The sequence below is a fragment of the Streptomyces sp. NBC_00820 genome (assembly GCF_036347055.1).
In the GTDB taxonomy this organism is placed as follows: Bacteria; Actinomycetota; Actinomycetes; order Streptomycetales; family Streptomycetaceae; genus Streptomyces.
The window spans coordinates 171650-226153 of record NZ_CP108882.1; the positions used below are offsets into that span (position 1 = coordinate 171650).

Consider the following 54504-nt stretch of genomic DNA (forward strand, 5'->3'; position numbering starts at 1 on the left):
CCGCCAGCTCCTCCCGGCGCAGACCCGGCGTACGGCGCGTGCCGGTTCCGGCGGGCAGTCCTACGTCTGCCGGGCGTACGTCGCCACGGCGAGCGCGCAGAAACTTCCCGAACTCGGTCATGCCGTCATTCTGCCAGCGTGTGATCAGGGGTCCAGACCGGAGCCTGGCCCTGTTACACCCACCTATGGCGCACCCCGGAAGATCACGGTCTGCCTCGTCCTCGCGAGCCTCACCAGTCTGGACGGATGACCACTCTTGAACGAGCCCGCGCGTCACAGGATGCCCGGCAACGCGCGGCCGCACCGAAGCTGATCCTGGCGACCACGTTCATGGGCATCTTTCTGCTCAACCTCAACACCATGGCGATGAACGTGGCGCTGCCCGGGATCGGGCGGACCTTCGGCGGCAGCACGGCGGGACTGCAATGGATCGTGGACGCCTACACGCTGATGTTCGCCGCACTCCTGCTTTCCGCGGGCACGCTCTCCGACCGCATCGGGGCGAGCCGCGCGTTCGGCGCCGGCGTCGCGGTCTTCACGGTCGCCTCGGTGGCCTGCGGACTGGCGCCGGGGCTGGGCGAGCTGATCGCCGCCCGCCTGATCCAGGGGAGCGCGGCGGCAATCATGCTGCCCTCCTCGCTGGCCCTCGTCCGGCAGGCCTTCCCGGACGCGGCCGAACGGGCACGGGCCATCGCGCTGTGGACCGTTGGCGGAGCCGTCGCGGTTGCCGCCGGCCCGGTGGCCGGCGGGGTGCTGTCCAGCACTCTGAGCTGGCGGGCGATTTTCGTCGTCAACCTGCCCGTCGGCATCGCCACCCTCGCGGTGTTGACTCGCGCGGAGCGCTCGCCGCGCCGTGCTACGCCGCTCGATCCGTACGGCCAGCTCACGGCGATCGTCGCGCTCGCGGCGCTCACCTTCGCGGTGATCGACGGAGGGGAGAACGGCTTCGGCGAGCCCGTGGTGCTGGGCTGCCTGGGGCTCGCCGCAGTGGCGACGGCCGCGTTCATCATGATCGAGGCACGTACCGCCGCGCCGTTGGTCCCGCTCGACCTCTTCCGTTCGCGCACAGTGACGGTTTCGGTCGCGATCGGCTTCGTCGCCAATGCCGCGTTCTACGGGCTGGTGTTCGTGCTGAGCCTGTTCTTTCAGGACGTTCTGAACCTGTCCGTCATGGCCGCGGGGCTGATGTTCCTACCGATGATGGCCGTGATCGCCGGAGCCAACCTGGCCTCGGCCAGGGCTGCGGCACGCTTTGGGCCGCGAATGCCGATCGCCGTGGGACAAGCGATCTTCGCGCTGACGATGTTCAGCCTGCTCTGGGTCGACGAGGGCACCAGCAGACCAGTGATCGCGGCGATGCTCATCCCGGTCGGCCTCGGCCTGGGTTTCTTCGTACCTTCCCTGACCGCCATCCTGCTGAACGACATCGCCGCAGATCGGGCCGGAATGGCCGCCGGGATCCTGAACTCCTTCCGGCAGACGGGCGGCGCGCTCGCCGTGGCCGTCTTCGGAGCCTTGGTCGCGGACCGGGGTGAGTTCATTGTGGGTCTGCGGGTCGCCTTGTGCGTCGCGGCTGTGATGCTGACAGCCAGCACGGCCGCGGCCCTCATGCTGCCGCGCGGCCGTCGCTGACGGGACGGTGACAGGGATGTCTGGCGCGGGGCCCGGTATGACTCAACCTGCGGAAGCCGGGCGGCGCACGTCGTGAGGGCGCTCCTCACCTCGCCTCGGCCGGGTGAGGGGCACCCCGACCTTCAGATCGGCCAACGACCTCGTGCACGGGTGGCCGTGGCTCGGTAATCAGGTGGCTCGTTGTGCTGTGCATGATGGGGGCTGGCGCGCGTGAGTTGATCGTGGCGGAGTACCGGGTCACTGGGCTGTCGCCGGATGTGATCGCTGAACTCATCGCAGAGGTAGGGCCGTTGTGGCACGAGCGGCATCAGGCGCGGCTCGCGGCTCGGCCGCGGCGGCGGGCTGTAGGAGCCGGGGCGAAGCACAAGTTCGTTTTCGTCGACCGGCTGGCCACGCTGGTGAATCTGCGTCATGGCACCACTCATGACGTGTTGGGCTGCTGGTTCGGCGTGGATCGCTCCACCATCACGCGTGCCATCGGCGAGGTGCGGCCTCTGCTGGCGCAACGGGGTTGCACCGTCGCGCCGGGCATGCGGCTGTGCACTCTCGCCGAGGTCATCGAGCACACGGGCGTCAACGGCCGGACCGGGATTGTCGACGTGCCGTCAGCGGCCAAGGCGCCGGTGCGGGCGAGCGCGGCGAGCAGGGCGGCGTGGGCCCGCACCCGAACGGGTAGCGAGCCGACGGCGGCGGCCGTGCGTGCGGCCAGGTCGGCGTAGTGGCCGGAGCGGTCGGCAAGGGCCTGCGCCAGCCAGCCGTCGACCGCTGTGGCGCGGTAGTCGCCGCGCTGGACCAGGACGTCGCGGGCGGCCTCGTCTCCCGGCCGGCTCTCCACGGTCCGGTCGAGTCGGCCGGCTCCGGCGAGGTGCCCGAGTTCGTCGGCGCGGGCGGCGAGCTGCTGCTCCTGGAGGCGCTGCTGCTCGGCTTCGGCTGCTCGCCGGTCGGCGGCGAGTTCGTCCTGGACGACGACGTCGGACTTGGGGTCGTAGACGCCGCCGGTGGTGGCGAGCAGTTGCACGAGGGTCCCACGCCACTTTTCCGACCGTGCGCCGGGCGCGGTGACGGGTGAAACGCGGACGTCTCCGGACCGAACCGCCGCGAAAGATCGTTCGCTGCTTCGGTCAGGGCATCACGCTGCCCGTATAGGAGCGGGAGCCGGCATCCCTGGGCAGCCTTCCCGGACGCCATGAGTTCCCGGGTATTGATGGACGTTTGCATGGTGCTGGCACCGCCGTACACGGCCATACGCCCCAGGGGAACAAGAGCCTCCATCGTCGTTCGAAGAGTGTCTCCGCCGTTCATCTCCAGCGCGGCATTCGCGACGCCGCCTGCAGCCTCTGCGAGATCTTCAGCGAGAGTGTCGGAGGTGCTGTCCACTACCGCGTCGGCGCCCAGCCGGTACGCGAAGGACCGCCTGCCCGGCACACTGGCCATGGCTACCACACGCGCCCCCGCGCGCTCGACGAGCTGGACGGCGAGGGAGCCGCCGCCACCCGCCGCGTCGGGGACGATCACCGTCTCTCCGGACTCCACGCGCAGAACCCTGTACGGCAGGTGCCAGGCGCTGTGCTCCTGGAGGGTGAGCGTCAACGCGGTGTCGTCGTCGATGTCGTGCGGGATGGAGAACGTGGTGAGGAGTTGGGCCTGGGAGACCCGCGCGTAGCCGCCGCCTCGCATTAGTGCGACCACGAATCCTGCGCAGGTTGCCTCGATGCGCCGGCCAGCTCGGTCCTCGGTTCCGGGAGGTCCTTCACCTCCGGGACCTCAGGGCCTCCGCAGCTCTCCATCACGACCCCTCGCACTGGACACCTCCGCGTCTGCTTACAGGTTCCGGGATCAAAATAAAGCCATGCGAAAGTGCTGCTCATTTTATCTGCGCGATACAGAAAGGCCGACATGCCTTGTCGGGGTTGAAGATGTAAAATAGTGCTGGTTTCGCGCCGTAATCCGACTGAGATTCACATGACTTCGACAGCGGTTAATCGGTCGTTGTTCTCTGAATTTATACGCAGAGCGTGAATCGAAAGAGCCGAGAAGGATCCAGCCGATATGTCGCTATCGCAAGTTCCGCTGTCGATCCTCGACCTCGTACCCGTCGCCTCCGGCACCGACACGAACACGGCGCTCAACCAGTCCTTGGAGCTGGCGCAGCTCGCCGACTCGCTCGGCTATCACCGGTATTGGTACGCCGAGCACCACAATGTCGTCACGTTCGCCTCCTCGGCGACGTCACTGCTCATCGGCCGGGCGGCCGAGCACACAAAGCGCATCCGGCTCGGATCGGGCGGCGTGATGCTGCCCAACCACAGCCCGCTGATGGTGGCGGAGTACTACGGCACACTCGCCGAGATGTTCGGTGACCGCATCGACCTCGGGCTCGGCCGCGCCCCGGGAACGGACCCGGTGACGGCGGCCGCCCTGCGCCGTGGCGCCGCGGCCACCGACACGTTCGTCCAGGACGTCGTCGAGCTGCATCGCTACCTCAGTTCCCATGACGCGGAAGGGGCATCGGTGAATGCGCTGCCGGGCCGAGGTACCGAGGTCCCGCTCTGGATGCTCGGGTCGAGCCTCGACGGTGCGGCGGTCGCCGCCTACCTGGGGTTGCCGTACGCCTTCGCCTCGCATTTCGCCCCTCAGATGCGGCACGAGGCGCTGGCGCTGTACCGCTCACGCTTCTCTGCGGAGTTCGGCATCGCCGAGATCAAGCGGCCCTACGCCATGGCGGGTGTCAACGTGCTCGTGGCGCCCACCGACGACGAGGCGCGTTTCCTGTTCACCACGGCCCAGCAGATGGCCGCAGGCATCTACACGGGCCGGCGCGGCCCGCTGCAACCGCCGGTCAAGGATCTGGCGGCCTTGATCAGTCCCGATGTCGCGCGCTTCGTGGACGATTTCCAGCAGGTGCGTGCGGTCGGGTCTCCGGAAACGGTCGTTGCCGAGCTGGAGGCGATCGTCGCGGACCTGGAGGTCGAGGAACTCATCATCACGACCTACACCCATGACCCCGCGCACCGGTCGCGTTCGTTCGCGCTGCTGGCCGAGGCGTGGGGTCTCCCCGGCCCCGCCGGTTGAGTCGACCGCCGGGGGTCGTCCAGAACACGCTGATCCGCCGGGGCGGCGATGGTCGTGACACGGACACCGACAGGCGATTGGTCATGGAGCCATCGACGCGCTGCCGACCGGATACATGTGTGATGTCCTGGACGAGTCGGACATCCGTGAGGGTGCCGTGGTCCGGCAATGCCACATATCTGACACCTGAGAGACATCCTCATAGACACGCGTGAGCAGGGGCCGGCCTCCCGGCGACCTGACGGCATCCCGGTCCTGAGGAAGGGGAGTGGGCAGTAGCGATGGCAAGGATCTTGATGGTGCTGTCGGGCGTCGACTACTGGACGCTCGCCAACGGCACCAAGCACCCGAGCGGATATTGGGCCGAAGAGTTCGTGGTTCCGCACCGCATCCTCAGCGAGGCGGGGTTCACCGTGGACATCGCGGCCCCCGACGGCGGCAAGCCCACCCCCGACCCGGTGAGCCTCAAGCCCGAGGTCGCGGGCCCCGAGGCACCCGAGTACGCCGCCTACATCGAGCAGCACGCCGCGGAACTGGCCGGCCCGCTGCCGCTGTCCGAGGTCGACGTGGACGTGTACGACGCGATCTTCATCCCCGGTGGACACGCCCCGATGGAGGACCTGGCCCACGACCCCGACCTCGGCCGGGTCCTGCGGGAGGCCGAAGCCGTCAAGAAGATCATCGCGCCGGTGTGCCACGGCCCGGCCGCACTGCTGTCGGCGAACCTGCCGGGTGGCCGCTGGCTCTTCGAGGGCCGGACGCTGGCCGCGTTCAGCAATGAGGAGGAGCGGCTAAACGGCACTGCGGACGTCGCCCCCTGGCTGTTGGAGAACGTGCTGAGGTCGCGGGGCGGCACGGTCGAGGACGTCAAGGCGTGGGCTCCGCACGTCATCGTCGACGGCAACCTGCTCTCCGGGCAGAACCCGGCCTCGGCCGGCCCGCTGGCCGAGAAGGTCGTCGCCGTACTCAAGGACGGCCGCTGATCCCACACATCAGCCCGACGCTCTTCGCTCATGTCCGCTGGGGCACACGCCTAGGGGGTGTCTCGGACGGACGACGCACGGAAAGCAGGATCAGTAGGCCAGATGACGCCGGAAAGTTCAGACACCAAACCAGAGCACTCAGGTAGGGCCGGTCGGATTGACGCCGAGCAGAGACGAGGAGTCCAGTCGTGAGCGACGTCCGTGACGTGATCATCATCGGCTCCGGGCCCGCCGGCTATACGGCGGCGCTCTACACCGCGCGCGCGTCGCTGAAGCCCTTGGTGTTCGAGGGCGCCGTCACGGCGGGCGGTGCGCTGGTGAACACCACCGAGGTGGAGAACTACCCGGGCTTTCCCGACGGCATCATGGGCCCGGAGCTCATGGAGAAGATGCGCGCCCAGGCCGAGCGTTTCGGTGCCGAGCTCATTCCGGACGATGTCGTCTCTGTCGACCTGGCGGGCGACATCAAGACCGTCACGGACTCCGCGGGCGACGTCTACAGGGCGAAGTCCGTCATCGTGGCCACCGGCTCGCAGCACCGCAAGCTGGGTCTGCCGAACGAGGACGCTCTCTCCGGCCGCGGTGTCTCCTACTGCGCCACCTGTGACGGGTTCTTCTTCAAGGACCAGGACATCGCCGTGATCGGTGGCGGTGACACCGCCTTGGAGGAGGCGACCTTCCTTACCCGGTTCGCCAGGTCCGTGACCGTCATCCACCGCCGGAACACCCTGCGCGCCTCCAAGGCGATGCAGGAGCGTGCCTTCGCCGACCCGAAGATCAAGTTCATCTGGGACACCGAGGTGGTCGAGATCCTGGGCGACCCGAAGCTGACCGGTCTGAAGCTGCGCAACCTCAAGACCGGCGAGATCTCGGACCTGCCGGTGACGGGTCTGTTCATCGCGATCGGCCACGACCCGCGCAGCGAGCTGTTCAAGGGCCAGCTGGACCTCGACCCCGAGGGCTACCTGATGGTCGACGCGCCCTCCACCCGGACCAACGTGCCAGGTGTCTTCGGCGCCGGCGACGTCGTCGACCACACCTACCGCCAGGCGATCACCGCCGCCGGAACCGGCAGCGCCTCCGCTCTCGATGCCGAGCGTTTCCTCGCCGCACGAGCGGACGAGCCGGAGCTGGAGCCGGAGAAGACCTCCGTCTGACCTCCCGCCCCACTACTGCTAGATCAAGTCAAGGAGCCTGCCGTGGCCGGCACCCTGCAGAACGTGACTGACGCCTCCTTCGACGAGGACGTCCTCAAGAGCGACAAGCCCGTCCTGGTGGACTTCTGGGCCGACTGGTGCGACCCGTGCCGCCACATCGCACCGTCCCTCGAAGCGATCGCGGCCGAGTAAGCCGACCCGCACCAGGCCATCGTGGCGTTCGGTGACGCCGTGTACGACGCCGCCTTCGACCTGGCGGGATGTCGGTGCGGCGGTGCTTACGGTTTGTGGGTTACCCAGAGCATTTCCGCCGGCCAGCGATGTGCCCAGTCAGGCGGGTCGGTTTGGTTGTAGCCGTTGGCTGTTCCGGGTTCGGGTCGCGGCTCGATGAGGTCGTCGATGACGAGACCTGCGCCGCGCAGGACCTTGATCCAGTCGCCGTAGGTGCGCTGATAGCTGACGGCGCCCTGGTCTTCGGCGATGGTGTCCAGCCCGAAGTAGTCCTGGTGCAGCGTCGTGGTCGCGCGGCTGGCGGCTTCGTCGTAGCAGGCTTCGAACCATGGGCTGGCGACGTTGAACACCAGGCGCCCACCGCGACGCAGGACGCGTGCGGCCTGCGGGACGGCCAGGTGCGGGGGCGCCCAGCTGAGCCCGCCGTAGTCACAGAACACCAGGTCGAAGCTGTCGGCGGCGAACGGGAGGTGTTCGGCGGCGCCTTGCACCAGCGGGTAGCGGGCCGCTCCCATCGCGCGAGCCGCCGCGGCGAGCTGGGCTTCGGACAGGTCGAGCCCGACCACGGTGGCGCCCTCAGCGGCGAGCACCCTGGACCACTGGCCGGCGCCGCAGCCGAGTTCGAGGACGCGCTTGCCGGTGACGTCGCCCAGGGCGTGCAGGTGCGCGTCGGGTATGGCGTACGTGCCCCACAGCCGTGGCGTCGCGCCGATCTGCGGGTCGTGCTTGTGCTGGTAGGCGCCGCTGATCTGATTCCAGAACCGCCGGTTGGCAGAGATGCTGTCCACGCGCCGACTCAAGCACTGCCTGCCGAGGGCGGTCAACACAATTGTGCTGCGACCGGGAAGGTTCACCGGTTCACGGGTTTCCTGTCTGGCTGCCGATGCGATCGGGTGGGATCGGTCGACCCGATCCAGCGTCAGGAGGCGTGGTGACACCACGGGTTCACGTCCGCAGGATCGCCGACTACGAGGGGCAGAAGCTGCAGCAGATCGCCTGGCGGGGCAGCACGAACAGCGTGCGCCACCGGCGGGCGATGATCCTGCTGGCTTCTGCGGGCGGCAACACCGCCCCGGTCATCGCCCGTCTCGTGGCCGCCGACGAGGACACCGTCCGCGATGTCATCCACCGCTGCAACGAGAACGGCCCGGCCTGCCTGGACCCTCGGTGGGCGGGAGGCCGTCCCCGCCTACTCAGCGATGACGACGCCGCCCCACCGCCGGCTCCTGCCGGGCCAAGCAGGGAAGACCGGCCCGGATACCGGCCACCTACCACCGCGAGCACGGCGTGACCTACTTCCACGGCTGTTACTCGCTCGGCGACGAACAACTGTGGGGCGTCAACCGCCGCTGCGAGGGCATCGGCGTCCGCCTGGACGGCACGCGGAATCCATTCGCGGTCGATGACGGGGCGGACTTTCCCTGAGGCGATCAGCGGCCAGACGTGCTCGCGTACGCCGGCGACGATGGCGGCCTTCTCCTCGAGTGGCCGGGCCCGCAGCGAGGTTGCGGTGACGGCCCCCTCCTTCATCAGCAGGGCGGCGATGTTCAGCTCGCCCTTGGTGCCGCCCTGGAGCCCGATGATCGCGAGACGGCCGTTGACGGCGAGGGCTGCGACGTTGCGGTCCAGGTACTCGCCGCCGCCCATGTTGTCGAGGATGACGTCGGCTCCCGCACCGTCGGTGGCCCGCTTGATCTCGATGACGCAGTCCTTCTCGTGGCAATTGATCAGGATGTCGGCGCCCAGCTCGGCGCAGAACTCCAGTTTCGCCTTCGACCCGGCGGTCACCGCGACGCGGGCGCCGATGGCCTTGGCCAGTTGGATCGCCATCGTGCCGATGCCGCCGGCGCCGTCTGCACCAGGAGCAGCTCGCCGGGGCGCAGGTGGGCGACCATGAAGACGTTCGACCAGACCGTGCAGACCACCTCGGGGAGCCCGGCCGCCTGGATGAGGGTGACGCCCTTGGGTACGGGCAGCAGCTGGCCGGCCGGGACGGCGACCTTCTCGGCATAGCCGCCGCCCGAGAGCAGTGCGCACACCTCTTCGCCGACGGACCAGCCGGAGACGCCGGGGCCGAGCGCGGCGATCGTGCCGGAGCACTCCAGACCGAGGTAGGGAGAGGCCCCGGGCGGCGGGTCGTAGACGCCCTGTCGCTGCATGATGTCGGCACGGTTGACGGCGGCAGCCACCACGTCGACCAGCACCTCGCCCTCGCCAGGCACCGGATCGGGCACCTCGCTCCAGGTCAGCTTCTCAGGCCCACCGGGTTCGGAAATCGTGATCGCGTGCATGTCTGCGACGCTACTCCCGCGAGCGAAAGCCGTCTCCCCGGCAGGTTCGACTGCGAGGTCGATCGTTGCGGCCATCCCGTCCGCCCCGCAGCATCCCGACGGCTGCACGGGCATCAGACGCGAGCAGTCCGATGCCCATCCACCCAGGCGACGGCCAACCGGCCCGCGGTGATGATGACGGGCATGTTCCGCAAGCCGTCGGTCGACCTCGGCCCTCCCGACGGGCTGGTGCGGAACCTTCGCCCCCCACCCCGCGCCGCCCGTCAACTGGGCGGCGGCCGCACGGGCCGCCATCGCCGTGGCGCTGCCCCTGGCGATCGGACTCGGCACCGGGCACTCGGCCAGCCGCTCTGCTGTCCGGGATGATCTCCACGATCGGCGCGGTCGCCTCGGTCTCGGCCCTGGTTGCACGCATCACGCCACGGAAAGTGACCCGCAATCGAGATCAAGAGCGAGAAGACTGACCACATCGCCATGCACAAGGGAAGCGCGCTGACGAAACTGTAGCCAGTCAGCGGTTGCACCTCAGGGGCAGAGCGTTCCGCCCCGGCTCCGCGCGGGATGATGTACGGACGACGCAGCGAAATGGGCGAACGAGTGGGCGAGGCGGCAGGATGGTGAACCGTATCTGCACGGTGGGACATTCGACACGTGATTTCGGCGAAGTGCTGGCGATGTTGCGGAACAACGAGATCACCTGCTTGGTGGATGTCCGTTCGTTCCCGTCGTCGAGGAAGTTTCCGCAATGGAACCAGGCGGAGATCATCCATGCCTTGCCTGACGACATCGAATACCGGTGGATCCCGAAACTGGGCGGCCGCCGGCACACCCCCGCGGGGGTGGCAAGCGCGAATGGCGCCTGGCAGGTGAAAGCGTTCCGTGACTACGCCGACTACATGGGCAGCGACGAATTCAAAGCGGGTCTGGACGAACTGCTCGAGCTGGCGGAACACGAGCGGCCGGCGATCATGTGCAGCGAGGCGGTGCCGTGGCGCTGCCATCGCAGGCTGATCACCGATGCGTTGATCGTGGCGGGCGCGGAGGTGGTGGACATCATGTCACCCACGGCGACGAAGCCGGCGGTCCTGCACAAGAACGCGCAGGTTCACGACGGACACCTGACCTACCCTCCACCCTGCTGAGGGCGACGTGAGCATCATTGAGGACGTCCGCGAAGCCGTCATCGCCATCCCGCCCGGGCTTGTCGCCTCCTACGGCGACATCGGCAAGCGGATCGGCGCGGGTCGGCGCCGCGCGTGCGGAGGTCGAAACGGCACGGCGCGCACAGCGGACCCATCGCCTCGGCCCGCTTGACCGTCCAGGCAGGCCAGTCCGCCGCGAAGCAGGACAGGCCCAGCATCACCATCCCGGCCGGCCTCGGCTCTCAGTACGTGAAGGCGAAGTCCGGCGATCCGGCCGGGAGTTCGCCGATCGGCTGCTGGAACGAGACCATCCAGCGCACCAGCCTCGGCAGTTCGGCGCCGGGGACGCGGACCTCCAGGCCCTTGCGGCGGCGCACCTCGCGCGCCACCGGCGGGCGGAGGGCGACGACGATCTCGTGGTACGCGTTCAAGGTGTCCGGATCCCGCGACAACTCCGCGGCGAACGCCGTCCACTCCCCAGTGTTTCTGGGTCACGGCCGGTCACGCCCCAGCACTTGGCATAGAAGTCGGTGTTCATCGGCAGGTCGAACAGGACGCGGTGCCCTGTGCCTTTCCCGTCGCGTACGTGCACGGCGTGGGCCGTGGTGTGCAGTTGCGGCCCGGCCGCCTTGGCGTTGCAGGCGTGGGGGTTGGTCGGCCATGGCTTGAGTGAGGGCAGGGCGGCCGTGGCCGTGGGGCGGATACGGCAGTGGCCCCCCGGCCGGATTCGGTCGGGGGGCCACTGGCGCTGCGCGGGTGAAGCGGCAGGTCAGTATGCGGAGTTGACGTTGTCGATCGAGCCGTAGCGGTGTGCGGCGTAGTTGGCGGCCGCGGTGATGTTCGCCACCGGGTCGGTCACGCTGTGCGCGGTGCCGGCCACGTGGTAGGTGTTGAACGTCGGGTCGATCACCTGCAGGAGGCCCTTGGAGGGGATGCCCTTCTGCGCGTTGACGTCCCAGTTGTTCTGGGCGTTGGGGTTGCCGCTGGACTCGCGCATGATGTTGCGGTGCAGGCCCTCGTAGCTGCCGGGGATGCCCTTGGCCTTCATGATGGCGAGGGACTGCTTGATCCAGCTGTCCAGGTTCCCCGAGGCACCCGCGCTCTTGGCGGCGGTGTGCGTGTGGTGGGAGACGGCCGTGACCGGGTGGGTGGTCTGCGGCGCCGGGGCGGCGAACGCGGACGTCGGCATCAGCGTCACAGCGGCAGCCGCGGCACCGGTGGCCACAAGGCCGGTCAGGGTGAGGTTACGCAGGCGGGCAGTACGGCGGGTAGCAAAGATCGCAGTCAAAAGGGGGTCTCTCCAGAGGACGTCGTTGAGGCACCGGCCCGAAATCGGTCGCGGCCTGTAGGGCGTCGGGGCGAGGCCCCGCAGCTGCCGGGCAGATAAGAAGCGGACCCACCCGGTGATCAACACCCGGTCCCGGTCCGCTGCTCCCGGCAACGACCTCCATGATTAACGGCGGACAATTCCCCACGCAACCATGTGACCTACTACCCCACTACGCAGAAATGTCTCGAATGTCCCGTTTTGACGTTTGCGGTGCTGCTCAGAGGGAAGCCCCGCTACGACCCTCGATAGGACGTGACCCACCCCCTATGAGCACCATCACCCCCCCACCCTCCAAACGACCAAGCCGGACCCAAAGACCCGACCACTCCACACCACCCACCAGGAGCGGACGACGGCCCGTCCCGCCGGGACGGCTCGCGGAGGTCCGGGGGACGCCGGCATCCCGCCCGTGACGGCGCACCAACCGCGGCCCGGCCGGTGGACAGCGACCTCCACGTCGAGGAATCCACCAAGCGGATGCCCCGCAACCAGCAAGATCCCGCTCCTGCCGCCCGGACGCTTCAAGAGCGGACCGGGGTCCAGGGAAAGCTGAGCGTCGGCCCGGCCGTTCCCGATACCCGCGCTGTTCGACGCGTTACTGAACTTGAACTCGTGATGTCGGGCGCGCAGGGCTGATGTGCGTCAGATGTGGGCCCTGACTTGCTGCACTGGATGTCCGAGCGCGTCCCCGATGGCAGTCAGTTCCTCGTCACTGAACCAGGCGCGCTCGGGGTTCCAGATGGCGATCTCGAATCGGGCAAAGCCACAGGGCCAGTCGTAGGCCAGTGCGTCCAGCGAGGTCGCGGTGCCACAGCAGGGAACCACCACGGCGAGGGTTGCGAAGCCGTCGTCGCAGTGCGCTTCGAGTAGATCGGCCCACCACTCGGTTTCGATCGACGCCCGCAGTGGGGACAACCGATCTTCTGCACTCGATTCGTCAGGCGGGAACCTCCTCCAGGCGACGCGATGCTACTGAACGCGCGTTCGGGTGCCAGGTTCCCGAGCCGGTCACTCCTCGAGAGCCAGGCCGGCGCCGACGAGAGGAGCTCGACGCCCCACCGGTCGAGCTCCATACAGCCGAGCTCGTTGATGCACAGGCTCTTCTTGATCCGTTCGCACTTGGCGAGGCTGTGGACCAATACCGCGTCGATGTTCGGGCGGACGTCGAAGTCGAACCTGCGAAGTGACTTGTGGCGACGCAACCGGGCAGCCCTGATCCGTCGCCTCGGACGTGGCGCCGGATCCTGCTCAGGGTTGGTGCTCTACGGGCCGTACGTGCCGACCAGTCGTAGTGCGGTGGACCGAGCGAGGGCGACGGGGTCCGGCGTGCCGAGTGCCTCGGCGAGGGTGAGTGCCGCGATTCCGTGGACGAGGGACCACACCGCCTCGCTGGTTGCGGCGCGGCCGGCCTCGCGCGTCGGGGGGATGCCCGCGTCGATCCTGGCTGCGAGCAGGTCGAATACGTGTCGGCGTGCGGCGCGGAAGGCGGCGTCGGTGTCGTGGACCAGATCCAGGCGGAACATCACGGCGTAGTAGCCGGGGTGCGTGATCGCGAATCCGACGTAGGTTCCGGCGGCCGCGTCCAGGCGGCCGCCTGCCTCTCCGGCGCTGAGGGCGGCGGCGAGCAGGTCGAAGCCCTGTGTCGCCAGAGCGGTGAAAAGCCCTCTCCGGTCCTTGAAGTGGTACGTCGGCGCGGCATGCGAGACGCCGGCCCGGCGTGCCAGGTCCCGTAGCGAGAGCGCGTCCGGGCCGGCGGCGGCGACGAGCTCGGCGGCGGTCGCCAAGACCTGGTTGCGCAGGTTTCCGTGATGGTACGGCGTCACGGCGGCACCGTACCGCCTGGACTAGTCATTGGCAAGATACTTGTCGTTGACAAGATTATGGCGAACGCGCAAACTAGACGGTGACTAGTTCTGTTTGTCCGCTTCTGTGCGGTTACATCGAGTCCAGGAGCGACCCGTGGCATTTCCTTCCGAGAATCGGCGCATCACGCTCGCCGACCACACCGCCGACGAGGTCATCCGCGCCGGCCGACCGTTCCAGGTGGTCTCCCGCCACTCCCCGTCCGGCGACCAGCCGCAGGCGATCGCCGAGCTGGAAGCCCACGTGCGGGCCGGGGAGAGCGACGTGGTGCTCCTCGGTGCCACGGGCACCGGAAAGTCCGCGACGACCGCCTGGCTCATCGAGAAGCTGCAGCGGCCCACGCTCGTGCTCGCGCCGAACAAGACGCTCGCCAGCCAGCTCGCGAACGAGTTGCGTGAACTGTTCCCGCACAACGCGGTGGAGTACTTCGTCTCCTTCTACGACCATTACCGGCCCGAGTCGTACGCCCCGAGCACCGACACGTACTTCGCGAAGGAGTCGATCTCCAACAAGGAGGTCGACCGGCTGCGGCACTCGGCGACCTGGTCGCTGCTCAGCCGCCGCGACGTGATCGTCGTGGCGTCCGTCTCGTGCATCTACGGCCTCGGCACGCCTCAGTCCTACCTCGACCGTTCGATCCGGCTGGCGGTGGGCGACACCATCGATCGCGAGGATCTGCTCGCGGCGCTGGTCGACATCCAGTACACGCGCACCGACTCGGAGCTGACCGGGGGCGGCTTCCGCGTCCGCGGCGACACCATCGACATCCACCCCGCCTACGAGCGCACGATGCTGCGGGTGGAGCTGTTCGGCGACACGGTCGAACGGCTGACCGTCGCCGATCCGGACACCGGCGAGCTGCGCGAGGTCGTCGACAAGACGCGCGTCTTCCCCGCCACCCACTACTTCGCCGGCCCCGAGCGGATGCGCGCGGCGGCCGACTCGATCCAGGCCGAGCTCGCGCAGCGGGTCTCGGAGCTGCGTCGCGGCGGCAAGCTGCTCGAGGCCGAGCGGCTGCGGGAACGGACGGAATACGACATCGAACTGATCCGGCACACGAAAGTCGCCTCCGGGATGGAGAACTACTCCCGGCACCTGGACGGGCGCGCCCCGGGCACTCCTCCGTCCACGCTCCTGGACTACTTCCCCGAGGACATGCTCGTCGTCATCGACGAGTCACACGTGACGGTGCCGCAGCTGTCCGGTATGAGCCACGGCGACGCCGCGCGCAAGAACACCCTGGTCGACCACGGATTCCGGCTGCCTTCCGCGCTGGACAACCGTCCGCTGACGTGGACGGAGTTCGCCGCGCGATGCCCGCAGCGGGTCTACCTGTCCGCGACACCGGGCAGGTTCGAGCTGACCGCCGCGCGGGGCGCGGTCGTCGAGCAGATCATCCGGCCGACCGGACTGCTCGATCCGCAGGTGATGGTCAAGCCGACCGCCGGCCAGATGGAGGACCTGGTCGCGCAGATCCGCGAACGGTCCACCCGCGGCGAGCGGACCTTGGTGACGACGTTGACCAAGCGGATGTCGGAGGAGCTGACCGACTACTTCGACTCTCATGGAGTCCGCGTCCGCTACCTGCACTCCGGCGTCAGCACCCTGCGCCGCGTCGAACTGCTCGCCGAGCTGCGCCGCGGCGACTACGACGTGCTGGTCGGCATCAACCTCCTGCGTGAGGGACTCGACCTGCCGGAGGTCTCGCTGGTCGCGATCCTCGATGCCGACCAGGACGGAATCTTCCGCTCGGACACGGCGCTGGTCCAGATGATCGGCCGCGCGGCGCGCAACGTCAACGGCGAAGTGCACATGTACGCGGATCGGATGACGCCCTCGATGCAGCGCGCCATCGACGAGACCGACCGGCGCCGGACGCTGCAGGCAGCCCACAACCGGACACACGGGATACGTCCGACCGCCCTGCGCAAGAAGATCGAGAACACGGTGGCCGCCCAATACCCGCAGGCACAGCACCCGACCACCGGCACGTCCTACAACCGCAGGATGGCGACAGGCAAACGGGCCGCTTGAGCGCCGACGGCAGTCGTGCGGGGGGGCTTCGGCGAGACCTCTGGGGTAGACCGGAATACGTTTCGCCGGCTCTGGCCTCCGCGTCACGTCGATCGGTGCGGTTGCACCACAACCTGGGCACCTTGATCGGCGTGATGCCGGGCGTGAACTGCTTCTGCGCCTACGCGAGGACACCCAGCGCATCACCCGCCGCGTCCACTACAAGCGCGTCGCCGGCACTCCCCTATCAATGGCCGCGATCCGTCCGGCGAGGGAGACAGGGACCCGGAACGGCACCCACAGCCCGACTGAGCGGCGTGACGGGCCCTTCGGATTCCGGCATCACTGCTTTGCCGACGTCTCCTCGTCGTCCGGCTCCTGGTGTTCCTCAACCAACTGCTCGATCTCCCGGGGGACCTCGTACAGCGCCTTCAGGACCAGACCCCACGCCCGGTCCCGCAGCTCCTCGGGTACCTCGTCTTCGATCTTCTCCGCGAGCCTGCCGATCTCGTCCCTGGCGTCATCCTCTGTGCCCGTGGTCGGCGCGGTCATCACCTCCCAGAGGAGCCGGCCCACCCCGGCCGCAACCCGGCCTATGTTGCCGAGCACCGAGCCCACATCCATCTGCGCTTCCTCCCCTTGGTGGTTGTTGTCCTGCTGCAGCGAGGGCCGCCCCCATGTGCGGGGCGGGCCATCGAGTCGTTTCAGGTGATGGTGGGCCAGGCCCGCAGCAGGGCGGCGATCTTCCCGGCGGTGCAGGCCGGGTCGAGGAGCAGGCCCTTGAGCGCGATGGCGTCCTCGCGGGCGGGTTTGACCGTGATTCCGGCGGCCTCGAGGTACATCACGCCGGTGGCGGCGGCGACTGCGAGGTTGGAGCGCTCCAGCCAGCGGCACCGGCCCAGTGTGTGCACCAGGGCGGCGGCTTTGGCGTAGGGGCCGTCGTAGACGGCCTGCTCGAACAGCTCGGCCCGGTGGCGGGCGACCGCCGAGATGGGAACTCCGTAGTCGTCAGGTGCCGGATCGTTCGCTCCGGCAGCCTCGGCGACCTGCAGGATCCAGGGCACGTCGATGTTCAGATCCATCAGGCCGCGCGTGCTCCCCGCGGTGCCTGCTGGGCGTCCTCGGCTTCGTCGAAGACGCTCTGATGTTCGGCCAGGAAGCGGGCGGCTGCGTCGACCGCGCGGGCACGCAGGCCGCTGGCGTCATCCTGGACGAGCCGGGCGAGGTAGTCCCCGATGCTCAGTCCGAGGTCGGCGGCGCGTTTCTTTGCGAGTTCCGCGATGTCTTCATCCACGCGCGCGCCCAGCTGTGTCTTCGCCATACCAGCATGGTAACAGCCGTTACCATCGGGTGTGGGTGACATGCAGCGGCAGGTGCACCCTCCTCCGTCCAGTCCCCGTCGAAGAGGGCGGCGACCAGGCGTACATGATCGTCGGGAAGTCGCCCGGCGCGGTGTCTCATGCGGGCCTGGGCGAGCCAGGAACCAATCTTGCCGGTGTAACCATCGACGCGAATGGTCTCGCGCGCGGCGGGAGCGCGGCCTTCGCGGTGGAGGAAGAGCTCCAGGAGCCGAACGGCCTGGGCGAAGGTGCGGCGGACCCAACGGGAGGTGGCGAGCGGGTTGGTGCCGGGAGTGAGGCCGAGGACGGTCATCAGCTGCTGCCGGCCAGGGGCGAAGGTGGACCAGGTGGTGAGCCGGCGGTCCAGCCAGGAGCCATCTCCACGCCGGCGAGCTGGGTGTCGCGGGTGAGAACGGCGGCAGATGGCAGATGCCCGCTGCTGTCGACCAGGGACAAGGCCTGGCGGCCCCGCTCCGGGTCAGGGTTCCGGAGCGGGGCCGCCGGAGTGCGTGGGCGGAACGCGGCTGTCAGCCGGTGTAGGCCTCCAGTTCGGCGAGTTGTGCCGCAGGCCAGCCGGTGTTGCCGGTGATGGTCACACGGAGGTAGCGGGTCGCAGTGCCGGTCAGGGCGATGGTCGTGGTGTTGCCGCTCGACGGGTCGAACGTGTATCCCGCCGACGACTTGAGCGTGCTGAACGTGGAGTTGTCGGTGCTGCCGAGGACGCTCAGCGTCTGGGTGCGCGTGGCCCACGCCGCTGCCGGCGGCAGCTTGAGCACGACACGCTTGACCGTCTTCGCGGCGCCCAGGTCGACGGTGACGGACTGCGGGAAGGCGTTGTTGGCGCTTTCCCAGTACGTGTCCGCGTTGCCGTCCACGGCCTTGGAGGCGGGGTAGACGTCGGTGTGACTCGTCTCGGTGACCGGCTGGTTCTTGGCGAGGTTGACGGTCGGGTCCGTCGGAGGATCGGTGGGCGGGTCGGTCGGCGGCGTGCCTCCGCCGGGGACTCCGCCGTTGGTCCACTGCGGAGCCGGCCAGGTTCCGGTGCAGGCGGGCGGGTCCGCGTACCAGCCACTGTTGCCGGCCCCGCGGGTGATGACGAAGCCGGAACCGACGCAGTTGTGGATGGGGTTGGACTGGGCGACGTGTGTGGCCGTGACGTTGGTGAAGGAGGCCGTGCCCGTCGACTGGATCTGCAGGGCGTAGGTACCCGTCCCGTCGATCCGGACGTTCTCGAAGTGCAGCCCCTTCGTCGCGCCCTCGATGTTCATGATGGCGGCGTAGGAACTGTCGAGGATCTCGCTGTCCGCGATGTTGATCGTCGCGTCCAGGGCCTCGTTGAGGCCGCTGAACCAGACCGCGCCCACGCCGAACTGCCAGTTGTAGTCGTTGTTCCCGGTCCGGATCAGGGTGTTGCGGGCGGCCGTCGTGGTGCCGGAAACGGCCGTGCCCTGACCGGAGTTGACACCGGGATACCGGTTGGCGACGTGCAGGCCGCCGCCGTTGGTGATCGTGTCCGCCATCACGTTGTCCGAGATGGTGATGTCCTTGCCGCCGTACGTGACGATGTTGTTGGCGAGGATCGGCAGGATCACCGTGTTGAAGGTGAACTTGTTCTTGACGTTCGGGACGTTCTCCGCCCACATCGCCAGGCCGTCGTCACCGGTGTTGCGTACGAACGTGTTGGTGACCGTGGAGTTGGTGACGCCCATGTGGAAGTTCACGCCGTCCGCGGTCTGGTCGAGGATGCGGCTGTTCTTGATGGTGAAATTGTCCATCGGCCCGTCCATCCAGGCCCCGCACTTGGTGTGCTGCATCCACACGTCGTCGACGGTGGAGTTGGACAGCGCGCCGCCGATGGCGTTCACCTGGTCGTCGTCGACGCGCTCGCGGATGTCTCCGAGAATGGCGAAGTCCTTGAGCGTGACGTTCTTGCTGCCGCCCTGGTTCGCGTACTTGCCGTACACGCCCACGGCCTTGGCCCGGTTCACCGGGTCGCGGCCGGTGAGGACGCTGTACCAGGGGCCCGCGCCGGCCAGTGTCACCTGGTCGACGACGATGTGGTCGCGCACCTGGAAGGTGCCCTGGGGGATGTAGACGGTCTTGCCCTGTGCCTTGCCCGCGTCGACCGCCGCCTGGATCTTGGCGGTCGAGTCGGCCGCTCCGGTCGGGTCGGCGCCGAAGTCGCTGACGACGTCCAGGGCTCCGGACGGCTTGCCGATGGGGGCGCCCACCTGCTCGAAGTCCGCGAGGTCGATGGTGAACGTCGGTGAGGCGCTGGTGGACGACACCTGCAGGCGCACCTTGGTCCCGATCGGCAGGGTCGAGCCGAGCAGGGTGCGGGTCTCGTCGTAGAAGTGGTGGGGGTTGGTGTCGCCCGGGTTGTTGTTGAACGGATAACCGCCGTAGTACCAGCCGTACTTGGAGGTCACCGGGACGGTCTTGAGCTGGGTTCCGTTGATCTTCAGGTCGAGGCTCGCGTCGCGGCCGGTACCGGCGGAGTTGTCGGGCAGTGAATAGCGGAACGACATCGCGTTGGCCGGCGCTGCCAGGGTGAACTCGACGTACTCGCCCGTCGCGTCCAGTGTCACCGCCTGCCGCCCGGACGCCTCGGAGGGGAGATGCCCGTAGAGGCGGTCCGGGCCGATGAGGGTGCCGTTGGTGGCGGCGTACTCGGCCTCCTGCTCCTTGAACGGGACGGTAGCGCCGCGGCCGGATATGCCGACCGGGGAAGGCGCGGGCACCCCGGCCGCGAGGGCGTCGGGTGCGAGTGCCACGGCGACGACCGTGCCGGCCGCGGCGAGCGCGAGGGACACGGCCGCAGCCATGCCTCGGCGCAGGGATCTGCCATTGGGGGGTGAAGTCACTGGCGTGCGTCCTTAAGGCTCGTGGGGTGAGCGGACGCAAGAAGGCTAGAAGCGGCGAGAAAGAGAGTCTATGAACGTGCGCAAGATTGATACAAAAGGCCGCAGATAATCGACGGGTGCCGGTGCCGTCCGCCTACGCGGCGACATGCCCGAGCACCGCCTCCACGGGGTGAACGACCAGGTCGTCACCGACTCCGAAGGCACCGTGCTGTGGATCTCGCCCGCGCTGCCGGGCCGCCCCCACGACCTGACCGCGGCCCGCACCCACCGCATCATCCGGATCTGCGAGGTGCACGCGGCGATGCCACTGCGGGCGTTCTCGTCCTGGATAGCCCGCCGGTTCGATCTCGCGGAGGGACCGTTGCGGGTGTTCCTGCGGATGTGGTGCGGTGAGGTCGCCGCCTACCTGCGAGCCCGGTACGCCCCAGAGCGGCTGGCACGAGGCATCCGCGCACGGAGAGGGCCGCGGCGTCGTCTACCTCGCCGACCGCGTCACCATGCAGGAGACCCCTGTCACGTTGCTGGCGTTGTCCCTGCTGACCAGGGATCGGTGCGAAAGTGACGAGGAGTTCGAGGCGTACGGCGGCGCGTTCCGCGTGATGCCGTACGGAATCCACGAGATGAACGCGAACCTGATGATCGCCAACCTGGACTTCGGCGATTTCGCCGACGCGGCCAGGAATGATCCCGAGGGCGTCTTCCGAGGATTTGCCGGCTGAAGCTCAGCCGGCACCCGCACCGGCCGGTGCTCCGGCGCCGATGCCGGAGCACAGTGCCACGGCGTGGCCCCGGCGGTGCAGAAGGCCCTCTCGTCCACTGCACGGCGTCACTCGGTGAAACCTTCCCCTGATCGCAAGGTAGGATGGTGATTACCGACGCGGGGTGGAGCAGCTCGGTAGCTCGCTGGGCTCATAACCCAGAGGTCGCAGGTTCAAATCCTGTCCCCGCTACCAACGACAGGGCCCGGTCTCACGAGACCGGGCCCTGTCGCATGTCATACGCCGAACGTGACGTCCCCTGGATGTTGCGAGTGGAGCCGGACGGCCGTCCTGGGGCCCGCCGGCCGGCGGCGTCCGCCAGAGGCCGCGGACCACCCCAAGGCGTCCATGACCGCATCGAAGACGGTGGTGGGGTCGTCGAACAGGCTCCTGCCTCATGCATCCGGCACAGGCGTGGCCTGGTGGTAGTACATCCGCCAACCGGAGGCGTCATCCGACTTCCGCCAGATCGAGCTCCTCCGGGCTCGCCTGCCATCGAGCATGGTTTCGAACGTCAGGTGCACAATCCCCGGCGCCAATACGGTGCCGGTCATCTCGGTAGGCACGTACTGCGGGCCATCGTCGGCCGCACCCTGCATGACCGGCAGCGCCGCGAGCATCGACTGGCGATCCCACCTGCGCCCCGAGGCGCCTACTTCCACGAACTCCGGATCGAGGAGTTGATCCGCCAATGCCCTGGAGGACCGCCCGGCCGGACTCAGCAACTGCAACTCTCGCTCGATGACCTCGGCCACGCTGCTTTCCCTGTCCACGTTCATCGGAGCATCTTGCCCCAGCTGACCTGGGCATTCGCAAGCGAATTGAGGAGCCGGCCGCGCAGGTTGTCCTGCTGAACCGGCGCAATGCCGCCCGCTGAAGACGATGCCCCATACCTGTTGACAGGACCAGAGGTACTCAGTCGCGCCGGCCAACTGTGCAAAGGTGCCGGCCGGTCGGCCGGTGAGGCGAGCGACATGGTCGGTGGTGCGGGTCGAGTCCGGTCGAAGTGGGCCGTCGACCACGTGGCCGAGTGCAGCCAAAAACCGAAGCGGGGCGGTTTCGTCGAGTCCGCGTCGGCGTGCGCCGGATCAGGCCGGTTGAAAGGAGGCGGCCGCAGCGCGGATGAAGGTCATGGCGGCGCGGCCGAATACCGCCCCGACACCGCCCTGCCCGCTCGCCGGCCCGTGCCGATGGCGCGTGACCCGCTATACCGGCGCCTGCCTGTCCGATGCGGCTGCCGCCTGTGACATCGCCGCAGGGGCGGTGAACAGTGCATGGACGGCGGCGCGGACCTGGTCGGCGACCACCTCGGGGGTGGAGGTGTCGAGCTTGCCGTCCAGGTGCAGGAACGCCAGGCCGTGGACGAGGGCCCATACCGTCGTCGCAAGCGCGTCCGGATCGGCGCCGGGGAACGCGCCGCGGACGACACCCCGGACGTACTCCGAGATGGCAGCGGTCGCGCTGACCCGTTCCTCGCTGGTCGGATCACAGGGCTCGGCGAACATCACCCGGAACATCGCCGGGCGCTCCAGTGCGAAACGCACGTAGGCAACGGCGATCGCGGCGAGCTCGTCGGGAGTCGTGGGCAAGGGATGCGCCGCGGACAGATGTTCGGCGAGTTCGCGGTAGCCCTCCGCGGCGACAGCGGAGACCAGCGCGTCACGGTCCGCGTAATGGCGGTAGGGAGCCGTCGCCGACACTCCCGCCCGCCGCGCAACCGCCCGCAGCGACAGCCCGGCGCTGCCGTCCTCCTCCAGCAGTTCCCGCGCGGCGCGCAGGCAGGCGGCGCGCAGATCGCCGTGGTGATACGAGCTGCTCGCTTGCGACATAGGTCACGCTCCCTCATGTTTACGTCGCTTACATCGCCGACCTAATGTGAACGCTGCATACATCGTAAGCGATCGAGATCGAGAGGGGACCTCGGATGACCAGCGAGCTGTTCTCGCCATTGTCCCTGCGCTCCGGCCAGGTACTGAACAACCGGATCGCCAAGGCGGCCATGGAGGAGAACATGGCCGGCGACGGCCAGCTCCCCGACAAGGAGCTGATCGGGCTGTACCGCCGCTGGGCGAAGGGCGGCAGCGGACTGCTCATCACCGGCAACGTCATGGTCCACGCCGAGGCACTGACCGGCCCCGCCGGCGTGGTGCTCGACGAGGCCGCGCCGCTGGAGCCGTTCGTCGAGTGGGCCAAGGCCGGCAAGGCCGGTGGCGGGGCGATCTGGATGCAGATCAACCACCCCGGTCGCCAGATCGGGTCCGACATGCCCGGCGTCGTATGGGGCCCGTCCGCGGTTGCCCTCGACCTGGGCAAGCACAGCAGCCGCTTCGGCAAGCCCGTCGCCATGACCCCCGAGCAGATCCAGGCCACCGTGACCCGGTACGCGGTCACCGCCCAACGCGCCGAACAGGCCGGTTTCGACGGTGTTGAGGTCCACGCCGCGCACGGCTACCTGCTCTCACAGTTCCTCTCCCCCCTGGTCAACAAGCGCACCGACCAGTGGGGCGGCTCGCTGGAGAACCGGGCCCGAATGCTGCTGGACGTGGTCCGCGCCGTGCGCGCCGCCGTCTCCCCGTCCTTCGCGGTCGCCGTGAAGCTCAACTCCGCCGACTTCCAGCGCGGCGGCTTCGACGCCGACGACGCACGCCAGGTGATCGAGATGCTCGCACCGCTCGCCGTCGACCTGGTCGAACTGTCCGGCGGCAGCTACGAGAGCCCGGCGATGTCCGGCCGCGCCGCCGACGCGCGCACCCAGGCCCGCGAGGCCTACTTCCTCGACCTCGCGAAGGACCTGGTCAAGACCAGCCCGCTGCCGCTGATGCTCACCGGCGGCATCACCCGACGCGAGACCGCCGACAGGGTCCTCGACAGCGGCGTGGCGGTCATCGGCATGGGCACCGCCCTCGCCGTCACCCCGGACCTGCCCGACCGCTGGCGCCACGGCCGCGAGGCCGACGACCAGCTGCGACCGGTCACCTGGTCCGACAAGGCCCTCGCCTCTGCCGCCGGCATGGCACAGGTCCGCCACCAGATGCGCCGCATCGCCCGCGGAAGCCGCCCCACGCCGCACACCCACCCGGCGATCGCCCTCATCTCCGAGCAGCGAAAGCAGCGACGGGCCCTGCGCCGCTACCGCGCCTGGCTGTCCGCCTCACAGGGCGCCGCGTAAGCGGTCACCACTGGAAGGGCCCCAGGTGCTCGTCGCTCGCCGCGACCACCTGGGGCCCTTCTGGTGTGTCGCCACACCACTCATCACAGGGGAACGGCGGCCGAGGCCCTCCAGGCCGGGGTCGACCTGGTCAAGCACGCCCGTGACCTCGACGAGTCCGTCGCCGTGGACGTCTGCCTGGCGGACGCCTCCCGGGCCGGCACCTCCCTCATGGGTTCCTACGCCCAGGCGATGACGAGCGCCGGCGCGGGTCTGGTCGTGCTCGCCGACACGGTCGATGCCCAACTCCCCGACGCCCGCTCACGGCCTCGGTGAGGGCAGCGCCGAGGGGGGCCTTGAGGCGTGGAGGTCGTGGGCGGGCGTCGAGGTTGCCGGTCCCTCGTTCCCGGCTCCGGACGAGCGCTCCGCTCGATCAACCTCAGGTATGGCTGACGGTGACGCTGTAGGCGTTGGTCTCACCGTAGTTGGTGGAACTGCAGGGGCTGGAGTTTGTGCAGTTGGCCTGGACGTAGGCGCCGGCCTTGAAGTAGTTGCCGGAGCCGGTGTACGCGATCGTCGCCTCCAGGGTGCCGTTGTAGTACGCCTTGATCTGGCCGTCGCTGACGACGTACTTGGCCTCATAGACGGACGTGCGGGCGCAGCGGACGCGTGGCCCGGCCAGGTCGGCCCGTCTCTCCCCCACCTCGGCCGCGTGAGCAGTCCGCTCATGACGAACCGGAGCAACACCGGCCTTCCGCAGCACGGGCAAGGCCCGGATCTCCCCCGTAACCGTGAACCGGGCACCTGATACGTCAGCCGAGCGGATCCGCCAGGTCCCAGCCGTCGAGCAGAAGCCGGTCGACGGCACGGAGCGCGGCGGCCACGCGTGTGGGGCGGTCGCCTCGCAGTTCGAGCCACGCGGCGCCGGAGGCGGTGAGGACATCGCGGAAGCGTTCGGTCATCCAGGGGCGCAGGTGTTCACCGTCGCGCAGGCCGTCGTCGTCGAAGGGAACGCCCTCGTCGGAGGTGAGCAGGTAAAGGGCGCGCGGCGGCATGGCCGCGGCCGCCTTCCGGACGGGGTCGGTGGCGCGGCCTCTGTAGCGTTCCTGCCAGACGGCCGTGGCCAACGCGTCGGTGTCGCACACGAGCACCGGTCCGCCGGTGCGGGCCGCGTGCTGCTCGCTCTGGTTCTGACGGTGTGCGACCAGCTCGAAGTCCGTGTCGTGCCACTCCAGGTCGGACATGGCCGGCAGCGGCTCGGCGGGGCGGGCGACCGCGCGGGCGGAGGCGAGTTTGGCAACGGTCAGTTCGCGTCCGTACTCGGGTACCCAGCGGGTGAGCGCGTGCGGGCCGCCGCGGGCCCGCAGGGCGGTGGCGAGGTCCCGGGAGAGCGTGGTCGTACCGGTGGACTCCGCGCCGAGGACGACGACGCGCCGGGCGAGCCAGGCGCGCACCGGCGGTTCGATCTCCTCCCAGCGACCGACGGGGTCGGCCCGGACCTGGGTGCCGGAGACCGCGAAGGTGGTACGGCCGAGGTCCAGCAGGACCGGTGCGGCGTCGAAGCGGCGAGCGAGTTCGGTGCAGTAGGGCTCGGAGCTGAAGACCGCGTCCACGTCGGGGGCGGGCGGGGCGGCGGCGACGGCCTCGCGCATCAGGGCGACATGGCCGTCCCAGGCGGTTTCGCTGTCGTAGTCCACCGGCAGGTCGTCGACGATGCCGACGACGGCGACGTGGGGATCGCCGGCCCAGTGCTCGCTGATCCAGGCGACGCGTTCCGCGAGGGGTATCGACTCGTGACCGGCCGCCATGACGACGACCGTGACGCGCGCGCAGGCGTCCGCGGCGGAGCGGATCAGGAAGTGGTGACCGGAGTGGGGTGGATAGAACTTGCCGATGACCAGCCCGTGGGCGAAGGACGATCTCATGCGGTCACCGTCCGGTCCGGGACGGTTTCTCCGTCGGAGGGTCGGGCGGCGGCCAGTTCGCGCCGCCAGGACCGCCATCCGGTCAGGCACATGGCCAGGAACAACGTGTAGACGATGGCGGTGAGGTCCAGCGCTTTGACGAAGTAGAGGGGGATGTAGACGAGGTCGGCGGCGATCCAGAACCACCAGTTCTCGATCTGCTTCGCGTTGAGCAGCCACTGCGCGGCCAGCGACAGCGCCGTGGTGAGCGCGTCCCAGAAGGGCGCGACGTCGTGGACACGTGTCAGCAGCACCGTCAGCCCCCAGGTGGCCAGGACCACCAGTGCCGCCAGGACGAGCAGCGAAGACCTGGACGCGTGGCCCATGCGCAGGCGCGAGCGCCGCTCTCCGCCACGCAGCCACATCAGCCAGCCGTAGGCGGCGAGGACCAGGTAGACGACCTGGAGTGCGGCGTCCGCGTAGAGGCGGGCACTCCAGAACAGCACCAGGAAGAAGAGGTTGTTGGCGATGCCCACGGGGAAGTTCCACACACTGACCCTGACGCACAGCCACACGCAGACGGCCCCCGTGCCGAAGCCGAGCAGCTCGGACCATGTGACGGCATCCTGGCCGACCTGGAACAACTGGTGGTTCAGTGGCGCGACCAAGGCGCCGAGCGCGTCCGAGACAGACATGCCGTCCTCACCCCTCCCATTAACGTCTGAGTGACGATAAACGGGAGGGGGTCAGCTTCGCAAGGCCCGCCTCACCTGCGGTGGACGCTGACGGCATAACCGCCGCCGTCGTACGGGTCCGCGTCCCAGGTGGCGAAGCGGTCGACGAGGGTGAGACCGGCCTCGGCGCAGCACTTGTCGTACTCCGGCAAAGCAATGCCGGGCGGCACCGGCAGATGGGCCCGGTCCAGGCCGAAGCCGGCGACGAGCAGACCGCCCGGGCGCAGCACCGCGGCCAGGCGCTCGACCGCATGAGCCTCGGTACCGGCGGCGAGCAGCGGGAACACGTTGCCCGCGACGACCACGAGATCGAAGTCCGCGACGATGCCGAGCAGGTCCGGGTCGAACTCGGTCAGATCCGCCTGGAACCAGGGAAGTTCCGGCACCTCCCGCCGCGCCACCGCCAGCATCGACGCGTCGAGATCCACCCCGACGCAGTCGTACCCCAGCTCCGCGAGCCGGATCATGACCCGCCCGGTACCGCACCCGGCGTCCAGCACGCGCGCCCCCGCGGGCACGAGCGCGGCACAGAAGCGCGCCTCACCGTGCACGTCCTCGCCGCCCTCGGCCAGTGCCGCGAACCGTGCGGCATAGGCGTGCCCGGACGTCCCTCCGGTCAGCTCTTCCCAACGGTTCATGACAGCAGCATAGATTGAGATCTCCGGCAGCGGCTGCCGCCATTCACCCAACTCGGCAACGAGTACCCGGCGGGCCAGCCGCCGGGTCCGACCCCACCCCTCGTCGACGGACAACGCATCTCGCGTCCATCGATCAGCGTTCTGCGCACCGCTCATCTCACTGAGAACAGCGTCGATCTTCCTCAAGTCAGGCAGAACACCGCAACCGAGTTGCCCTTCGGCCACCAAGGCTTCAGCCATGCCGAAGGCATGATCGAAATCCAGGGCGATCTCATCCGTCACCACCTCGTGCTTGGCCAGCCACGCAACCTGAGACGGGGCATCAGCGGCCAGCACGGCCAGCGACTCGAGCAACAAGCGCCGACGGAACAAAGGACCGGAGCTCTCCATCACACGATCGTCGCACGCGTCCACCTGCCCGAGGCCACTTCAAGTGGTGTCAGTGGGGCAGGGCATGATCCGGTGAATGAGCTGCACACGGTGGACTTCGGATCGCATGTTTGTCTCGTACTGCCAGTACTACCTGCAGGGCGATGACTTCCTCACCGTTTACGACGACGCCGACACGGTTGGGCGGATCCTTGAGGGCAACAGCCTGGCGGCTGGAGGCCCGGAACATCTCACTGTGTTCGCTGGAACGCACACCGGCTGGATCCGTCTCACTACCGAGCAGTGTGCGGAGGAACCTCCTCCGCCGGGGCCGGAGTGGGAGACCGCAGTAGACGTGAGCATCTACAGCACGAGCGGAGACCTGCGACTGTTCCGGTGGGGCGGTGATGTGGAGGAGGCCGCGGGTAACTTCGCGACCGTCGGCAAGGGCTGGTATCGCGTCCGGGTTCAGGCACGCGGACGAGACGAGGGCGAAGGGCATGAGGGCGACGACCCCGTGGAGGAGCATTACTTGAGCGTGTGGCCGGCACCGCCGCAAGCCGACGTCGTCCACCGCGCCGACGATGCCTTCGCCCGTGCTCACTATGACCCCGCCCGGCCCCCGGTGGAGCCATTTCAACCGTGAGCGCGTTCGCCTATGGGCTCCTGATTTTCCCAGCCGGAGTGTCCAGCGGGCGGCCTCGCGTCGGTACTCGCAGAACTCACGGACATGGGACTCTGTCCCTCATGAGTGAGCCCACCCCCTATGACCACGACCGAGCCGCATACTCCCGCGAAGGGCTGGCCCGACTCGTACTCGCCGACAACGCCACGGAGGTGGCTGACGGTGCCTCGGGGCTGGTGGGCACCCGCAATGATGCCGACACCGGATTCGGCGGTCGAGTCAGCCAAGCCCGGCAGCTCGTCGACCTGGCCGAACGGACTCTGGAATCGGCCGTCATCTACGAAGTCGAACGTGGCAGCTCATGGGCACAGATCGCGGCCTACCTGGAGATCAGCGCCGAGGAGGCCGAACAGCGGTATACCCCCGCTGTCCAGGCGTGGAACAAAGCGTTCGAGGAGCCGTACCGACTGGATGGAACCGGTCGCAAGCGCATCCCGCAGCTGCCCACCGCTGCATACGACCCCAACTGGGCATGTACTCAGCTGGATCGGTGGGCCTACCTCCGGCACGTCGGAATCGACGACGGACAGGCCGTCAGCGCCGGTCTCGTCATGGCCGAGGCTGTGGACGAGCAGGTCCCCAGCACCCGAACCCAGGGCGTCCGTTCGTACTGATCCGGAGACCTCCACGTCCGACCCCACGATCTGATCCACAAGAGATGTCCACGAACGGGGGCAACCGCCACGGCGGGGATCCCCCCGCCCGAAGCACCCGAGAATGGCCGGCGGCGTGGCCGGGCGGAGCCGTCAGGCGTCTTGTTCGATCGTGACGTTCAGCTGTTTCATCAGCGGCTGATCGCTCTGGGCGCTGTAGTCGCTGATCGAGATCAGCTGGTTCAGCTCCGGCATGTAGCCGGCGGCGACGCCGCGCGGGATGTCGTGCTTGACCGCGAGGAAGCCTTTCAGCGTGCGCTCGGTGCCGTCCTTGGCGTGTGCCGTGATCACGGTCGGCTGGAACTCCTCGATGCCGCGCTCGCTCATGTCGTCGCCGTTCATGAAGACGAGCGTGCGCAGGTTGTGGATGCCCCGGTAGCGGTCGTTGTCGGTGTAGATCGTGGTGTTCCACTGGTCGTGTGAGCGCATCGCGCCCAGGACGAGTCTTCCGTCGCGGGGCACCACGTCGGGCAGCGGAGCGTGTGAGAACTCGGCGCGTCCGGAGGGGGTGAGGAACACCCGCTCGCGGGCGGGCTGCTCGATCCGGAAGCCCATCGGCTGCCGGACACGCCGGTTGAAGTCCTCGAAGCCGTACAGGACCTTCGCCATGGTGTCGCGAATGCGGTCGTAGTCCTCGACGTACCACTCCCACGGGGTGCCGGAGTCCGGCAGCGCCGCCCGGGCGAGACCGGCGATGACCGCGGGCTCGGAGAGCAGATGCGGTGAGGCCGGCTGCCGGTTGCCCTGCGAGAGGTGGACCATCGAATCGCCGTCCTCGACGGAGATCCGCTGCAGACCGGCCGCCTGGACGTCCTTCTCGGTGCGGCCCAGGCACGGCAGGATCAGCGCCCGCTTGCCGTGGACGATGTGACTGCGGTTGAGCTTGGTGCTGACGTAGACGGTCAGGTCCACCTTCCGCAGGCTCGCGTAGGTGAACCTGGTGTCGGGCGAGGAGAGCGCGAAGTTGCCCGACATGCCGACGAAGACCTTGATGTCGCCGCGGTCCATCGCCTCGACGGTGCCGATGACGTCCATCCCCTCCTCGTACGGCGGGTCGATCCCGCAGACCTCGGCGAGCTTGTCGAGGAACTCCTTCGAAGGGGCGTTGGTGACACCACAGGTGCGGTTGCCCTGCACGTTGCTGTGGCCGCGGTTGGGCGCGGCGCCGGCGCCCTCGCGGCCGATGTTGCCGCGCAGCAGCAGCACGTTGATGATCTCGCGGATGGTGTCGACGGCGTGCTCGTGCTGGTTGACGCCGAGACCCCAGGTGATGATCGACCGGTCGGCCTCGCGGTAGATCGCGGCGGCCTTGAGGATGTCCTCCTTGGCCACGCCCGACTGGTGGACGATCTCGTCCCAGGAGGTCGCCTCGACCAGCCGCCGGTACTCCTCGTAGCCGCTCGTGCAGCGCTCCAGGAACTGCCCGTCGACGGCGCGCCAGTCGGTCTTGGCCATCTCCAGGGTGGCCTTGGCGATGCCGCGCATCAGCGCCATGTCGCCGGCGGACCGCGGCTGGATGTTCAGGTTGCTGGTCGGGGTGGCGTGGAAGGTCGCCATCGCCAGGATCTCGTGCGGGATGATCGTGCGGGTGGCGCCCGCCTCGACCTGCGGGTTGATGTGTACGAGCTGCTTGCCCTCACGGTAGAGCTGAGCCAGCGGGGTGAGCATGCGCGGCGCGTTGGACGCGGCGTTGATGCCCATCACGAAGACGGCGTCGGCGCTCTCCCAGTCCTTGAGGTCCACGGTGGCCTTGCCGGTGCCGAGCGAGACCAGCATCGCGCGGCTGCCGGCCTCCGTGCACATGTTGGCGCAGTCGGGCTGGTTGTTGGTGCCGAGCTCGCGGGCCATCAGCGAGTAGAGGAAGGAAGCCTCGTTACCCAGCCGCCCCGAGGTGTAGTACGAGGCCTGGTTCGGGTTCTCCAGCGCGCGGACGGTGTCGCCGAACAGCTTGAAGGCGTCCGCCCAACTGATCGGCACATAGTGGTCGGTCTCCGGGTCGTAGACCATCGGCTCGGTCAGCCGGCCCTGCGCCTCGAGGTCGTGGTCGTTCCATTCGAACAGCTCACTGACGGTGTGCTGCTCGAAGAACTCGCGGGTGACGCGCTTGCCCGTCATCTCCCATGAGGTGTGCTTGATGCCGTTCTCGCACAGGTCCAGCGCCAGGCCCTTGGTGTCGGGCCACGCGCAGCCCGGACAGTCGAAGCCGTGGCTGTCCTCCTGGTTCATCTTGAACATCTCGAGCGAGCCCACCACGACCTCGCGCTCGTCGACCAGGAACTCGGTGACGGCCTTGGCCGCACCCCAGCCCGCCGCTGGATGCGTGTACGGCTTCGACTTGGGCGGCCCTTTCGGCACCGGGCCCACTCGTGGCTCCAGTGGCTCACCGGCGGCGGCCGCCTCCTGCCGTTGGATCTCAGCGTCACCTTCGAAAAACTCACGATCGCCCATGAACATCCCCTTTGCGCCGTTTTCCACCTTTTAGGCTATATCCGCGTCGCGCAGTAGGCACAGGTAAGGGCCGGCCGGGCAGCAGGCAGGGACGTCCGCCGGGATGCCGCCCCATGCCCTCGATGCGACGGTAAGGAAAAGGACGGGACGGACCGGGAGAAGCCCGGCTCGCTCCGGCTTCCTGTTTCCGCCGCCTGCCTGGGGAGTCAACGTGACCGTGACGTGTAGCGACCGACGACGTGATCTGGGGCTGCTGTTGCTCCGCTTGGGTGTCGGCGGCACGCTGGCCGCACATGGCTCGCAGAAGCTGTTCGGCTGGTTCGGCGGGGGCGGCATCGAGGGCACTGCCCAGTTCATGGACTCCGTCGGCTTCGAGCCGGGCAAGCTGAGCGCGATGGCCGCCGGGATCGGCGAGGGAGGCGGCGGCACTCTGCTGGCCCTCGGCCTCGCCACGCCCGCCGCCGGGGCGCTCGCGGCCGGTGCCATGGCGGGCGCGACCGCGGTGACCTGGCCCAACGGCTTCTTCGCCCAGAAGGGCGGCTTCGAACTCTCTGGCGTCCTTGGCGCGGCCACCGTGGCCCTCGCCATCTCGGGCCCCGGCCGCTACTCCTTCGACCACGTCTTTCGTAATGTGTTCAACCGTCCATGGATGGTCCCCGTGGCACTGGCCGTGGCGGGCGCGGGGACGGCAGTGGTGGTGAGCAGGCGTGACAAGCACGTGCAGAAGCTCAAGGAGCAGAAGACGGCAAGGGCGACGGTGGCGGCGGCCAAGACGGGATAGCCGGTCTCCTGACCGCCTGCGGGGGCAGTCCCCGTCGTCAAGGGGACCCGTGTGGCCCAGGTGCGAGGTATGGAAGCTCACGACGGTTTGATGACAGCGACTCGCAAGCCAGGGCCGGCGGACCGGGGCTGAAGACCAAAGTGGACGATCGACGGAGATAGTCCATGTCCACCAAGGCATCCCCCATGACCTTCGGACTCGGCTCCTTCGGGGATCTTCCCCTCGCACGAAGTGCGAACCGGTGCAGTCCAGTTCCTCCACCCGGCGAGGCAAGGCGATGCGAGCGCCGAACTTCCGGGCGCGGCCCGGATGTCACGACGACCGTCGCCTATCCGGACGGCTCCCACCCCGCGAGCATGGAGACCAGCGTGCCCGGCATCTTCGCCGTCGGCGACGTGCGTTCGGGCTCCGTCAAGCGCGTGGCCTCCGCTGTCGGGGAGGGATCCATCGTCATCTCCGATGTGCACCGTGCCCTGGCCGCCGCCCGGCACACCGTCACCGGCTGAGACGGAGCGCAGCGGTGCTCACGGCCCGGAAGGGGGTGGGTAGTCCGTCCGGATCCGGCGCTGATCACGATCGCATCTGTTCCGCCTTTTCGGGTTTCCGCGTACCGGATCCCTTTTGGTTATGAGATGAACTCGAATACCTAAGCCAGCCTTTTTGAACGACAGGGCCATTACTTCACCGCGCCGATCACCCGCCAGCGCCGCAAGTTGCTCCCGGTCACACGCCGCGTTACTTTTGGTGCCTGTGAACAGTTGAGCAGGGGCCCGTCATGCTCCGGGCTCCTCATCATTTGCGCTTTCTACTCTTATCGCGGGAGAAGTGCTCATGGCCAAAATCCTCTTCGTGCTGACCGGTGCGAGTTACTGGACGTTGCGGGACGGTCACCGGCACCCGACCGGCTACTGGGCCGAGGAGTTCGTCGCCCCGTACACCGTGTTCACCAAGGACGGCCATCAGGTCACCGTCGCCTCGCCGGGGGGTGTCGTGCCGGTCGTGGACACGATGAGCCTGCGGCCCAGCATGGTCGGCGGCGAGGACAACGCACTGGCGCTGGAAGCCGCGATCGAGGCCGCGGACGAACTGCGCCACCCCGTCCCCCTCGACGAGGTGGACCTCGATGACTTCGACGCGGTCTACTATCCCGGCGGTCACGGCCCGATGGAGGACCTGGCCGTCGACGCGGACTCCGGCCGACTGCTGCGCGAGGCGCTGGACTCCGGCAAGCCTCTCGGCATCGTCTGCCACGCTCCGGCCGCGATCCTCGCGACCCGTGACGACAACGGTGACACTCCTTTCGCCGGCTATCGCGTGGCCGGGTTCAGCAACGAGGAGGAGGCGGGTGTCGGTTTCGCCGACAGGGCCAAGTGGCTGCTGGAGGACGAGCTGAAGAAGCTGCCCACCGACTACTCGCGGGGGCCGGCGTGGGAGCCGTACACAGTGGTGGACCGCACCCTTTACACGGGACAGAACCCCGCGTCCTCCGGACCGCTCGCCGAGGAGATCCTCAAGGTCCTCACCTGAGCGGAGCCGTGAGCCATAGAGCCCCCTCGCCGCTCGCGGGTGTCCGTGCTTCGAGGGTGTCCGCGCCGGGGACCGCGGTACGGCCACGCGCCGTTAATCACCAAGGAACTCACCCCGAATACACGCATTTCAATTGCAGCCTCCGAGTACGGCGAATGCGGGATTATTCTTCCGTCCGAGCACGGGGCAGGGTCCCGAATTCACCGGCCGGGCACGAGGGCGACGCGAACAGAGAACGCGAACACCGAAATCCACGAAGGAACCGATCATGGCCCTCGACCAAGTCCTCCCGCAGCGCATCGGCTTCGGCACGGCCCCCCTGGGGAACATGTTCCGCGCCGTCCCGGACGAAGAGGTGTCGGCGACGCTGGACGCCGCCTGGGACCAGGGCATCCGCTATTTCGACTCGGCCCCGCTGTACGGAGCCGGGCTCGCCGAGATCCGCCTGGGTGAACTGCTGTCCCAGAAGCCGCGGGACGAGTTCGTGCTGTCCTCGAAGGTGGGCCGGGTGATTCTCGACGAGGTCGAACCCGGGAGCCGGGATCTGGGGGACAAGGGCGACCTGTTCGCGCACGGAAGGCGCAACAAGATCCTGCACGACTGGACGGGCGACGCCACCGAGCGCTCCATCGAAGGCAGCCTGGAACGCCTCGGAGTGGACCGGCTGGACATCGTCTGGGTGCACGACATCGCCCAGGACTTCTACGGCGACCTGTGGCTGAGCAAGTTCGAGGAAGCACGGACCGGAGCCTTCCGGGTGCTGTCCCGGCTGCGGGACGAGGGCGTCATCAAGGCCTGGGGGCTCGGGGTCAACCGCACCGAACCCATCGAGCTCACCCTCGAACTGGACGAGCCGAAGCCCGACGGCTTCCTGCTGGCCGGCCGGTACACCCTCCTGGACCACGCGCACGCCTTGCAGCGACTGCTGCCCATGGCCGAGCAGCAGGACGTCGGCATGGTCGTGGGCGGCCCCTACAGTTCCGGCATCCTCGCCGGCGGTACCCACTTCGAGTACCAGGACGCGCCCCCGGAGATCATCGAGCGGGTCAAGCGCATCAAGGAGATCGCCGACCGGCACGGTGTCTCGATCAAGGCCGCCGCGCTCCAGTTCTCCCTCGCCCATCCGGTGAGCAACGCCGTCATCCCCGGCGCGACCAAGCCCAGCCGCATCACCGAGGACCTCGCCGCACTGCACGAGGAGATCCCCGTCGAGTTCTGGCGAGAACTCCGTGAGGCGGACCTCGTGAGCCCCCTGGCACCCCTGCCGGGCGGCGTCTGAACCCGCCGGGCGCCTCTGCCTCTCCCCCACCCCGCACTGCCTCCTCTTCGACGAGCTTGGAGACGCGCCATGGCATCCACATCGGTGAGCCGGATCGTCCCGGCCTCCCCCGAACACGTATGGCGGCTGATCGGCGGCTTCGATTCGCTGCCGGACTGGCTCCCGTTCATCCCCTCCAGCACGCTGGAGGACGGTGGCCGCATGAGAAGGCTCAGCGACGCGGAGGGCCAGACCATCGTCGAACGGCTGATCTCGTTCGACGAGGAGCAGCGCTTCTACAGTTACTCCATCGTCGAAGCCCCCTTCCCCGTGACCGACTACCTGTCCACCCTGCGCGTCTACGCCGTCACCGGGGACGACGCGGTCAGCGAGGTGCAGTGGTCGGGACGGTTCACGCCGCGGGACGTCCCGGACGCCGACGTCGTCGCTCTCTTCACCGGGATCTACAGCGACGGCCTGGAGGCGCTGCGGAAGGCACTGGGCTGACGCGGAGGCGGTGCGACCGGCATGCTTCTCGCGGTCATCTTCGCCGTATTGGCCGCCGCCAGTAACGCACTGGGCACCGTGCTTCAGCGGCGGGCGGTGGTCCATGTGCCCGACTCCCGTGGGCAGGGACTCCGTCTCGTCCGCGACCTGCTGCGCAATCCCGCCTGGTTCGTCGGGATCCTGGGAACCGTCTTCGCGGCGCTGTTCCAGGCCCTGGCCCTGATGTGGGGGTCGCTGGCGACCGTACAGCCGATCTTCATCCTCGAACTCCCGCTGGCTCTCGTGATCGGCAGCGCGGTCTCCCGGGTCGGCGTGTCCCGGAAGGCGTGGGGGTGCGTGATCTGCATCTTCGTCGGCCTGACCGTAGCCCTGTTCTCGGCCGCGCCCTCCGGCGGGCGGCCGCAGGTGCCCGGCATGTGGTGGGTGCCGACGCTCGTCGTCCTCGGCGGTCTCGGTGCGGCACTCGTCCTCGCCGGCCTGCGGCGCCCTCAGGGACTGGCGCGGGCCGCCTGCCTGGCGGCAGCGGCGGCGGTCGGCAACGCTCTCACGGCCGCCTTGGTGAAGTCCTCCATGTACGTCCTGTCGCAGCAGGGGGCGGCGGGGTTCTTCCTGGCCTGGCAGACCTACGGCTTCGCGATCGCCGGCTCGGTGTCCATCCTCCTGCTGGGCTACGCGATGCAAGGGGGCCCGCTCATCGGCTCCCAGCCCGCGCTCACGCTCGGGGACGCCACGGTGAGCTTCTTCCTCGGGGTGACGCTCTACGCGGAGTCTCCCCGCGGAGGATGGTGGCTCCTGCCCGCGCTCCTGGGTGCCACCCTGGTGGTCTACGGAGTGTTCGCGCTGTCCCGCACCCGCTGTCTCGCCAAGTGTGTCTGCCCCGAGGAGGAGGGCCAGGGCGAGCCGCAGCACGGTCGGCCGGCGGCCGAGGCCATGTGACACTCCCCCGGCACCCGTCGTTTCGGGACGCCACGTCCGTACATCGCCGCGACGGCACCTTGCGACCTTGCGCTACCGCCACGCGGAAGCGGCGGCCGCGGCGCGGACGGGGCCGTCGATGTCGGCCTGGAGGCGGCGCATCGTATCGAGGCGGTCCGCCATCCAGACCATTCTCACGGCCGTCGCCGCGCCCTGTTCCGTGCCCGCCGTCAGGTCGCGCCGCACGCTTTCCCGGAGGGCCACGTCCACTACCGAGCGGCTCACCGGAGGACCCGGCGCGCCGCCGCCGGCCAGCGCTTCGCCCGCCGACTCGAACCACGTCACGACCGACTCGCAGGAACCGAGGATCTCGACGCCCGCCGCGCCCCGGTCGCCCGCGCGCGTGTGTCCCGCGCGTGACCACAGGTCGGTGACGGCGTCGGCGGGCAGCCGCAGGATGGCGACCGCGTCCCGAGCGCGGTCACGTCGGCCAGCGCGAGGTGCTTGGTGCCGCGTTCGGCGAGGTATTCACGGAAGGCGGCGTCGAGCCGACGCGCGGAGGCCGACGCACGCCGTCGGTCGTAGTCGCCGGAGGCCGGGGCCGGGGCTGCGGCTGCGGCTCCCGGTCCGTCGCATCGCCTCAGTCCGGATACGACGGCACCGCGCAGATGCTGGGCGCCGTCGGAGAAGGCCTCGCACAGCACGCGACCCAGTGCGGCGGCGGCGCCCCGGGGCCGGAACAGCAGGCCGACCACCAGGCTGACGGCGCATCCGAGGGCCACGTCCTCGATCCTGACCAGCCCGAGCCGCCAACCCTCGGGGGCGATGACGCTGAAGAGGACCAACCCTGCTCCAGACGGGTGTACTAGTCGGTGCTGACCGAGGCGAGCAGGGCCACTTCCTCCCGGCGCAGGCCCGTGACGCAGCGCCGACCGCCGGGATCCGCCAGCCCCACCATGGCCGGGCTGAGGTCCATCCGCCGGGCCTTGAGGAACGCACCCAACTCGCTGCGGTTGCTGCTGCTCATGCAACTAATTCTTACAGCGTGGGGCTCCTTTTGTGAGGGGGCCGGTCTTGTCCCAGGACAGCCTTGTCGGGGGACAAGGATGGCCCATTGCAGAGGTGTGCAATGCGTGCCAACTTGAATGTGCGACCCGCCGGAATTGCTGGGCGTCAAAATGAACAGACACCTGTCTGGCGATCCAGAACTGCTGCTCTCCAGCGAGAGCAAGTGGGCACTACGTGCCGATCGCTCGCAGGTGGCAGCAGTGGGAGTACACCGCTCCCCGAGGAGAAAACGAAATGACCAACGACAACGTCAAGCCGGTCCGTGTCAAGGGCTTGGCTTGGGATATCGCGGCAGACATCTACTTCCCGCCGGGATTCGACGAGACTCAGAAGTACCCCGCGATCATCAGCGCCCACCCGACCGGCAGCTGTAAGGAGCAGACCTCGGGCCACGTGTACGGCACGGCGCTGGCCCAGGAAGGGTTCGTCGTGATCGCGTTCGACGCCAGCTTCCAGGGCGCCAGCGGCGGCGAACCACGGTTTACCGAGGACCCCGCCTTCCGGGTGGGCGACTTCAGCTACGTGATCGACTACCTGGTCACGCAGCCCTACGTGGACGAGAACCGCATCGGTGTCCTGGGCATCTGCGGCGGAGGCGGTTACGCCATCAACGCCACGATGACGGAGCGCCGGATCAAGGCGCTCGGCACCGTCGTCGCAGGCAACGTCGGCCGTCTGATGCGCGAGGGTTTCGTGAACTACGACCCCATTGCCGCGCTGGAGGCCATCGCCGCTCAGCGCACGGCCGAGGCCCGCGGCGCGGACGGCGTGGTCAATGACCTGCTCCCCGCGTCGCCGGAGGCGGCCAGGGAGGCCGGCCTGACCGAGATCGACCTGTGCGAGGCGACCGAGTACTACAAGACCGATCGTGGTGGCGCGCCGCACGGCGCAACCAGCTTCCGCTTCTCGCGCCAGGCGGCCCTGGCCAACTGGGATGCCTTCGACCGGGCCGAGGTGCTGCTGACCCAGCCCATCTGCATCGTGATCGGGGACAGGCCGGGCGGCTTCGGCTCCTACCGTGCCGGCTTCGAGATCTACGGCCGCGCCGCCTCCAAGGAAAAGGAACTCGTCGTCGTCGAAGGTGCGTCGCACTACGACCTCTACGATCAGCCCAAGCCGGTCGAAGAGGCACTGAGCCACCTCGTCCCGTTCTACAAGAAGCACCTCTGACACCGACTCGTGGTGGGCGGTCCCGATGCGGGAGTCGCCCACCACGGATCGGATGGCATCGGCGCGGCTGCCTACGCGCCAGGTCTGCACGGCACCCGTTCCCCAACGCTGACCAGCGCTGGCAGACCAGTAGCGGGTCGTCCACTGCACAGCGGCGTTCAGCGCCAGGCCGAGCGCGTCGAACCGGCCCTCCTGGCCCTGCTCGGTGATGCGGCGCAGGGTCCGATGGAGCGACTACGCGCGAGAAATGACGCGACCGCAGCTAGCAGTGCTTGGTCGTGTTGGCGCAAGGTCTGGCATGGCGCGGTGACAGGTGGGGCAGGAGCCGGTCCAGATCACGAGGAGTGACTGCATCTCGCGAACGACTCGGTAGAGGCTGAGGCCGGCGCCGCCTCTTTTGGGGATCGGCTCAGTCGCTGCAGGGTGCAGAAGGCGTGGGCGACGGAGACGAGAGTGACGTGGTGGTGCCGGCCTGGTCAGGTTCGTCCTTCGAAGTGGGCCAAGGCCTGCCGGTTCCTGCCTCACCCCCGATCCGGCCCGCCGGGCAGGATGGCCGCCATTCCCACGCCCTCGGAACACACCCGTCTGTCCCTCCAGGCGCCCCTCAGCGAACGCGCCTGCGCTGCCTGGCCGCAGATCGACCGGCTGCACGTCCACCACCGCAGAGCTTTCGCCCACGTGGAAGCGGAACTGACCCACGGCGAACGAGTCAAGCTGATGCGGCTGCGCTACCCCGGCACCACCACCAGGTGGGGCTTCGCTCTCTACCTGGCCAGCAGCGACAGCTACGAGGACTCCCGCCTGCCCACCGGACCCGTCACACCATGACACGCTTGTGATAGTTGACCCGGTCGAGGTCGCGCACCTCGACTGTCACCTGGACGGTCAAGCCGGGCACCGGCGCAAGATAGCGGCTGGCCGTCTCCAAGGCGATACGACCCAGCTCTTGCTTGGTCTCGGGTGCGCGGCCCGACAGGATCGCAAGCTCCACGTGGATCATCGCGTTGCTCCCGGAGTCCTCGCCGATGACACTCTCCCCGATTGCGTAGAACCTGGTCTTGAAGTCGTCCAGCGGACCTTCGAGAAGGCCCGCCGCCGGAGCGTGCAAAGCGAGCGCAAAACCTCGCCGGTCGAAAGCGTCGGTCAGCTCAGCGGAGTACTCAACGGTGATCTGCGGCATGAGGAACTCTCAGGTAAGACGATTTTCAAGGGGTTGACCCTGAGAGGGTAGCCAACCGAGGCACTCACCATCTGCGCCGCCACCCACCCCTCTGACCCACCATCCGACCGCAAGGCGCAGCAGCCGACAGCAAGCCCACACTTCAGCTGAAGCAGCGTGCGCTCCGCCGCGCCAGCAGCTTGATCAACCCCCGAAGGACTTCCGGAGCCGACCACTAAGCACTACTACTGCCGCGGCAGGCAACGTTCGCCTGCTAGTTGGTGACGCGATGGTCGGGTTCGGTTCTCGGCCGGTGTCGTCGCGGGACACTGTTCGGCATGGCCGAGCGGGTTCAGGCCGAGGGGGTTGTCGACGACATCTCCCCCGAGGGCCTGAGAGTCCTGCTCCGTGACGAAGGCGTCTCGTTTCAACGGATAAAGACCTGGAAGACCTCCCGTGATCCGGAGTACGAGGCGAAGAAGGCCAGGGTGGAGCACCTGTACGCGATCGCCGACGACGAGGTCGTGCCCGAGGAAGACGAACCGACGGTGATCTGGTGCCTGGACGAGTTCGGGCCGATGAACCTGAAGCCGCACCCCGGCCGGCACTGGGCCGCGAGCAGCGGCAAGGACGCCGATCCCGACCGGGACCCGCGCCCCCGGCGCCGAGCGACCTACAACCGCAACGACGGCGTCCGGCACCTGTTCGCCGCCTTCAACCTCATCGACGACAAGCTGTTCGGGCACGTCAAGCCCCCAACGAAGCGAGTGCAGTTCCCGGAGTTCTGCCGCTACCTACGCACCCTGCACCCGCCGACCGCTCGAATAGTGATCCTCTGCGACAACTTCAGCCCGCACCTGACCACGAGGAAGGACGCCCGCGTCGGAGACTGGGCCGCTGCCAACAACGTCGAGATCGCCTACACCCCGACCAACAGCTCATGGCTCAACCGAATCGAGGCCCAGTTCACCGCGCTGCGCTACTTCGCCCTGGACGGCACCGACCGCCCCAGCCACAAGGCACAGGCCAGCATGATCCGCCGTTACATCATCTGGCGCAACAACCACGCCACCGATCCCCGACCGCGGCGGGTGGTCGCCCGGGCGAACGTCGCCTGACACGCCAGTAGCTACACCTTGGACGGGGTAGGGGCAGCCGCCATTACGGTACGTTCCACCCGAGCACGACTGGCAGCTCGTGCTCGTAACCCAGCGTGCTGATCGTCCCCGGATGCGGGTGCCCGAACTGCCGCGCGGCCGACGCGTCGAGCCCCAGCCAGCGCGCGGTGAGGATGCGTGACAGGTGGCCGTGGGCAACGACGGCCACGTCGCCCTTGTCCAGCAGCGGCCGGACCCGGCCGAGGAAGGCGTCGACCCGCACCGTCACGTGCCCGAGGTCCTCGCCGGCGTCGACGCCGTCGCGCCACAGCTCCCAGCCGGGATTGAGCTCCTGGATTTGCTCGGCGGTCAGCCCCTCATAGCGGCCGTAGTCCCACTCGATCAGGTCGGTGTCGGGCTCCGCGCCGCTCAGCCCCGCCAGTTCGGCGGTCCGCACGGCGCGAGTCAGCGGGCTGCTGTAGACGGCGGCGAACTCCCGTTCGGCCAGCCGAGGTGCGAGCGCACGCGCCACGTTCTCCCCCGCCTCGGTCAGCGGCAGGTCGGTGCGGCCGGCATGCTGGCCGGTCTGGCTCCATGCGGTCATTGTGGCTCTGCCCTGCGAGATACACACATGGGCGGCCTTAAGTTTGCGGAGTATCCGCCAGGACTTGAGAGTGGCCATGACCCTGGCCATGCCGGCGACGCCCACAGCAACCGGCCGAACGGATCGGCAAAGACTTGCACGTTCGTGCCGTGCTTCTTGTGCTTCCCGGAGTAGTAGGGCCGGTCGGTGGCGACCCGGTCGATGGGCAGCAGGGTGACCGTCGAGAATCACGAACGCCTTGTGCGCGGCGGTGCCTACGGCTGTGGCGAGGTCCGGGGCGGCGGAGGCCAGGACCTCGACCGCTTCGGTGATGTGGCGGTCAACGGTGGCGATCTCGACGCCGAACCGGCCGCGAACTGGGCGCAGGTGTGGCCGCAGCGCAGGTGGGCCAGAACCGGCAGGACCTGCCGGCCCGCGCGGAGCCGGCGCCACCGAGTGCCGCGCTTCTGACGCCGGGTGACCAGCAGGCGGGAGAGGTACGGCAGGGGCGAGTTGGACAGATCGATCCCCGATGGGTAGACAAGCACGTGAAGCTCCAGGCAGCAGGTTGATCTCGGTCGACAACCCATCTACCAGGCGCTTCACCTCATGCGGACACCGTCCCCGCGCCAACTAGCCAGCTGCTCGGCCAAGTTGGAGGCATCCCACTGGCGTCCGATCCGGCCGCAAGTGTTATGGAGTCATGCGTGCTGCAGGAAGAAAGTCCGCGCACCGTCGAGCTGGACCTCGGGCACGACCTCACGACCACTGGCGGCGGCCAGCTCCTGATGGACGAGCACGGCTGCCACGTGCTCATGCCCGTCATGAACGACCTCGGCGTGCTTGACGTCACCTTCGTCGCATGCACCCAGAGTATCTTCGGCTACCCCAATGACGAAGCGCAGGAGGGCCATCCGCTGGCCCGCGGCCTGGCCTACGGGGTCTACGAAGTGTTCGGCTCTGACTGGGCGCAGCGGCTGGAGCAGCAGAACCGGGCCTGTTTCCCGGACGTCCGCTGGGCGCCCAAGCGGCACTTCCTGATGCTCATGCACGAGTCGATGGGCGAGTTTCTGGCCGACGACGTTCGCGCCGAGTTCCACTCCAGCGTGCTCCGCGCCGGCGACTACGACCGCATCGCACACCAGGTGTTGCAGCAGGTGCTGGACGCGACCACGCCGACCATGCTGCTCCACCGAGCCTGAGGTTGGAAGGGCTCAAGGTAGAAGCCCTTCAGGCAGGTCGCCGCAGTCTTCAACACGCCGTGCCCGTAAGGGCGTTTCCCCTCTCGCCACGGCAGACCGAACGGCCCCGGTGCGTTGACCGGTCGGCGTCGGGGGCGCCTCAGGAGCGTGGCTCCAGCACCTCCACGGCGCCGGTGTCGGTGTCGTAGCTGCGCAGGGTGACGAGTTGGACCGACAGCGGCGGGGCCGGCAGCAGTTCGGGGATCCGTCGGCCGGTGAAGGCACCAGGGCGCCGGGTACGGCCGAGGGTGACGTGCGGGCTCCAGCGCCCGGGTTCATGGAAGGGGTTGAGGGTCTCGGGCGGGCTGTCCGAGGCCACCGCCTCCCACACCCGGCGGTGCAAGCCGGCCAGCACGGAGTCGGGATCCAGTGCCCAAGCCAGTACCGAGGTCGGCCGCTCGAAGCGGACCACGCCGGTGAACCGCACGGGCAACGGCAGGGCGGCAGCCACCTCGGCGAGCTCCCAGCGGATCGGGGCGGTCAGCTCCGGGCAGGCGGCCAGGGTGAGGTGCGGGCTGTTCGTCGGTGAGCGGTGACGCGCCTGACTGGGCAGCCCCGCGTCCGCGAGCCGCCGCCAGGCCTCACGAACCGCCACCTCCGACGCCTCATCCAACAGAAGCTCGACCGTACGCACCACCGCAGCCTACCGACGATCACCCACGAAACCCTCGCTCACCCCCACCAGCCAGGCCGCCGAGCCGCGGGCACGGTCAAGGTTGGAGAGAGACCTTCTCCGATGACGTCGTCGCGGCCGCGATGGTCGGCCGTCCGGTCCCCCACGCCGAGGTGTCCGTCACCGAGCTCCGCCGTCTTCTCGCCTGCGCCGAGCGAGACCTGATTGGCTTCGCTGCCCTCAGAAGCCGTTGTCATAACGATCTTGGTGAGCATGGGTTCGAATGCGGCGGCTCGGTCGGGCGATCTTCGGTCTGTCCGTGCATGAAGACAGGGCCTCTGGTGCAGCTCGGGGTTGTTGAAACCTTGAGCACACCAGGAGGTCCTGTTGTCGCTGTTCCATGCCCTCGCACCGGCTGGCGCCAACTCGGCTTCACCTGAGTGTGATTGCCTTGCTCATCGGTTCGGGAATGCCGGCGACCGACCGTACAGGCGACCGACGTATCCGTCCGACATGAGCGATGCGGAGTGGGCCGTCGTGCGCGACGCGATGCCCGTCCCTGCCTGGCTAGAAGGCCGGGGTGGGCAGCCGGAGGGCTACTGCCGCCGTCAGATGGTCGACGCAGTGCGCTACTTGGTCGCTGGCGGTATCACCTGGCGGGCGATGCCGGCGGACTTCCCCGAGTGGGATCGCGTCTACGCCTTCTTCCGACGGTGGCGCGACGCGGGCCTGGTCGCCGAGTTCCACGACCGGCTGCGGGACCGGGTCCGCCAGGCCGCCGGCCGGGACCGAGAGCCGACCGCCGGGATCATCGACGCGCAGTCGGTCAAGGCCGCCGCATCAGTGCCCGCCGCGAGCAGGGGCTTCGACGGCGCAAAGAAGGCCAAAGGCCGCAAACGGCACCTTCACGGTCGCCCGCGCCCCGGACCTGCCCACGTCGGTCGTACGCGGGCCGGTGGAGCCGTCAACTGCGGCCCGTCCGCAGCCCGGGCTCGGCCTTGACGCCTACGTCAACGTTGATGGGACCCGGCAACACAGCGTCTCTCATTCGGCCGTCTACCGCGTGACCTGCGCAGGCGGGACGCGTTCACGGGGCATGCGAAAGATCATCACTTGCGGCCTGCTGGCCGCCGCGGCCCTTTCTGCCGCCACGCCCGCCTTCGCCGACAACGACAGCAACTTCGGCAGCGGGGTCAACGCGACGAACAACTGGAACTTCACGGCATCCGACGTGTGCATCCAGGAATTTGCGGTGGTGCCCGCCCTGAGCGACTGGACCGGCAACCACAAGAACAACTGCTCCAACGGCAACGTCCTCGACCACTCCGGCAGCACGCTGCCGTCCGATCACTGACAACCACCGCATCGATGCAGCTCGCCCGGGATCCCGGACTCCGGGCGGGCTGCAAGGTCTGCGACGAAAGGGCAGCCACAGGCGAGTGACGCTGGGCCATCGGCCCTGAACGGCCGCACCACGGACCTGGCACAGCCCTCTCCCTCCCACCGAAAGCGGCTTTCCCGTGCCCACGCGAGGGCCCGATTCCTGCGAGCCGTCAACCTGCCGGGCGCCGAAGCCGGTGATGGCTCCTGCGCCGAGCCGCCGCCGTCGGGACCGACGGACCCCCTACCGACTTCGCGGCCACCAGAACGATGCCGACGCCATGCGCAGGGGAGTCGACGCGCGTGTCTCCTGACCTCACTCGCAACGACGAACAGCTCGGCAACAGGCCCGCCAACTGCCCATACTGCGAAACAGAGTTCCTCCCGAACTCGAGGCAGATCCACTGCTCTCCCCGCTGCAAGCGCGCTGCCCACCGACGCGCTCCCGCCGCCCTGGTCGCCCGCACCTGCCCGGTCTGCGAGGGCGTCATCACCGCGAACCCCCGACTGCGCCAGATCTGCTGCTCCCCCAAATGCCGTCGCGAGCCGGAGAGACAACGCACCCGGACCCGCGACGAAGAACGAGCACGCCGCCTGGTCGAACACCCCCGGGCCCTTCCCGCCCGCCCCGCAGCCAGCAGCCCCGGCAACCGTCGACCTCCTGGCACCGACGGCCCTCCGGGACTGTCCCCCCTGCGACCAGTTTTCGCGTTGGGGCTCCGCGCCGTCGAGCACGAGCTCAAGCGGACGGCGTGACCGGGGAGCGCAAGCCGAGCCACTGCTCGGCGTCCCAGGCTTGGAACCGCTCCACCTCGGTGAACCCCAGCTTTGCCGCGAGTCGCATCGAGCCGACGTTGGCGGTCTGGGTGGTGAGCACCACCGGCTCGCCGAGAAGGACGCCGTCGAACCAATTGAGCGCCGCCGCGCACGCCTCGGCGGCATACCCGAATCCCCACGCCCGCGGCAGGAACAGGTAGCCGAGATCGGCCTTCCCCACAGCAGCAGGGCAGCGATGCTCCGTTGCCCTCGTGAGCAGGATCTGGCCGATCATCGCCCCGTCGAGATCAACGACGAAACTTCCCGGCCGCCGCCCGGGCACCTCGGGCATCTCGCGCTCAAGCTCGTCACGTGGCCGGGGTCCGCCAAGGTAGGCGTGCACCTCTGGCGACGCCAGCAGCTCGATGAACGCCGCACGGTCCCGGGCCTCCGGCTCTCGGAGCACGAGCCGCTCGGTCTTGATCGGGTCAGGCGGCCAGGCGACGGGTCCGAGTTCGGTCATGCCGGCCAACCAATCAGCAGGTTCGGCAATGATCAAGGCTCACGGACCGATCAAGCCAACGGCCCGCGCCCCACACTCACCACCGGGGCCGTGCAGGCCCGATCCGATCCATCCGCCAATGATCAGGCATGACCAAAACCCGCATTCTGGTGATCAAGGACCGCTCTCCGCCCCCATCCTCCCCAGACAGGTCAAAGACCAAGCAAGCGGGGCGAGGAGCAGCCCCGGCCATTTTCAAAGCTCTGGCCGCAGTTCCGTGTTCCCAGGTCAACGGCAGGAACACGGGATCCTTTCACCAGGGTGCTTCCTGCTGCGGCGAGCCTCGGAACTGATCGCGACGACATGGCGGGCTCATCCGAGTCCGGCCAGAGGGCTCGAACGCGTCCGTTTCGCACTCGCCCTGGCCACGATGGCGGACGCGCGTGGCGGCTACCCAGGGCCTGCCGCGGTGGCGTAGCGTTCCTCGTCGGACCCTATGACGGTGTCCTAATGTTCGACCTTGGTCGTGGGCGACGTTCCGACTCGGCAGGCGGTGGAGCGGCATGGCCGGCAAGAAGGCGGCACACCTGCCGCGCGCAACGTACGAGAAGGAACTGCTGCATCTGCAGACCGAGTTGGTGAAGCTGCAGGAGTGGGTGCGGGCGGAGGGCGCCCGACTGGTCGTCGTCTTCGAGGGACGGGACGCGGCAGGCAAGGGGGGCGCCATCAAGCGGGTCGCCGAGCGTCTCAATCCGCGGGTGGCGCGGATCGCGGCACTCCCGAAGCCGACCGACCGCGAGCGCACACAGTGGTACTTCCAGCGGTACGTGGAGCATCTGCCGGCCGCGGGGGAGATCGTGCTGTTCGACAGGTCCTGGTACAACCGCGCCGGGGTCGAGCACGTGATGGGCTTCTGCACCAAGGAGGAGTACCACCTCTTCATGCGGCAGTGCCCGATCTTCGAGCGGATGCTGGTGGAGGACGGAATCCTGCTGCGCAAATACTGGTTCTCGGTGAGCGACACCGAGCAGCAGGAGCGGTTCCGGCGCCGGCTGAAAGATCCGCTGCGCCGCTGGAAACTGTCGCCGATGGACCTGGAGTCGATCACCCGCTGGGAGACGTACTCACGGGCGAAGGACGAGATGATGGTCCACACCGACATCGCCGAGGCGCCCTGGTACGTCGTCGAGAGCGACGACAAACACCGGGCGCGCCTCAACATGATCGCCCACCTGCTGGACTCCGTGCCGTACCACGAGGTACCACCGCCGGTTCTCGAACTGCCTCCTCGGCCGCCGTCGACCGGATACGAGCGGCCTCCGCGCGATCTGCAGACGTACGTCCCCGATCACACCGCGAGCCTCTGAGCCGCACACGGCCGCCGCGGGACGACGGCACGTCACTGTGCCGGTCCCCCTTCGAACAGTTCTCCGAGATCGTGTACGACGATGTCGGCGCCGTACCGCAGCAGTCTCTCCCCGGTGTCCGTACCGCCCGCGCGGTCCACGCCCACGACGACGGCGAAGTGTCCGCGGCAGCCGGCCTCGACGCCGGCCAGGGCGTCCTCCACGACCGCGGTGCGCTCGGCCGGGACGCCCAGCCGTCGGGCCGCCTCCAGAAAGAGGTCGGGCTGCGGCTTGCCCGCCAACCCGAGCCGAGTCGCCTCGCCGCCGTCGACCAGCACATCGAAGAGGTCCAGCACACCGGCGAGGGTGAGGAGCTCCCGGGCGTGTCGCGATGCGGAGGCCGCGGCGACGGGAATTCCTGCCCGACGCAGGACCCGTACCAGCCGTACAGTGCCCGGATAGGCTCGGACGCCGTGCGCGCGCAGGTGCTCGGTGAACAAGCGCTCCTTCACCGCCGCCACCGCGCGAGCCGCCTCCGACGACGGGGCGAGGCCGCGTGACGCAAGGAACGCGGCGGCGCCATCGAGCCGGGACCTGCCGTCCACGTACCGCAGGTAGTCGTCGCGGGTGTCGAACGGGCGCCGCTGCATGGGATCCTCGGGTGGGTGCTCGCTGACGAAGGCGTCGAAAGCCGCCTTCCAGGCAGCCGCGTGCAGCCGGGCCGAGTCGGTGATCACCCCGTCGGTGTCGAGAACGACCGCGTCGACGTCACGCAGCACCGGCGCGAGCGCGGCGCGGGACCGTACTCCCATGAAGGCTCCTCTCCCTTACGGACGTCCTTTGGGATGAGAATCCATGCAGGTGGGGAACTACCGCCACCCGGTGTCCGCGTCTCGGAGCGGCGTGCGACCCATACGGCCGATATACGCCCAGGGTGCCCTGCCCTCCGCCGAGCCCCGATGACCACGGGGTCTGCCGCATGGTGCGACGGCAGGATCGGCTCCCCGAGTACGGTGATGTCGCACGACCTCGTCCTGCCGCTTCCCGGGCAGCATGCAAGCGCCTACGGAATGGGAATTCCGCGTTGCGGCTCCGTTCCGCAAGGTGACAGCCCTGGCAGCGTAGCCCTTATGTGCGACGCCTCCTGTGCCTGTCCGGTGTGCGGGTGCAGACCGGCCGCAGCAGCCACGTAGTCCTGCGCCGTGAGCAGGCCGGTCAGACGTCCGTGCGGGTCGGTGACCGGCAGTGCGTCCACCTGTTCTTCGGCCATCATGGCCGCCGCGTGGAGCGTCGATTCCTCCGGATGAACCGTGACCGTGCGACGCCCGTACACGAGGTCGCGCACTCTCCGGCGAGACAGTGTCACTGCTGGGGCCGCGCAGGCGACGGCGAGTTCGGCGCGGTCCAGCACACCGGCGCAGCAGCCGTCCTGCCGGACCACCGGCAGATGGCGCTGCCCGGACCGCTCGACCACCTCCCAGGCCATCAGCAGCGTCTCGTCCTCGCTGATCGAGTGTGGCGCCCGTTGCATCAGGCCACCCACGGTGGGTCTCTCATCCACGGCTTCCTCCTCCAGTCAGCGCCGGCCGGCCCCAAGAACGTCACCGGTGGTTTTCCTCAGGACGGTCAGGTGGTGGTGAGCCTCGGCCAGGTATCTGCTCCTGACCGTCACCGGTGGTTTTCCTCAGGACGGTCAGGTGGTGGTGAGCCTCGGCCAGGTATCTGCTCCTGACCCTCATCCGAGCCACGGCGCACGTCATGAGCCGGTAGGGCCAATGTGAGGGGGCCATTGGGCCCTCGTATCCCGGAGTCGGAACAACCAGAACCCGCCGATGGAGCATCTGAGTCGCCGGCGGGCACGGCCCGCCGGACGAGGCGCTCGCTACCACGGATGTGCACGGAGTCCCTCGCGAGGGCCGGAACAGGCGGGGTAGGGATCCAGCGGGTGGGGCCTGGCGTCCCGTGGTGAATGGCCGGTGAGGGGCGCACGCTGGGATCAGGAACCACGAAGGGAGCCGGTGCGATGACCTCCGCCATCACCACCATGAACGCGGCGCTCCCCGCCGAGTATCGTGAACAGCTGATGCGGGCCGCCCACCAGGTCTCCTTCGAGGCCGGGACCCGTCTGTTCGAGGAGGGTCGGCGCGCGGACCGCTTCTGGATCGTGCGTACAGGGACTGTGGCCCTCGACCTGCACGTCCCCGGCCGCCGTCCCGCCGTCGTCGAATCCCTCGGCCACGGTGAACTGGTCGGCTGGTCCTGGCACTTCCCGCCGTACATCTGGCACCTGGGCGCCGAAGCGCTGAGCCCGGTGCGGGCCTGGGAGTTCGAGGCCGAGGCGGTCCGGACGAACGCCGAGTTCGGCCGGGCGACAGCGGTCTGGGTCGGCCGGGTGGTCGCCCAGCGGCTGCACGCCTCCCGCGTCCGGCTGCTGGATCTCTACGCACCCTACGGCAGCGGAGGCCTGACATGACCACCGTTTCCGGGCCTCGCCGGCGTTCCGAGGAGGCGAGCATGCCCGGCAGTCCGCACCACGTGAGTGACGTGATGACGCGTGCCGTCGTCGCGGTGGGCCGCAACGCCCTGTTCAAGGACATCGTCGAGCGCATGGCGCAGTGGCAGGTCAGCGCCTTGCCGGTGCTGGAGGGCGACGGCCGGGTGATCGGTGTGGTGTCCGAGGCCGATCTGCTGCCGAAGGAGGAGTTCCGGGACAGCGATCCGGACCGGCTCACACAGCTGCGCCGGCTGTCCGACCTGGCCAAGGCCGGCGCGGTGACAGCCGAGGAACTGATGAGCACCCCGGCCGTCACCGTCCACGCCGACGCCACACTCGCCGAGGCGGCCCGCATCATGGCGATCAAGCACGTCAAACGGCTGCCCGTGGTGAACTCCGAGGGGCTGCTGGAAGGCGTCGTCAGCCGCGGGGACCTGCTCAAGGTGTTCCTGCGCCCCGACAACGACCTCGCCGACGAGATCCGCCGCGACATCGTCGACGTCCTCTTCCCGGCACCCGTCGAGCCCGTGCACATCATCGTCAGCGAAGGAGTCGCGACCCTGACCGGCCGGATCGGCGCCGGGGACGCCACCCGTCTTCCGCTGGCCGTTCGCATGGTGCGGGGTGTCGAGGGCGTGGTGGGTGTGAATTGCCGGCTGACCGCGGCCGACACGGATTGAACCGATGAACCACGAACGGACCTGGACAGCCTGAGAGGCGCTTCCTGGGGATTTCCCGGAAGAGGGTGAAGAAGCCGCAGCCGACCACGACGCCACAGGGCAGGACGGTGGCGTCCGGGATCGGATGACGAGTCCCCGGGGAAGGGCCGCGATCAGCCCCTGCCCCCGCTGAACCTCCGCCATTCGGGTCCGGCCTGCTTCCACTCCTCGTCCCATTCGGCCAGGCGCCGCCGCATGAGCAGGCTGCGGCCGGCCCAGCCTGCGGCCCACACTGCCGCACCGGCCAGCGGGGCGACGAGGGCGCCGGTCAGGACCACCTGGAACGTCGCCTCGGTCCCCGTGACGGGTTCGGACACCACGCGGCCGGCACGGTTCGTCCACACGGTGAGCCGGGTTCCGTCCGGGGCGCCGGGGAACACCTTCACCAGGCCCGTGTGCGGCGAGCCGCCCGGGTCCGTCCAGCGCACGGTGGCCCATACCCGGCCGCGGTCGTCCCCTGACGCGGCGGTCGGGGTCTTCGCCACGTCGTCGGTGAGGACGGCGGACACGGCGTGCACCTCGGCCCGCCGTGCGGCGAACCCCGAGTCCGTGACCTGTGCCGCCACCACGCCCGCGAAGCCTCCACCGAGAACGGCGAGTGTCCATGCCACGAGCACGATCCAGGCCTCTGCGACGTCGCTGCGCCGCCGGAGCGGATTGCGCCGCCACCGCCACAGCCGTACGCGTGTCACCGTCGTGGGAGGTGTCCGCGCCATCGTCGCGCCTCCTCTCGCCTGCCGACGGCCACTGTCAGGCGGACGCTGTGGGCCTGGGGTCCGGCAGGTCCGGATCGAGATCCGGGTGACGACGGCGTCCGGTCAGGGCGCAGTGGACATCGACGACGCCCGGTACGGCCCGCGCCAGCAGCGTGGCGAGCGGCACGAGCGCCGTGTCGTCGACGTGACCGGTGAGCGTGACGACTCCGTCGTGCACCTCGACCCCCAGGGCTGTCGGGCCGGTGCCGAAGAGGCGGCCGACGACCTCCCGCCGCACCTCCTCGGCGATGTCCTCGTCATGGCGCAGGAAGACCTTCAGCAGATCGGAGCGGCTGACGATGCCCTTCAGCGCACCGTCGCTCCCGACGACCGGCAGCCGCTTCACCCTGCTGCGGGTCATGAGGCGAGCGGCGTGGCCGAGCGTGGCTTCAGGTGCCACGGTGAAGGCCGGGGCGGTCATCAACTCCGCGGCGGTCACCGCGTCCGCCTTGCGGACGTCGGCAAGGTGCTGCACCTGTCCGTAGCGGCCCACGTCGCCCTCGCGGTACTCCTCCCTTGGGCAGCAGGTCGGCCTCCGAGACGACGCCGACGACGCGCCCGTCGCCGTCCAGCACCGGAAGGGCGCTGACGCGCCACTCGCGCATCGTCTTCACGATGTCCTTGAAGGCCGCCCCCGTGCGCAGGGCGACGACCGTGCGGGTCATCACGTCGTTCACGGTCGGAATTCCGTCCATGGCGTTCTCCGGTGGCTCGGATGCCGTCTGCGACACCTTCAGCCTGCGGCCACAGACCCGCTCGAGGCATGGGCCGAGTGGCCCGTTCACGGCCCCAGGCGGGCCCGACGAAGGAATTCCGGCCTTCCCGACGACTACAAGTCGAACGGCTGTATCAAGCTCGAGCCCTGTGACATCGCGTGGTGGTTCAGCCACATGAACCACACGGCAGCGCCAGCTGTGCCGTCGTCCCTAGGCCGCGGGCAGCGGGACCCGCCACTCCAGCTTGGCACCGTCGCCGTCGGGGCTGGACAGGGCCAGGCGGCCGCCCAGCTGTTCCGCCCGCTCGGCCATGTTCCGCAGTCCGCTGCGACGACCGTCGGCCGGGATGCCCACGCCGTTGTCCGAGACGACGAGGACCGCTTCGCGGCCGTCCGTGGTCAGTACGACCTGCGCGCGGCCTGCGCGGGCGTGCCGGGCGATGTTGGTGAGGGCCTCGGAGAGCACGGCCACGACGTGGTCGCCGATGTCGCGCGGTACGTCGGTGTCGACGAGGCCCTCCATGCGCAGGCTCGGGGTGAAGCCGAGCACGGGAACGGCGTCGCCCACCACGCCGACGACTCTGGCGCGCAGTCCGCTTCCGTTGGCACCTTCGCGCGCCCGCAGGCCGAAGATGGTCGAGCGAATGATCTTGATGGTCTCGTCCAGGTCGTCGACGGCCCGCCGGACCCGTTCGGAGGCTTCCGGGTGCTCGATGAAGCGGCCCGCGCTCTGCAGCGTCATCCCGGTGGCGAACAGGCGCTGAATGGCCAGGTCGTGCAGGTCCCGGGCGATCCGGTCGCGCTCCTGGAGCACCGCGATCTGCTCGGAGTCCTGCCGGCGTTCGGTCAGTTCCATCGCGATGGCGGCCTGCGCGGCGAAGCTCCGCAGCATCTCGGTCTCCTTCTGCGAGAACACCGTCCGGCCGGCCTCACGCGCCAGCAGGACCACGCCTCGGGTCCCGCCCTCTGCCGTACCGATGGGGACGGCGACAGCGGGGCCCAGTCCGCTGAAGCGCGGGGGTTCCTGAGAGATTCGTGCGTCACGGGTGACGTCGTCGCTGGCGACCGGAGCGGCGGCTGTGTACGCCAGTCCCATCAGGCTCTCGTGCAGGGGCAGCACCAGCCCTCGGTGTGCCTCCGCATCCACGCCGACCGCGATCTCCACGGTGAGTGACTTCGTGTCCTCCACGGGCATCGCGACCGCAGCCAGCGCCGAGCCCGTGATCTCCCGGGCACGTTCCGCGATCAGGTCCAGCGCCTCGGCGCGCGCGCTGTCGGACATCAGGCAGTGGGTGATGTCGGCGTTGGCCCGCAGCCAGCGTTCGCGCAGCCGGGAGTCCTCGTACAGGCGGGCGTTGTCGATCGCCACGCCGGCGGCGACGGCGAGCGTCGACAGCAAAGACTCGTCCTCCTCCTCGAACCGCGCGCCGCCACGCTTCTCGGTCAGATACAGATTGCCGAAGACCTGCTCCCGCACTCGGATCGGGACCCCGAGGAAGCTGTTCATGGGCGGGTGGTGGGGCGGAAAGCCGTAGGAGGCCGGATGCTCGGAGATCTTCTCCAGCCGTAGCGGCCGCGGGTGACGGATCAGCTCGCCGAGGATGCCGTGACCCTCGGGATAAGGACCGATCGCGGTGATCCCCTCCTCGGCCACACCGACGGTGTGAAAGGCCGACAGGGTCCTGCCGTCGGGGCCGATGACGCCGAGGGCGGCGTACTCCGCGTCCACGAGGACCGCGGCCGTCTCCACGATGGAGTGCAGGGCCTGCTCCAGGTCCAGTTCCCGGCCGACGGACAGAACGGCCTCCAGCAGGCTGTGCACCCGGTCGCGGGTGCCCCGCGCCGCTTCAAGACGTGCCTGCAGCTCATCGAGCAGGTCGTCCAGCTTCAGTTGTGGCAGTGCCATGCGGAAACCCTCGGGGCTGTTCACCACGCTCCTCCTGGCCGCTCGGTACGCGGGCGCGGACCCATCGGATCGCTTCGCCTTCCACGGTATCGGCCCGCCGTGGAAGGCGGAACTTCACCGCCGTGGCCACCCATGCCTCGGCCCCGGCATTGAGGCAGGCCGACGCCTCGGGGGCCGGTCGGCCCACCGCACTGGAGACCGCCACCGGGCGGCGGCTGGGACAGCCGGACGATCCCCTGCTGGTGTCCGTGCGCTCCGGGGCCCGGTTCTCCATGCCCGACATGATGGAAAGGTCCTCGACATCGGACTGAACGACGCCTCCGGGCGCGGTCTTGCCAAGGTGTCCGGGCGCGAAGGCTTCGCCTGGGACTCCTACCGACGGCTCGTCCAGATGTACGGCAGCACCGTCATGGGTGTCGATCCGACGCTGTTCGCCGAGGCCATGGCCCTGCTGAAGGACGCCCGCGAGGCCCCGACGACGTCCACCTGCCGGCTGGTCCGGATCGCCGTCGAGGAGGGCCGAGCCACCCGCCCCGGACTGCAGGGCGGCGTCTGCGGCGAGCACGGCGGCGACCCCGACTCGATCCACTTCTTCCACGCCGCCGGACTGGACTACGTCTCCTGCTCGCCGTTCCGGGTCCCGGTGGCCCGCCTGGAGGCCGGCCGGGCCGCGCTGAGCAGTGCGGACTTCAGCGACAGCAGATGAGCACCGGTACCGGAGAGGGAACGCGGCCATGATCCGCAATGACGACTCGGG

56 protein-coding genes, 1 tRNA gene and 12 pseudogenes (1 of these 69 running past the window's edge) are annotated in these 54504 nt (G+C 68.8%); 34 read left to right on the forward strand and 35 right to left on the reverse strand.

The genetic code is table 11. The annotated features are described in order from the left end of the window. Positions 1–121 carry the start of a helix-turn-helix domain-containing protein gene (locus tag OIB37_RS00720; protein ID WP_330455533.1) on the reverse strand. 767 nt of this gene lie to the left of the window's left edge, so the window shows 121 of its 888 coding nt (coding positions 1–121); it begins with the start codon at positions 119–121; its stop codon lies off the left edge, out of view. Positions 122–246: 125 nt separating this feature from the next. Between OIB37_RS00720 and OIB37_RS00725 the strand changes: the two genes are divergently transcribed. Both OIB37_RS00725 and OIB37_RS00730 read left to right on the forward strand, forming a co-directional pair. Beyond that, positions 247–1632 (forward strand): MFS transporter, encoded by a 1386-nt coding sequence (locus OIB37_RS00725; protein ID WP_330455534.1) that lies wholly within the window; start codon positions 247–249, stop codon positions 1630–1632. 194 nt (positions 1633–1826) lie between these two features. Further along, a pseudogene (locus tag OIB37_RS00730) lies at positions 1827–2087 on the forward strand (transposase family protein); the annotation flags it as partial. Here the strand turns inward: OIB37_RS00730 and OIB37_RS00735 are convergent. Together OIB37_RS00735 and OIB37_RS36195 are read right to left on the reverse strand one after the other, a co-directional pair. Beyond that, the gene (locus tag OIB37_RS00735; protein ID WP_330455535.1) at positions 2054–2650 is read right to left on the reverse strand and encodes a hypothetical protein; all 597 of its coding nucleotides are present in this window, start codon (positions 2648–2650) and stop codon (positions 2054–2056) included. The pseudogene OIB37_RS00730 and the gene OIB37_RS00735 overlap by 34 nt on opposite strands. A gap of 191 nt (positions 2651–2841) precedes the next feature. Beyond that, a pseudogene (locus OIB37_RS36195) lies at positions 2842–3066 on the reverse strand (zinc-binding dehydrogenase); the annotation flags it as partial. Between OIB37_RS36195 and OIB37_RS00740 the strand changes: the two are divergent. The 5 genes and pseudogenes from OIB37_RS00740 to OIB37_RS00760 all read left to right on the forward strand — a co-directional run. Beyond that, the gene (locus tag OIB37_RS00740) at positions 3065–3295 is read left to right on the forward strand and encodes a hypothetical protein (RefSeq protein WP_330455536.1); all 231 of its coding nucleotides are present in this window, start codon (positions 3065–3067) and stop codon (positions 3293–3295) included. The pseudogene OIB37_RS36195 and the gene OIB37_RS00740 sit on opposite strands and share 2 nt — an antisense overlap. Positions 3296–3681: 386 nt before the next feature. Further along, entirely contained in the window at positions 3682–4704 is a 1023-nt protein-coding gene (locus OIB37_RS00745; protein WP_330455537.1) for an LLM class flavin-dependent oxidoreductase, read from the forward strand. Between the two features lie 281 nt (positions 4705–4985). Further along, on the forward strand, positions 4986–5687 hold the full coding sequence (locus OIB37_RS00750) for a type 1 glutamine amidotransferase domain-containing protein (protein ID WP_330455538.1): 702 nt from the start codon (positions 4986–4988) through the stop codon (positions 5685–5687). Between the two features lie 188 nt (positions 5688–5875). Then, positions 5876–6844 carry a thioredoxin-disulfide reductase gene (gene trxB / locus OIB37_RS00755; protein ID WP_330455539.1) on the forward strand — a complete coding sequence of 323 codons (969 nt, stop codon included), beginning with the start codon at positions 5876–5878 and terminating at the stop codon, positions 6842–6844. A 42-nt stretch (positions 6845–6886) separates the two neighbouring features. Then, positions 6887–7033 (forward strand): annotated as a pseudogene (locus tag OIB37_RS00760) (thioredoxin family protein); the annotation flags it as partial. 89 nt (positions 7034–7122) lie between these two features. Here OIB37_RS00760 and OIB37_RS00765 read toward each other — a convergent pair. Further along, on the reverse strand, positions 7123–7863 hold the full coding sequence (locus tag OIB37_RS00765; RefSeq protein ID WP_330455540.1) for a class I SAM-dependent methyltransferase: 741 nt from the start codon (positions 7861–7863) through the stop codon (positions 7123–7125). Between the two features lie 143 nt (positions 7864–8006). Here OIB37_RS00765 and OIB37_RS00770 point away from each other — a divergent pair. Further along, a pseudogene (locus tag OIB37_RS00770) lies at positions 8007–8437 on the forward strand (helix-turn-helix domain-containing protein); the annotation flags it as partial. On the opposite strand, the pseudogene OIB37_RS00775 reads toward OIB37_RS00770, so the two are convergent. Beyond that, positions 8438–9366 (reverse strand): annotated as a pseudogene (locus OIB37_RS00775) (NAD(P)H-quinone oxidoreductase); the annotation flags it as partial. It abuts the pseudogene before it with no gap. A gap of 614 nt (positions 9367–9980) precedes the next feature. On the opposite strand from OIB37_RS00775, the gene OIB37_RS00780 reads away from it, so the two are divergent. Further along, positions 9981–10508 carry a DUF488 domain-containing protein gene (locus tag OIB37_RS00780; protein ID WP_330455541.1) on the forward strand — a complete coding sequence of 176 codons (528 nt, stop codon included), beginning with the start codon at positions 9981–9983 and terminating at the stop codon, positions 10506–10508. Between the two features lie 242 nt (positions 10509–10750). Here OIB37_RS00780 and OIB37_RS00785 read toward each other — a convergent pair whose 3' ends face one another. The 4 genes from OIB37_RS00785 to OIB37_RS00800 form a co-directional block, all read right to left on the reverse strand. Beyond that, positions 10751–10939, reverse strand: a complete 189-nt coding sequence (locus tag OIB37_RS00785; RefSeq protein ID WP_330455542.1) for a hypothetical protein — start codon at positions 10937–10939, stop codon at positions 10751–10753. A gap of 338 nt (positions 10940–11277) precedes the next feature. Next, positions 11278–11796, reverse strand: coding sequence for a transglycosylase SLT domain-containing protein (locus OIB37_RS00790; RefSeq protein WP_330455543.1), 519 nt, complete (start codon positions 11794–11796; stop codon positions 11278–11280). A 684-nt stretch (positions 11797–12480) separates the two neighbouring features. Next, positions 12481–12753: a hypothetical protein gene (locus tag OIB37_RS00795; RefSeq protein WP_330455544.1), complete on the reverse strand. Its 273-nt coding sequence runs from the start codon at positions 12751–12753 to the stop codon at positions 12481–12483. 347 nt (positions 12754–13100) lie between these two features. Beyond that, a complete protein-coding gene (locus tag OIB37_RS00800; RefSeq protein WP_330455545.1) occupies positions 13101–13661 on the reverse strand; it encodes a TetR/AcrR family transcriptional regulator in 561 nt (186 codons plus the stop codon). A gap of 136 nt (positions 13662–13797) precedes the next feature. Here OIB37_RS00800 and uvrB point away from each other — a divergent pair, with 136 nt between their 5' ends. Further along, positions 13798–15735, forward strand: a complete 1938-nt coding sequence (gene uvrB, locus OIB37_RS00805; RefSeq protein WP_443058102.1) for an excinuclease ABC subunit UvrB — start codon at positions 13798–13800, stop codon at positions 15733–15735. 321 nt (positions 15736–16056) lie between these two features. Here the strand turns inward: uvrB and OIB37_RS00810 are convergent, their stop codons facing one another. From OIB37_RS00810 to OIB37_RS00825, 4 genes are all read right to left on the reverse strand, one after another. Beyond that, the gene (locus OIB37_RS00810) at positions 16057–16338 is read right to left on the reverse strand and encodes a hypothetical protein (RefSeq protein ID WP_330455546.1); all 282 of its coding nucleotides are present in this window, start codon (positions 16336–16338) and stop codon (positions 16057–16059) included. An 80-nt stretch (positions 16339–16418) separates the two neighbouring features. Then, entirely contained in the window at positions 16419–16796 is a 378-nt protein-coding gene (locus OIB37_RS00815; protein ID WP_330455547.1) for a fic family toxin-antitoxin system, toxin component, read from the reverse strand. After that, entirely contained in the window at positions 16796–17035 is a 240-nt protein-coding gene (locus OIB37_RS00820) for a hypothetical protein (protein WP_330455548.1), read from the reverse strand. The genes OIB37_RS00815 and OIB37_RS00820 overlap by 1 nt, the downstream gene beginning before the upstream one ends. A 546-nt stretch (positions 17036–17581) precedes the next feature. Further along, entirely contained in the window at positions 17582–19918 is a 2337-nt protein-coding gene (locus OIB37_RS00825; protein ID WP_443058103.1) for a discoidin domain-containing protein, read from the reverse strand. Between the two features lie 151 nt (positions 19919–20069). Between OIB37_RS00825 and OIB37_RS00830 the strand changes: the two are divergent. The 3 genes and pseudogenes from OIB37_RS00830 to OIB37_RS00840 all read left to right on the forward strand — a co-directional run. Next, a pseudogene (locus OIB37_RS00830) lies at positions 20070–20207 on the forward strand (IS5/IS1182 family transposase); the annotation flags it as partial. Between the two features lie 100 nt (positions 20208–20307). After that, positions 20308–20637 (forward strand): DUF6924 domain-containing protein, encoded by a 330-nt coding sequence (locus tag OIB37_RS00835; protein ID WP_330462089.1) that lies wholly within the window; start codon positions 20308–20310, stop codon positions 20635–20637. Between the two features lie 157 nt (positions 20638–20794). After that, positions 20795–20871 (forward strand) — tRNA-Met (locus OIB37_RS00840). A gap of 200 nt (positions 20872–21071) precedes the next feature. On the opposite strand, the gene OIB37_RS00845 is transcribed toward OIB37_RS00840, so the two are convergent. Beyond that, on the reverse strand, positions 21072–21455 hold the full coding sequence (locus OIB37_RS00845) for a nuclear transport factor 2 family protein (RefSeq protein ID WP_330455550.1): 384 nt from the start codon (positions 21453–21455) through the stop codon (positions 21072–21074). 426 nt (positions 21456–21881) lie between these two features. Next, a complete protein-coding gene (locus OIB37_RS00850; RefSeq protein ID WP_330455551.1) occupies positions 21882–22505 on the reverse strand; it encodes a TetR/AcrR family transcriptional regulator in 624 nt (207 codons plus the stop codon). 95 nt (positions 22506–22600) lie between these two features. Here OIB37_RS00850 and OIB37_RS00855 point away from each other — a divergent pair, with 95 nt between their 5' ends. After that, positions 22601–23845, forward strand: a complete 1245-nt coding sequence (locus tag OIB37_RS00855) for an NADH:flavin oxidoreductase/NADH oxidase family protein (protein WP_330455552.1) — start codon at positions 22601–22603, stop codon at positions 23843–23845. 63 nt (positions 23846–23908) lie between these two features. Continuing rightward, positions 23909–24160 carry a hypothetical protein gene (locus OIB37_RS00860; RefSeq protein ID WP_330455553.1) on the forward strand — a complete coding sequence of 84 codons (252 nt, stop codon included), beginning with the start codon at positions 23909–23911 and terminating at the stop codon, positions 24158–24160. Positions 24161–24263: 103 nt separating this feature from the next. Here OIB37_RS00860 and OIB37_RS00865 read toward each other — a convergent pair whose 3' ends face one another. The 4 genes from OIB37_RS00865 to OIB37_RS00880 all read right to left on the reverse strand — a co-directional run bounded on the left by OIB37_RS00865 (position 24264) and on the right by OIB37_RS00880 (position 27100). Next, entirely contained in the window at positions 24264–24527 is a 264-nt protein-coding gene (locus OIB37_RS00865; protein WP_330455554.1) for a polysaccharide lyase family 7 protein, read from the reverse strand. A 109-nt stretch (positions 24528–24636) separates the two neighbouring features. Then, positions 24637–25749 (reverse strand): AAA family ATPase, encoded by a 1113-nt coding sequence (locus tag OIB37_RS00870; RefSeq protein ID WP_330455555.1) that lies wholly within the window; start codon positions 25747–25749, stop codon positions 24637–24639. After that, positions 25746–26423 carry a nicotinamide riboside transporter PnuC gene (gene pnuC, locus OIB37_RS00875; RefSeq protein WP_330455556.1) on the reverse strand — a complete coding sequence of 226 codons (678 nt, stop codon included), beginning with the start codon at positions 26421–26423 and terminating at the stop codon, positions 25746–25748. The genes OIB37_RS00870 and pnuC overlap by 4 nt, the downstream gene beginning before the upstream one ends. A 71-nt stretch (positions 26424–26494) precedes the next feature. After that, entirely contained in the window at positions 26495–27100 is a 606-nt protein-coding gene (locus tag OIB37_RS00880; protein WP_330461742.1) for a class I SAM-dependent methyltransferase, read from the reverse strand. Positions 27101–27596: 496 nt separating this feature from the next. Between OIB37_RS00880 and OIB37_RS00885 the strand changes: the two genes are divergently transcribed. Both OIB37_RS00885 and OIB37_RS00890 read left to right on the forward strand, forming a co-directional pair. Further along, positions 27597–28115, forward strand: coding sequence for a hypothetical protein (locus tag OIB37_RS00885; RefSeq protein ID WP_330455557.1), 519 nt, complete (start codon positions 27597–27599; stop codon positions 28113–28115). Positions 28116–28216: 101 nt separating this feature from the next. Then, the gene (locus tag OIB37_RS00890) at positions 28217–28768 is read left to right on the forward strand and encodes a hypothetical protein (RefSeq protein WP_330455558.1); all 552 of its coding nucleotides are present in this window, start codon (positions 28217–28219) and stop codon (positions 28766–28768) included. Between the two features lie 132 nt (positions 28769–28900). Here the strand turns inward: OIB37_RS00890 and OIB37_RS00895 are convergent, their stop codons facing one another. Beyond that, complete coding sequence (locus OIB37_RS00895) at positions 28901–31255, reverse strand: FdhF/YdeP family oxidoreductase (protein ID WP_330455559.1); 2355 nt, start codon at positions 31253–31255, stop codon at positions 28901–28903. 217 nt (positions 31256–31472) lie between these two features. Here OIB37_RS00895 and OIB37_RS00900 point away from each other — a divergent pair, with 217 nt between their 5' ends. From OIB37_RS00900 to OIB37_RS00925, 6 genes are all read left to right on the forward strand, one after another. Next, complete coding sequence (locus OIB37_RS00900; RefSeq protein WP_330461743.1) at positions 31473–32036, forward strand: DoxX family protein; 564 nt, start codon at positions 31473–31475, stop codon at positions 32034–32036. Between the two features lie 356 nt (positions 32037–32392). After that, positions 32393–32542: a hypothetical protein gene (locus OIB37_RS00905; RefSeq protein WP_330462090.1), complete on the forward strand. Its 150-nt coding sequence runs from the start codon at positions 32393–32395 to the stop codon at positions 32540–32542. A gap of 325 nt (positions 32543–32867) precedes the next feature. After that, positions 32868–33563: a type 1 glutamine amidotransferase domain-containing protein gene (locus OIB37_RS00910; protein WP_330455560.1), complete on the forward strand. Its 696-nt coding sequence runs from the start codon at positions 32868–32870 to the stop codon at positions 33561–33563. 268 nt (positions 33564–33831) lie between these two features. Further along, positions 33832–34842 carry an aldo/keto reductase gene (locus OIB37_RS00915; protein WP_330455561.1) on the forward strand — a complete coding sequence of 337 codons (1011 nt, stop codon included), beginning with the start codon at positions 33832–33834 and terminating at the stop codon, positions 34840–34842. Positions 34843–34911: 69 nt separating this feature from the next. Further along, entirely contained in the window at positions 34912–35328 is a 417-nt protein-coding gene (locus tag OIB37_RS00920; protein ID WP_330455562.1) for an SRPBCC family protein, read from the forward strand. A gap of 21 nt (positions 35329–35349) precedes the next feature. Continuing rightward, complete coding sequence (locus OIB37_RS00925) at positions 35350–36264, forward strand: DMT family transporter (RefSeq protein WP_330455563.1); 915 nt, start codon at positions 35350–35352, stop codon at positions 36262–36264. Positions 36265–36336: 72 nt separating this feature from the next. On the opposite strand, the gene OIB37_RS00930 is transcribed toward OIB37_RS00925, so the two are convergent. The 3 genes and pseudogenes from OIB37_RS00930 to OIB37_RS00940 form a co-directional block, all read right to left on the reverse strand. Beyond that, entirely contained in the window at positions 36337–36588 is a 252-nt protein-coding gene (locus OIB37_RS00930; protein WP_330455564.1) for a hypothetical protein, read from the reverse strand. Beyond that, positions 36585–37088: a hypothetical protein gene (locus tag OIB37_RS00935; protein WP_330455565.1), complete on the reverse strand. Its 504-nt coding sequence runs from the start codon at positions 37086–37088 to the stop codon at positions 36585–36587. The genes OIB37_RS00930 and OIB37_RS00935 overlap by 4 nt, the downstream gene beginning before the upstream one ends. Before the next feature lie 23 nt (positions 37089–37111). After that, positions 37112–37270 (reverse strand): annotated as a pseudogene (locus tag OIB37_RS00940) (transcriptional regulator); the annotation flags it as partial. Between the two features lie 275 nt (positions 37271–37545). Here OIB37_RS00940 and OIB37_RS00945 point away from each other — a divergent pair. Beyond that, complete coding sequence (locus OIB37_RS00945) at positions 37546–38481, forward strand: alpha/beta hydrolase (protein ID WP_330455566.1); 936 nt, start codon at positions 37546–37548, stop codon at positions 38479–38481. A 335-nt stretch (positions 38482–38816) separates the two neighbouring features. Here OIB37_RS00945 and OIB37_RS36200 read toward each other — a convergent pair. Further along, positions 38817–38984, reverse strand: a pseudogene (locus OIB37_RS36200) (IS701 family transposase); the annotation flags it as partial. 46 nt (positions 38985–39030) lie between these two features. On the opposite strand from OIB37_RS36200, the gene OIB37_RS00950 reads away from it, so the two are divergent. Further along, positions 39031–39309: a hypothetical protein gene (locus tag OIB37_RS00950; protein WP_330455567.1), complete on the forward strand. Its 279-nt coding sequence runs from the start codon at positions 39031–39033 to the stop codon at positions 39307–39309. On the opposite strand, the gene OIB37_RS00955 is transcribed toward OIB37_RS00950, so the two are convergent. Then, a complete protein-coding gene (locus tag OIB37_RS00955; protein WP_330455568.1) occupies positions 39299–39661 on the reverse strand; it encodes a 5-carboxymethyl-2-hydroxymuconate Delta-isomerase in 363 nt (120 codons plus the stop codon). The genes OIB37_RS00950 and OIB37_RS00955 overlap by 11 nt on opposite strands. A gap of 329 nt (positions 39662–39990) precedes the next feature. On the opposite strand from OIB37_RS00955, the pseudogene OIB37_RS00960 reads away from it, so the two are divergent. Beyond that, positions 39991–40758, forward strand: a pseudogene (locus OIB37_RS00960) (transposase); the annotation flags it as partial. Between the two features lie 43 nt (positions 40759–40801). Here the strand turns inward: OIB37_RS00960 and OIB37_RS00965 are convergent. Together OIB37_RS00965 and OIB37_RS00970 are read right to left on the reverse strand one after the other, a co-directional pair. Further along, entirely contained in the window at positions 40802–41341 is a 540-nt protein-coding gene (locus OIB37_RS00965; RefSeq protein ID WP_330455569.1) for a histidine phosphatase family protein, read from the reverse strand. A gap of 77 nt (positions 41342–41418) precedes the next feature. Then, a pseudogene (locus OIB37_RS00970) lies at positions 41419–41868 on the reverse strand (transposase family protein); the annotation flags it as partial. Between the two features lie 159 nt (positions 41869–42027). On the opposite strand from OIB37_RS00970, the gene OIB37_RS00975 reads away from it, so the two are divergent. Beyond that, a complete protein-coding gene (locus tag OIB37_RS00975; protein WP_330455570.1) occupies positions 42028–42522 on the forward strand; it encodes a hypothetical protein in 495 nt (164 codons plus the stop codon). A gap of 139 nt (positions 42523–42661) precedes the next feature. On the opposite strand, the gene OIB37_RS00980 is transcribed toward OIB37_RS00975, so the two are convergent. Next, entirely contained in the window at positions 42662–43156 is a 495-nt protein-coding gene (locus tag OIB37_RS00980) for a 2'-5' RNA ligase family protein (RefSeq protein WP_330455571.1), read from the reverse strand. A 77-nt stretch (positions 43157–43233) separates the two neighbouring features. Beyond that, positions 43234–43449 (reverse strand): hypothetical protein, encoded by a 216-nt coding sequence (locus OIB37_RS00985; RefSeq protein WP_330455572.1) that lies wholly within the window; start codon positions 43447–43449, stop codon positions 43234–43236. Between the two features lie 238 nt (positions 43450–43687). Between OIB37_RS00985 and OIB37_RS00990 the strand changes: the two genes are divergently transcribed. Continuing rightward, on the forward strand, positions 43688–44176 hold the full coding sequence (locus tag OIB37_RS00990; protein WP_330455573.1) for a transposase: 489 nt from the start codon (positions 43688–43690) through the stop codon (positions 44174–44176). A 94-nt stretch (positions 44177–44270) separates the two neighbouring features. Beyond that, positions 44271–44528 carry a hypothetical protein gene (locus tag OIB37_RS00995; RefSeq protein WP_330455574.1) on the forward strand — a complete coding sequence of 86 codons (258 nt, stop codon included), beginning with the start codon at positions 44271–44273 and terminating at the stop codon, positions 44526–44528. Positions 44529–45293: 765 nt separating this feature from the next. Here the strand turns inward: OIB37_RS00995 and OIB37_RS01000 are convergent. Beyond that, a complete protein-coding gene (locus OIB37_RS01000) occupies positions 45294–45833 on the reverse strand; it encodes a GNAT family N-acetyltransferase (RefSeq protein WP_330455575.1) in 540 nt (179 codons plus the stop codon). 542 nt (positions 45834–46375) lie between these two features. Between OIB37_RS01000 and ppk2 the strand changes: the two genes are divergently transcribed. After that, entirely contained in the window at positions 46376–47179 is an 804-nt protein-coding gene (gene ppk2 / locus OIB37_RS01005; RefSeq protein WP_330455576.1) for a polyphosphate kinase 2, read from the forward strand. Between the two features lie 32 nt (positions 47180–47211). Here ppk2 and OIB37_RS01010 read toward each other — a convergent pair whose 3' ends face one another. Both OIB37_RS01010 and OIB37_RS01015 read right to left on the reverse strand, forming a co-directional pair. Next, a complete protein-coding gene (locus OIB37_RS01010; protein ID WP_330455577.1) occupies positions 47212–47970 on the reverse strand; it encodes an HAD family hydrolase in 759 nt (252 codons plus the stop codon). A 251-nt stretch (positions 47971–48221) separates the two neighbouring features. Continuing rightward, positions 48222–48719, reverse strand: coding sequence for a CBS domain-containing protein (locus OIB37_RS01015; protein ID WP_330455578.1), 498 nt, complete (start codon positions 48717–48719; stop codon positions 48222–48224). A gap of 462 nt (positions 48720–49181) precedes the next feature. On the opposite strand from OIB37_RS01015, the gene OIB37_RS01020 reads away from it, so the two are divergent. After that, positions 49182–49631 (forward strand): cyclic nucleotide-binding domain-containing protein, encoded by a 450-nt coding sequence (locus tag OIB37_RS01020; RefSeq protein ID WP_330455579.1) that lies wholly within the window; start codon positions 49182–49184, stop codon positions 49629–49631. A 41-nt stretch (positions 49632–49672) separates the two neighbouring features. After that, entirely contained in the window at positions 49673–50332 is a 660-nt protein-coding gene (locus OIB37_RS01025) for a CBS domain-containing protein (RefSeq protein ID WP_330455580.1), read from the forward strand. Between the two features lie 152 nt (positions 50333–50484). Here OIB37_RS01025 and OIB37_RS01030 read toward each other — a convergent pair whose 3' ends face one another. From OIB37_RS01030 to OIB37_RS01040, 3 genes and pseudogenes are all read right to left on the reverse strand, one after another. Continuing rightward, entirely contained in the window at positions 50485–51087 is a 603-nt protein-coding gene (locus tag OIB37_RS01030; RefSeq protein ID WP_330455581.1) for an Rv1733c family protein, read from the reverse strand. Between the two features lie 34 nt (positions 51088–51121). After that, a pseudogene (locus OIB37_RS01035) lies at positions 51122–51821 on the reverse strand (CBS domain-containing protein). 231 nt (positions 51822–52052) lie between these two features. Then, the gene (locus OIB37_RS01040; protein ID WP_330461744.1) at positions 52053–53747 is read right to left on the reverse strand and encodes a sensor histidine kinase; all 1695 of its coding nucleotides are present in this window, start codon (positions 53745–53747) and stop codon (positions 52053–52055) included. A 185-nt stretch (positions 53748–53932) separates the two neighbouring features. On the opposite strand from OIB37_RS01040, the pseudogene OIB37_RS01045 reads away from it, so the two are divergent. After that, positions 53933–54242, forward strand: a pseudogene (locus OIB37_RS01045) (pyruvate, phosphate dikinase); the annotation flags it as partial. A 43-nt stretch (positions 54243–54285) separates the two neighbouring features. Further along, positions 54286–54453, forward strand: a complete 168-nt coding sequence (locus tag OIB37_RS01050) for a putative PEP-binding protein (protein WP_443058247.1) — start codon at positions 54286–54288, stop codon at positions 54451–54453. Positions 54454–54504 lie beyond the last annotated feature (51 nt).

Bases quoted from the DNA above. Each gene is read 5' to 3' on its own strand.
- OIB37_RS00915 (WP_330455561.1), top strand. From the start codon at position 33,832: ATGGCCCTCGACCAAGTCCTCCCGCAGCGCATCGGCTTCGGCACGGCC.
- OIB37_RS00945 (WP_330455566.1), top strand. From the start codon at position 37,546: ATGACCAACGACAACGTCAAGCCGGTCCGTGTCAAGGGCTTGGCTTGG.
- OIB37_RS00965 (WP_330455569.1), bottom strand. From the start codon at position 41,341: ATGACCGCATGGAGCCAGACCGGCCAGCATGCCGGCCGCACCGACCTG.
- OIB37_RS00955 (WP_330455568.1), bottom strand. From the start codon at position 39,661: ATGCCGCAGATCACCGTTGAGTACTCCGCTGAGCTGACCGACGCTTTC.
- OIB37_RS00845 (WP_330455550.1), bottom strand. From the start codon at position 21,455: ATGAACGTGGACAGGGAAAGCAGCGTGGCCGAGGTCATCGAGCGAGAG.
- OIB37_RS00920 (WP_330455562.1), top strand. From the start codon at position 34,912: ATGGCATCCACATCGGTGAGCCGGATCGTCCCGGCCTCCCCCGAACAC.
- OIB37_RS00815 (WP_330455547.1), bottom strand. From the start codon at position 16,796: ATGGATCTGAACATCGACGTGCCCTGGATCCTGCAGGTCGCCGAGGCT.
- OIB37_RS00885 (WP_330455557.1), top strand. From the start codon at position 27,597: ATGTTTGTCTCGTACTGCCAGTACTACCTGCAGGGCGATGACTTCCTC.
- OIB37_RS00750 (WP_330455538.1), top strand. From the start codon at position 4,986: ATGGCAAGGATCTTGATGGTGCTGTCGGGCGTCGACTACTGGACGCTC.
- OIB37_RS00820 (WP_330455548.1), bottom strand. From the start codon at position 17,035: ATGGCGAAGACACAGCTGGGCGCGCGCGTGGATGAAGACATCGCGGAA.
- OIB37_RS01040 (WP_330461744.1), bottom strand. From the start codon at position 53,747: ATGGCACTGCCACAACTGAAGCTGGACGACCTGCTCGATGAGCTGCAG.
- OIB37_RS00910 (WP_330455560.1), top strand. From the start codon at position 32,868: ATGGCCAAAATCCTCTTCGTGCTGACCGGTGCGAGTTACTGGACGTTG.
- OIB37_RS00870 (WP_330455555.1), bottom strand. From the start codon at position 25,749: ATGAGATCGTCCTTCGCCCACGGGCTGGTCATCGGCAAGTTCTATCCA.
- OIB37_RS01030 (WP_330455581.1), bottom strand. From the start codon at position 51,087: ATGGCGCGGACACCTCCCACGACGGTGACACGCGTACGGCTGTGGCGG.
- OIB37_RS00855 (WP_330455552.1), top strand. From the start codon at position 22,601: ATGACCAGCGAGCTGTTCTCGCCATTGTCCCTGCGCTCCGGCCAGGTA.
- pnuC (WP_330455556.1), bottom strand. From the start codon at position 26,423: ATGTCTGTCTCGGACGCGCTCGGCGCCTTGGTCGCGCCACTGAACCAC.
- OIB37_RS00895 (WP_330455559.1), bottom strand. From the start codon at position 31,255: ATGGGCGATCGTGAGTTTTTCGAAGGTGACGCTGAGATCCAACGGCAG.
- OIB37_RS00740 (WP_330455536.1), top strand. From the start codon at position 3,065: ATGGCTACCACACGCGCCCCCGCGCGCTCGACGAGCTGGACGGCGAGG.
- OIB37_RS00850 (WP_330455551.1), bottom strand. From the start codon at position 22,505: ATGTCGCAAGCGAGCAGCTCGTATCACCACGGCGATCTGCGCGCCGCC.
- OIB37_RS00905 (WP_330462090.1), top strand. From the start codon at position 32,393: ATGGAGACCAGCGTGCCCGGCATCTTCGCCGTCGGCGACGTGCGTTCG.
- OIB37_RS00890 (WP_330455558.1), top strand. From the start codon at position 28,217: ATGAGTGAGCCCACCCCCTATGACCACGACCGAGCCGCATACTCCCGC.
- OIB37_RS01025 (WP_330455580.1), top strand. From the start codon at position 49,673: ATGCCCGGCAGTCCGCACCACGTGAGTGACGTGATGACGCGTGCCGTC.
- OIB37_RS00925 (WP_330455563.1), top strand. From the start codon at position 35,350: ATGCTTCTCGCGGTCATCTTCGCCGTATTGGCCGCCGCCAGTAACGCA.
- OIB37_RS00950 (WP_330455567.1), top strand. From the start codon at position 39,031: ATGGCCGCCATTCCCACGCCCTCGGAACACACCCGTCTGTCCCTCCAG.
- OIB37_RS00780 (WP_330455541.1), top strand. From the start codon at position 9,981: ATGGTGAACCGTATCTGCACGGTGGGACATTCGACACGTGATTTCGGC.
- OIB37_RS00745 (WP_330455537.1), top strand. From the start codon at position 3,682: ATGTCGCTATCGCAAGTTCCGCTGTCGATCCTCGACCTCGTACCCGTC.
- OIB37_RS00990 (WP_330455573.1), top strand. From the start codon at position 43,688: ATGAGCGATGCGGAGTGGGCCGTCGTGCGCGACGCGATGCCCGTCCCT.
- OIB37_RS00985 (WP_330455572.1), bottom strand. From the start codon at position 43,449: ATGCTCACCAAGATCGTTATGACAACGGCTTCTGAGGGCAGCGAAGCC.
- OIB37_RS00880 (WP_330461742.1), bottom strand. From the start codon at position 27,100: ATGAACCGTTGGGAAGAGCTGACCGGAGGGACGTCCGGGCACGCCTAT.
- OIB37_RS00995 (WP_330455574.1), top strand. From the start codon at position 44,271: ATGCGAAAGATCATCACTTGCGGCCTGCTGGCCGCCGCGGCCCTTTCT.
- OIB37_RS01020 (WP_330455579.1), top strand. From the start codon at position 49,182: ATGACCTCCGCCATCACCACCATGAACGCGGCGCTCCCCGCCGAGTAT.
- OIB37_RS01010 (WP_330455577.1), bottom strand. From the start codon at position 47,970: ATGGGAGTACGGTCCCGCGCCGCGCTCGCGCCGGTGCTGCGTGACGTC.
- ppk2 (WP_330455576.1), top strand. From the start codon at position 46,376: ATGGCCGGCAAGAAGGCGGCACACCTGCCGCGCGCAACGTACGAGAAG.
- OIB37_RS01000 (WP_330455575.1), bottom strand. From the start codon at position 45,833: ATGACCGAACTCGGACCCGTCGCCTGGCCGCCTGACCCGATCAAGACC.
- OIB37_RS00725 (WP_330455534.1), top strand. From the start codon at position 247: ATGACCACTCTTGAACGAGCCCGCGCGTCACAGGATGCCCGGCAACGC.
- OIB37_RS00810 (WP_330455546.1), bottom strand. From the start codon at position 16,338: ATGGATGTGGGCTCGGTGCTCGGCAACATAGGCCGGGTTGCGGCCGGG.